We start from the raw sequence: 47,042 nt of genomic DNA on the forward strand, positions 1-47,042 counted from the left end.
CGACTTGGATACTTTATCATATCTTCTGTCTTTTGTCAACTGTGAATTTCATTTTTCTGAAATTCTTTTTAATTGTTTGTTTTTCAAAAACAATTATTTGCGACAGCTCAGTTATAATAACACTGGGAGTTATACTTGTCAACCATAAAATTCAAATTTTTTTGGATTTTTCGAAATTTCATCCCAAAGCCCCAATTCAATTCCCAGGACAGGACGCCCCGCGTCCGCTTCCGTCCCCTATCCGGGTTTTATCTTTTTTCCTGTCAGTTGGAAATATCAGCCAGAGGGAGAGGATATCGGTTCGGGCTGTTGCGGAGGAGGGGTGATACAACTTAGGTTGCGGGAGAGGGCGTTATTGCGGCAGGGTCAGCTGTTTGAGCCAACGGCGAGTTCTGGCCCTGCCGCAATGGTTTTAGCCATCTCACGGAACCTTAGTTGTATCCCCCGACGGAGTCCTTGCCCGGGCCGATATCCTCTTCCTCTGGCGTCCGTCTTTCTCTCCACCTTCCGGAACCAACAGTATCCCCCGACGGAGTCCTTGCCCGGACCGATATCCTCTTCCTCTGGCGTCCGCCAAAGTCCCTACCCAGCTCGATGCATTCTCCGCATACGCCACACTTCACTCACCACCGTAAGCACCCTTGCACCAATAACAACCACCATAATACGAATCACACAATACAACAAAGCTCCCTTTTTTGACGGAAGCCCAAATACACACAACACCATCCTTTTAATAACCGAAAGCCCAATCACATCCAAAGCATGAATTGCATAAATATACAACGAAAATCTTCCACACCAACTCAAAAATCTGCTGATCTTTACACCTTTCACATAAATAAATTGCGATAACTTTACTACAAAATATGTACCACAAACAGGAGCCGCCAAAGAAATGATTCCACCATAGGAAGCCTGATGTACCCCAACACACCCCACTTTAATATCAAGCAGCCATACAAACAAACCAATCAAAATACTTCCCACCGGTAATTTTTTCAGATCTTTTTCGAATATTTTCTTCTCTTTCATCACACATCCCGAATGATAAAAGAACATTCCATACACACCCGCCTGTATTCCCAACGGCAGCCAAAAATAATCCCTCAACTGTGATGCCATCATTGCAAGGCAGATTATTAGCACCCACATTGAAACTTCATATTCTTCAGATATCTTTTTTACACATAGATACAATATCTGGCACATGAATAATGACATCAGAAACCAGGTCATACCAATCTGACTTACAGGTTTTCCATCAATTCCCTTCTGCATATCTCTTCCGGCAGCATAAAAAAGTGAACGCCAGAATTCTGTTTTTAAAAACAGCTCAGGGCTCATTATCATCGTACGGATAAAATTAATAACTACGTACGGTACCACTAATTGTTTAATCTTTTTTACTATTACAGAACTGATTTTTACATCCGTACTTTTTAAACACCATCCTGATAAAATGAAAAACAGTGGCATATGAAAAGAATAAATAAATACCATAAGTCTTTTATCCGCAGGATAGGCATTTTTCCATGTATGTCCTATAATAACACACAAAATTGCAATTCCCTTCGCAATATCTATAAACTCTTCTCTCTTTTTCTTTTCCATTACTTCACAACTCCCTAACCCAGCTCAAAAAAGTTCTCTAATTTCCTCCTGAAATCTCTCTCAGCAATTCAATATCGCTGGGCAATACTTTAATATTCGTAGTCAATTTTTCCCCCTCAGGGCTGATATAAGTTACTTCAAGAATGCTTCCTTCCCGGATTCCCCGCTTAGATACTGCATTACAAAAAGCAGGAAATTTCGGGTGATTCTGTTTAAAAGTATTCCAAGCATTCATAATCTTCATCATGTTTCCAAAATTACCAATTCCCATATCTTTCATCCTCGTTCTATACAACAGTAGCTGCCATGCTATCATCACCAAGCACAGCAGCCACTATTATTAATCTTAGTCTATTATTTTATAAAATCATCTGTTATCTGCGCTTATCTACCATCGGAAATACTGTAAAATTATCTACTTTTTTCTCAGAAAATACCGCATTACGCAACCATTCTCTTGACTTTTCAACCTGTGCATCAATCAATTGTTCCGTTTTTACATAATCAATCGGTTCCTCAACCATAGGATGACCGATAATTGTTGTCGCATCTTCTGTAAGACGATCTAAAAGCCCAAATCCGCCAAGAAGTGACGCAAATCTAAGGCTTCCTCGCTTTTTATTCGATATTGCACTAAAATTCTTCTGAAAGATAATCGCAAAACAAGTACCATGGAATGAATCCGTCACAACATAATCACTGTGATCAAAGCAATACAGCCATTCCGGCAAATCTACTTCATTAAGAATTTCTATCGGCGCCCCCGCAGGAATTCTCATATTCTGCCTGTTTCGTTCTCGTTGTCCTGGTGCCTCATCAAGAATAACTTTTACTTTTTTGTTCATTCTCTTAGATACATTGAGAAGTGCTTCTGTTTTTTCTTTTGTTGGGTCCAAAATATATGCCAAAATATATGGTTCCTCAGCACATTCCGGTCTAACGTTTTCTATCTTTGCATATTGATCCTTTTTGCAGAAGAATACCGGGTCTGTTACCCATGTGGCATCAACACCAAACACATTCTTACACATCTCAATCGCAAATTCTTCTCGTACAGAAACAGCATCAAATCTCTGAAGATAATATGCCGAAAGTTCTCTGTATGGTTCCGGACCTCTATACTCACTTTTACCAAAAGAAGTACCGTAAGCTATTTTTTTCTTATTATCATCTGCAAAATTCAGGAAATAATATTGTCCATAAATTCTGCTGAGTCCATAATTCCATAACTGATCCGATCCAACAATAAATCCATCACAAAGATCATTAAATTTTTTAAGCTTATGCATAGGATAAATTGGACTGATATTATAATGTTCTCTTGCAAATCTTCGTGGATCGGTTTTTGTCATCGTATCGCCTTCACGGGATAATGGATTATTTATCATAAGAACAGACAGTCCCATAGAAGTTAATTCATGATGCAATGCATAATAAGTAACCATACTTCCATAGTTACGTCCATACCACAGACCAATAATACCAATATCATATTTTCCCCGCAGACTATACTCTGTGGCTCTCTTGAATGAAGATGTTTCTAACAGCTGGAAAAAGCGTTTTCTGGATGGATGAGCACCATTCGGCTTATTGATCTCACCTTCACGTCTGCTCTTATCTAACAATTTAGAAAGCTCAATATTCTGTACCATTTTCATTCGAGTTTTTACAACTTCGAAAAGTTTTTTTCCTTTTTCCGAATTAACAAGTACAGCCGATGTTCCAATTCCATCCGAATATTCCCGTTTTATATCACCTGCTTCCCAAAAATCCCCTAAAGAAATATCTGCCTGTCGTGGTATAGCCAAAAATCTGCAGGAGCTACATGCAGGTCGTCTGCTCAATCCGATAAACATTGCTCTCAGATACGCATTTGTCGATGACCTCTCAAAAAAGCTTGTTCCATCTTTAAAATAAACACTGATCGTGTTGGCCCATCCAAATGCCCCTCTGTTTCTGAACTTTACTGATTCAACTTCTTTATCCGGAAAAGAATCTTTTAAGTATCTTTCAAACATTTCCTGTGATGGAAGCCCATGGCAAAAAATATCTACAGTAATAAGATTCTCATATTCCTGACCTAAAAACGCATATAACGCAGCAACATCACAAGGCACTCCGGAAAACAGAACCGTTTTTCCTTTTTTTAAAAGTTTTTCAATTTCTGGACAAACAGCCCTAATATCACTTTTAACATATTTTATATTATGAATCTGATCAAGATCTTCCTTTTTACGGATCAGGACATGTTCTACGGATGTTCCGTTTTTATATGCCGCTCCACAGACATACCCTCCGGATTCCAATATAACATTGGAAAGAAGTGTAAAGCATCCGCCAGCTGATCCCTTTCTGCGAATCTCATCCTCAGCCATCATAACATAGCTTTCCGGCTCCTTACTATTTTCATATTTCACCTGAACGGCCGGGCAATGCTTTAAACATTTTCCACATTTCACACATTTATCTGTATCAATCTGAGGATATGCATACCCTTCCGCATCCGTTTCCATCTGTATTGCATTTTGTGGACAAATTTCTGCACAGACTCCACATCCACAACAATCCTGTTCAAAAATTGCGGCAACCGTTATATCATCTGCTTTTTTCAGTTTTGCAGGTACAAATTCTGGGACTTTTTTCTTTGTATCCACAGACTCTGTTTTTCTTTTTCCATATTTTTTTACGATTTTCTTTGCTTTCACCTGAGTTTCCGGTGACATTTTGTCATATATTTTTCGTAAAAATTCCTGATTCACTACGAATCCTCCTTAATTACACATTCTTTTCTTCTTTTTGTGTAACATAGTTTTTCGCCATTTTTTTAGCTTTTTTCTGCATGCCAATTGGAAGACGATATAAAAGTCCCCGCCAAAATGTAGGTTTTACCTGCTCAATCTCTTCTTTAGTTACAACTAATTCCTTTTCTTGATCAGCTTCCACCCTGACAGGATAAGCCTGATATGTTTTTACAACTTTTTCAGAAAACATTGCATGTTCCAGCCATTTTCTGGAGCGTTCTCTCTCTGATTCTAAAATCTCATTCACAGATGCATAATCAATATCTTTTAATAATGTTCCATTATTTATAATATTTTTGGAATTTTTCACAAGTCTATCTTCTAAATGGAACAATTTCACCAGAGATTCTGATCTAACCATACCCCTGGCTTCATTTCCAATACCTGCAAACGGTTTTTCGTATAAAATAGCAAAGCTCATACCATGACAGGAATCCGTTACAACATAACTGCTATTTTTAAAATAAGCGACCCAATCCGGGAAAGTTACATTTTCGAGGACTTTCTCATCACCCATTTTTTCTTTGTTTTTCTTGAAAGTTCCTGTTTCGCCATCCAGAATAAATACCGCTTTCAATCCTTTTTTCTCTGCCAGATGTTTAACAGCCTCACGTTTCTCAGGTGTTGGATCAAGAATGTATGCTAACAGATACGGCTCTTTTTCTGAACGCTGTGATTCTTTTGCAACATCATCATATACTTTTCGATCTGTTGAAAATACAGGATCCAATACCCTGGTGGAATTCACGCCAAAAACATTATCAAGGATATCAACTGCTGATTCTTCCCGTACAGAAATCGCATCAAACTTTTTCAGAAGATCACTTGTTATAATTCTCTCCCGATCTGATCTGTAATCTCTTTTATGTCCGAAAGAACATGCAACTGCAACTTTTTTCTTTTCAGGTCTTGCAAAGTTCAACAGGAAACTCCGTCCAAAATTCCGGGCTACTCCAAAGTTCCATACCTGATCAGATCCTACAACAAACGCATCACAAACCTGATTTAAAAGTCCCATTTCAGAAAGTTTATATTTCCGGCTTACATGGCAGTGTTCTCTTGCAAAAACGCGGCTGTTTCTCTTTGCCACAACATCTGCCGGGGTTTTTCCTAAACCTTCATTATCGATCAGGAGCACTGCAAGGCCCAAGCTTTCCAACTGTTTGTACAAACCATAATAAGTCGCAATACTTCCATAGTTATTGCCAAACCATACGCCGACAATACCCACGTCGTAACGGCCTTTCATACAATAATCTACCGCTTTATGAACACTTGTATAATTTATCATTTCAAAAAAGCGGCCTCTCTGTGGTGGAACCTTCATTTTCTGAGCACCAAATCGATTTCTCTTCAATGCATCCAACGGAACTTTTTCGATAAATTTAACATTATCTTTGATTCCATTGAATAATTCTCTGCCCTTTTCATTATTGATTAAAATCATGGATGTTCCGACATCGTCATTAAGTGATTCTTTATATGCCGAAATTCCCCATGCATCACCGATCGTAATATCTGCCTGTTTAGGAATTGCCGCAAATTTACAATCCTCACAGGATTGACGGAGAAACAGACTCTTGAAAGATCCAATTTCAAATGGATCAAGCACACCGGATCCCATATATGTTCGTCCGTCTTTCAGGATAACCTCACAGGTGGTTCCGCTCCAACCATAGCGTTTTGAACGGAAATAAAATTTGTCTATATTTTCACGTCCATCAAAAGTTTCATCTAAATACTGCTCAAAAACTTTTGGAGATGTCGGCCCATGGCACATAAGATCTGCAGTAAACAGACCTTTTGTATTTTCACCGAGAAAAGCTTTTAAACCGGCTACCTGACACGGCGTTCCTGTGAACAATACCGTTCTTCCCTCATCCAGCAATTTTTTTACTTTTGGATAAGCCTCTCCCAATTCGCTCTCTACATATTTAGATCTACGCATAGGTTCCAGCTCTGTTTCATTTTCTGCAAAAGTGTGATAAACATGAAATTTTTCATCCATCACAACTCCGCAGACAACTCCTCCTTTGGAGAAGATGTATTTTGCCAGAAGTGTAAATGCCCCACCTGAACTGCTGTCTAGGCGGATCTTATCATCCGCCCATATTACATAAGATTCTGGTGATGCGATATTGCTTCTGTCTTTATCATGTAAGCCTGGACATATTCTTCGGCATTTTCCACATCCTGTACATTTTTCTTCATCCACTACAGGATAACGAAATCCCTCATGATCATTCTGCATGCTAATTGCCCCAAAAGGACAGGTAAACTGGCAAGCTGTACAGCCATAGCATTCGTCTTTTTTTAAATCCCCTATATGTTTTACACTCATTTATCTATCTCCAAATATTTTCTCCAGAAACTTTCTGAAGTAAATTCTTTTCTGTGATCTCTGTACTCTTTCTCCAAACGTTCATGAATCCTAGCATAACGGTTGAAAAGCTTTCTTTCCCTGCTGAACAGCTCAAAAAATCTCTTCTTATCCATTTCTCTGTATGCACCCTGCTTCAGATATGGGTTCACTGCAAGAAGTTTCCTTCTGAAAAAATATCTGTGCGGTGAATAATACCAGTCATAAGCCACTGGAACAACTGACTTTTTCAGCCATTTTGTTGGCCAAAAATGCCCATTGTAAGTAATCCTGTACAGAAATGTCTCCAGTGATTTACGTGGAAGATCCTGTGCATAAACACTAAGTACCTTTGTTGGTGCTTCCGGAAACTTAGAAAGTGGTTCCATCTTCTCATTTTTCTGAGATTTCTCTTTCAAAAGTTTCTCACCCTGATTCTTCATGAAGAATTTATATCCCTTCATGTAATCCTCAACCGCATCAAGAAGGAGCTCCGCCCCATCATAGTTAAAGCGAAGAAGGTTTACACGAATCAGTTTACGGATACGGGTCATAATATCCACATTCTGGCATACTCCACTGGCTGCCTGAAGCATCAGTGTATTTCTGTGCACCTGATAAAATTCCATTGCTCCGTTAAATTTGTTTGTAAAGCCCATATGCCAGATACAAATACCACTGAGTGTAATGAATTTTGCTTTATTACGCAGGCTGTATTCTACATCATCACCACGTACAAATACTGGCAACGGTAAATTATCTTTACGTACAAATTCTGCAGGGATACAGCAATACCACCATCCTGCATAAGCATTCTTCGGCTGATGGAACATTTCCTCACAACGAAGGATATCTTCCATCTTTCTTGTGTCTACACGGTCTTTAATCGGTCCATAAGTTCCCTCATGATCCATAAATCCAACATCCTCATACAGGTAATTCATCTCTTCATAGAAAAGCATTGCTCCACTGATAAAGTGATGCTCATACTCGGGACGAACAATCTTCAGAAGATTATAGGTACGGATCAGACTCTCCGGAAGGATCATAACGTCGTCATCCATGAGGAGAACGTGTGTCGGCTTCTCCTTATGGTCCATTGCCTCCAGCATACCTCGTGTAAAACCACCAGCCCCGCCTACATTCAGATTGGGATGTACCATTACATGTTCTGTTTCCAGCTCTTCTACCGGAAGTGTGCGTCCATTATCCACTACATGAATCCAAAGATTCTTCGCCAGGCTATCGTTACCTGCAAGTACGGTATCCTTCAGAAGCTGAATATTAGGAAGGATATAATCCTCTTTCTTAAATGTAGTAGTGCAAAGATGAAGAGATACATGACGTACCTGTTCCTCATCGATTTCTGTATCATACTCTCCACCATAAACCACACATATTCCATGTGTATGGATCTCAAAACCAGCAAGCATCAGATTATTTTCCGGATATTCCAGACTAATCTCCTGCGGCTCTGCGGCAGAAACTTTTGCTCTGTGCAAAACTTTTCGGATATACTGCGTATCTTTTTTCTCATAGCCTGTAAGGATAATCTCCATTTCACCTTTTACACGCAGTTTCAGTATTAATTTTGACGCATAAGTATAAGTTTTCCATTTCAGAAGTGAAATAGAGTTAAAATATGTGCAGAAATCAATTACCTGGCCTGCACCTAAAACAATTGTTTTCTTTTCTCTGTCATATACCGGACGGCTGCTTTTGAAGAACATTTCCCAGTATGCTTCCAGTCTGTCATTGTCGCAGAACAGGATATTCTGCAGTTTGTAATTCTTACTCATTCTTATCAATCTCCAAATAATTATTCCAGAATTCTTCTGTTATCAGTTTCTTCCAGTTCTTGCGATAGCTTTCCCTGGCTCTTTCAAAGTACCTGTCTGTTTTCCTCAATGCCAGTAACAAATATATGCTCAGACGTATTGTTTCCGCAAGATTTTTGTCTGCTTTCAGGCAAAGTCCCGCAGAATCTTCATAAACTACACGTTTTTTTCTGGCTGCAGTGTAAACACTGACATCCGGAGTTGTGTAGAATACATTCTTTTCTTTTTTATCCAGTCTTTCCAGTTTTGGAAGACGTTTGACAACATTCTGCTGAATCTCTACGCCATCTGTGTCTTCCAGCCATTTTTCACCTTTCAGAAAATCCAGCATCGCACAGATATTCAGATAAATATAGGAATATCTTCCTCTCAGTAGATTTCCTGCTGCCCATTTCATCAGAAAGGCTTTCCACTGACGTTTGGTCCAGTCCTCATAATGAATAGCATTTAAGATCGCCATATTTCGGATATCATAATATTCTCCCATCTGCGGAAGTTTTTTGATTACGACCTCATGCCAGACTCCGATTCCATTCAAAGTCATCAGGCTGCCCATACGAATTCCATATTCAATATCATCTCTGTGAATAAACACAGGAAGTGGAAGTCCTTTTTCACGGATTGACGGTACCGGTATACAGCAATACCACCATCCACCGTAATCCCAGTTTTCGATCTTTGCATTTTCGAGAAGAGTTTCCGGTTTCCGAAGATCCAGATTCTGTCTGCCGCCCTGAATTTTTCCACGGTTCCATAATGCTCCGCATTCAAACTGATTCCATGGAACATCCCTTTCTATGAGTGAACCTCCAAGAGGTGCCTTCTGCCATTTTTTCTTTACAACAGATAAAAATAATTCTGTTTTTTTAAGCACATCCGGATTCAGGACAATATCATCATCCATCAGGATTACATGAGTAAACTCCGGAATCTTCAGCGCCTCGATCATACCTCTTGTAAATCCACCTGCGCCTCCACAGTTCCGGTTCAAAACAAGATGTACCCAGTCCGGAATCATTTCCTCTGTCAGTGTATTTCCATTATCTATAAGAAAAACTTCCGGACGATATTCCTGCTCCATTCTGGAAATCCTCTCAAGATTTCCGATTACCTCTTTTTCACGGCGACAGGTACAGATCACTACTGCAATCTGAACATCCTGCTGTACTTCCACTTCGGAACCAAAAACAATATTCCGGAGATAACATCCTTGCTCCAGTCCTTCCACTCGAATCCAGACGGCCGAAAATTTTTCCGGATCAGGCATTTCAAAAGAAACCGTATCTCCCTCGGTGATACATTTTCGTTCCTCGTATACAGCACTTTTTTTTCCATCTGTATAACAGAGCGCTACTTTGCAATTTCCGGAAACCGTAACCTCCACATGAAGCCCGTTCAGTTCGGTATACTCTGACCACTGTCCCGGATAAAAACCATTAAAATATGTAAACAGTTCTGCTTTTTCGTTCTCCGGTATGTATAATGATTTTTTTTCTTCATTGATTACATGTACGCCTTCTGTTCCCTGATAATAAAGTCCATGATTTTCTTCTGTACTGTCAGGAAGCATCATTGTCTGTACTGTTTTATACTTCATTTAGTTTCTCCCTAAGCCTCATAATAAAGTGTCCTGGATAGTATAACAGATATCCGCTTTTTCTGATAGCCCATACAAATTTATTTTCTACCGCATTATAAATATCGGGATAACTCTCATGAATTTTTCCATCCATTTTCCGCAGTCTGCGGCACATTTTTACAGAGCACGGAAAACTCAAATAGATCTTAAAATGGCTGCTTAAAACATTGGAAATTCCATTTTCAAGATATACCAGGTATTCTCTGTCGGCCCCTTTTGTTCTCTGTTTCCGGTAATATTTCAGAAGGCTTTTCAGAACCCTCTCATGATTTCTGTGATTCTTTCGCATTTTTTCCAGTGTCATGCTCTGACCCTGGCGCCCCAGTCTATACATGTATACAAATTCATCCAGAAATACAATACTTTTGACTTCCGGAATCGGATACATTACAAATTCCACATCTACATAATAGCAGTTTTCATCAATTCTCATTCCTGTTTTTCGAACCAGATCTGTTCGAATTGTCATGGAATGCATCTTTACAAATGTTTTTTCCGCAACTTCATGAAAATCATATTTCCTGCCATATTCCACACCCGGAAACGGATGTCTGTTCTGAATACTCATTTTCCCGGATTGCTCATAAACCCAGAAAAAATTGCTCCAGACAATATCTGTGTGAAATTTTTCCAGGCCTTCCACAAGCCTGATAAAAGCTTTTTTATTTACCCAGTCATCACTGTCCAGTACCTTTACATATTCTCCGGCAGCATGGTCCATTCCTGTATTGATCGCCGATCCATGTCCGCCATTTGGCTTACTGATCACACGGACAGAATCCGGATGTGCTGCCACATACTCCATTGCAATCTCTTCAGACCGGTCCGTCGATCCGTCCAGAACCACCAGTATTTCTATTTTATCCAGAATCTCTCTGATCATCAGCGATTCCAGGCACTGACGGATGTACTTTTCCATATTGTACACTGGAATGATAACTGACAAAACCTTTTGCATATTTGTTTACCTCATTATATATGAAATCGCATCACGAATCCCGGCCACATATATCAGCCGGATTCCTTTCATGCTCTCTGTTGCTGCCCGGTTCACTTCCGGCAGGATTACCGTTTCAAATCCCAGTTTTTTTGCTTCCTGCACCCTTTGTCCGGCCATGCTGACAGCCCGGACTTCGCCACTTAGGCCAATCTCTCCAAAAACCATAACAGAATCCGGAATGACAATATCTTTGGCACTGGAAATAATTGCCAGGCAGATTCCTAAGTCAATGGCCGGTTCCGTCATCTTCATTCCTCCGGCAATATTTACATAGGCATCAGAAGATGCAAGATGAACTCCTGCTTTTTTCTCCAATACTGCCATAAGAAGATTTACACGATTAAAATCGGTACCAACTGCCGTTCTCCTGGGAATCCCAAAATTACTCTGGCACACCAGTGCCTGAATCTCCACCAGAATCGGTCTGGTTCCTTCCATAGAGCAGGCTACTACGGAACCGGATGCATTCTCCGGCCTTCCATTCAGCAGAAACTCAGAAGGATTTTTCACTTCCTCCAGCCCTGTGTTCTGCATCTCAAAAACTCCGATCTCATTGGTCGATCCAAAGCGGTTTTTTACCGCACGCAGAATTCGATAGGAAGCATGTCTGTCTCCTTCGAAATAAAGCACGGTATCTACCATATGTTCCAGCACACGGGGGCCGGCCACGTTACCTTCTTTTGTTACATGGCCAACAATAAAAATGGATACACCCATGCCTTTTGCAATCTGCATCAGAACATTGGTCGATTCTCTTACCTGTGAAACACTTCCCGGTGCAGAAGTAATATCTTCATGGAACATTGTCTGAATAGAGTCCACGACTACCACATCCGGCTTCATCCGCTCTATGATTTCACGGATATTTTCAAGATTGGTTTCACATAACAGTTTCAGTTTATCATTAAAATTCCCCAGTCTGTCCGCCCTTAATTTAATCTGGCGCAGAGATTCCTCACCGGAAATATATAATACGGATACTCCCTGGGAAGAAAGATTTCTGCAGACCTGAAGAAGCAGGGTAGATTTACCGATTCCGGGATCTCCACCCACCAAAACAAGGGAGCCAGGAACAATTCCGCCTCCCAGTACCCTGTCCAATTCACCGATTCCACAGCTCTGACGTTCATCTGCCGAAAGGCTGATATCTTTTAAAATTACAGGTTCTGTCTTCTTCTGCGATACTTTTACGCCGGAGGAAGCGGTTTTTTTAGAAGAAACCGTTTCCTCCACAAATGTATTCCATGCCTTACATGCAGGACACTGCCCCATCCATTTGGCCGATTCATACCCGCATTCCTGGCAGAAATATACTGTTTTTTTATTTTTTAGCATTTTACGATTTTTACTTCTGCTTTGGTGTTCGCATCCAGTTCAACACTGAAAGAAAGCTTGCCACCCAGGTTTGTAGTCATGGTGCCTGTGCTCGCTCCATCGATAAATACCTGATATTCTGTCTCAGCTTCAAGTTCTACTGTGATCTGAGAGTCCTCAAAGCCCTGTACCTCAAAGCTCATTGTAGTTCCATCCTGCTGAAGATGAAATACACTTGTTCCCGGAACAGACTCATATACGAACATTCCATTGCGCTCAAGCTTGGTAATCTCCTTATATGTTTTTACTTTATACATATCTCCCTGATACTGATAATCCGACAGTTTGGATTTCTGGTTTAATTCGTAATCTCCAAAACTGATAGTACCGTTATCTTCTGTACGGATCAATTCCTGTACCACTGCCATGATCTTATGTCCTCCTGAAATTCTTTTGTTGTATCTTTAAGATGATGTTAATTATAGCTTATTTTTTTTCTTTTTGCCATAGAAAGTGACAAAATTCTTATACTTTTCAAAAACTCCGGTTTCATTCCCCGGAAACTGTAACAGAAAAGCAGATTTTTTTATCTTTTGCTTTTACCTGTACCGTATCTCCTGCTTTGATCTTTCCTGCCAGAATTTCCGTTGCCATTTCATCTTCGATTTTTGTCTGGATTGCACGACGCAGTGGTCTTGCACCATACTTACTGTCAAAACCTTCATCTGCAATGAGATCTTTTGCCGCTCCTGTAATTTTCAGAGTGATATTCAGCTGTTCCTGGCATCGTTTTTCCAGATTCTTGAGCAGGATCGTAACAATTTTGCGGATATTCTCTTTATTGAGAGAATGAAATACCATAATCTCATCAATTCGATTCAGAAATTCCGGTTTAAACATCCTTCGAACTTCTTCCATAACTCCGTTTTTCATTCGGTCGTAATTCTGTTTTTCTGTGTCGCCGGACATAAAGCCAAGATGCTTCGGTTCCATAATCACCTGTGCACCGGCATTGGAAGTCATAATAATAATCGTCTGTTTGAAATCCACTTTCCTGCCATGAGCATCTGTGATATGGCCATCATCCAGCACCTGTAAAAGAATATTAAACACATCCGGATGCGCTTTTTCGATTTCATCAAAAAGAATTACACTGTACGGATTTCTTCTCACTTTTTCACTGAGCTGTCCGCCTTCTTCATATCCTACATATCCCGGAGGAGATCCGATCAATTTGGATACGCTGTGTTTTTCCATATATTCAGACATATCTACACGAATCATTGCCTGCTCACTTCCAAATACAGCTTCTGCCAGTGCTTTGGAAAGTTCCGTTTTTCCGACTCCGGTAGGTCCCAGAAATAGGAAAGAACCGATTGGTCTTGCCGGATCTTTTAAGCCTACCCTGCCTCTTTTTACTGCACGGGCAACTGCAGAAACCGCCTCATCCTGGCCGATTACACGTTTTTTTAGAACTTTTTCCAGATTTGCCAGACGTCTGGATTCTCCTTCTGTCAGCCTCTGTACCGGAATTTTAGTCCAGTCGGATACAATATCCGCAACTGCTGCCTCTCCAACAGTGAGAGCTTTCCGTCTGTTTCGGCGATCTGCTTTTCTGCGGAGTTTTTCAAGTTCTGCTTCCGCTTCGTTCTGTCTGGCCTGCGCTTCTTTCGCATGTTCCAGATCTGCATTTACAACCGCCTGTTCTTTTTCTTTCAGAATATCGTGAATTTCCCGCTCCAGCGCCTCTGCCTCCGGCGACGGATGATATCCAGCCAGCTGCACTTTGGAAGCAGCTTCGTCAATGATATCAATGGCTTTGTCCGGAAGGAAACGGTCATTAATATAACGGACAGACATTTTTACCGCCGCTTCAAGTGCCTCATCCAGAATCTCTACCCCGTGATGTTTCTCATAGTATGGACGCAGGCCTTTCAGAATTTCAATTGCTTCTTCCTCCGTAGGCTCTTCTACTGTAATAGGCTGAAAACGGCGTTCCAGAGCTGCATCTTTTTCAATATATTTCCGGTATTCCTCCAGAGTCGTCGCCCCAATCAGCTGAATCTCTCCTCTGGAAAGAGAAGGTTTCAGAATGTTAGAGGCATCCAGAGCACCCTCTGCCCCACCGGCGCCGATAATTGTGTGAATCTCATCAATAAAAAGAAGGATTCCCTGCTGTTCCCTTACTTCATCAATGACATTTCGAATACGTTCTTCAAATTCTCCACGATATTTACTTCCTGCTACCATTCCGGAAAGATCCAGAACTACCACGCGTTTATCTTTTACAGTATCCGGAACCATTCCTGTTACAATCCGCTGTGCAAGTCCCTCTACAATGGCTGTTTTTCCGACTCCGGGTTCTCCTGTCAGGCATGGATTGTTCTTGGTTCTTCTACTTAAAATCTGGATCAGTCTGGCAATCTCCTTATCTCTTCCTACAACCGGATCCAGTTTGCCTTCTTCCGCCATTTCTGTAAGATCCCTGCTGTACTGGTCAAGCGTTGGTGTGGCACTTCCATTTTTTCCTCTGGAAGCCTTTACAGATTGGAATTCTTCCGCAATAGCATCGCTGTCCATTCCCATAGCAGCAAGAACTGCCGCATAAAGTTTCTGGATATTCACTCCCATGGTATACAAAAGTCTTGTACCTACACAGTCTGTTTCTTTTAACATTGCCAGCAGTAGATGCTCGGTGCCTGCCTCCTCAAAATGCATGGCCTCCGCTTCCGCATATGCATTTTCCAGAACCCGTCTTGTTCTGGGACTGAATCCCGGTTTCTGTGCAACTGCCGTATTTCCCGGCGGTGCGATCAGTTCATCAATCAGTGCCAGGGTTTTATCTGCCTGAATACCAAATTCTTCCAGCACTCTTCCAGCAGTTCCCTCTTTTTCTTCCACAAGACCGACCAGCAGATGCTCCGTGCCAATATAACTATGTCCGCAGGAGCTGGCTGCCTGTTTTGCCAGAACAAGAACATTCTCCGCCTGTTTTGTATATCGTTCCTGCATGATGTCTCCTCCTATCTGTCTGTGTCATATTCGTCAAAAATCTCATCCACCAGCTGGTGAACTTCTTCCCTTGTTACATTTTTACAACATCCCCATGCCATTGCCACTGTCAGATTCTGTTTCATTTCTTCCAGAGCTCTGACCTTATCCGCATCAATGGAGATCACAGCGCCCTTCCGTCTGTCAATGGTTACAAAACCTTCCTGCCGAAGCAGTGCATATGCCTTGTTTACCGTATGCATATTAATTCCTGCAATACTTGCAAGCTGCCGTACAGAGGGCAGAGCATCCCCCTCATGAAGTCTTGATGTAGCTATCCCCATTATGATCTGATTGGTGATCTGCATATAGATCGCCTCATCACTGTTAAAATCGATTTCTATCACCATAGGGCAATCTCTCCTCTACAACAGCAAAAGGCTGCCCAGTTTCATCCTGGCAGCCTGCTGTAATTTTTTGTTTTTATTTGCTGATCCCTGCAATCTTTTCTACCTGTTCTTTGTTCAGAATCAGATTAAAGCCCAGTGGATTTATCACATAAGCGTTTGCCTGTGGAATCATCAGGCTCGGAAGTTTGTCCATGGTTACTTTTGCAACACGGAGATTTTTACCTCTTCCGAATTTCTCAAACTCCATAACATCTGTGAATACAGGCTGCAGAATCTTGTCCTCTTTGTTTTTCAGATATGGAATATGAAGTTTTCCGTCTTCTTCCTGTTCTGCATTGATAGCAATCAGAAATTCTGCTTTTCGTAAATTCGCGATCAGCTCTTCTTCAAGCTCACGGATATTTTTGTGTTCTTCCTGTTTTACCGGACGGCGAAGTTCCTGCATAAAGTAAATACCGGAAAGCTCAAGAGATGGATTCAGAAGCGGTCTCTTCGCCGGCTCGATTTTACTCATATCTCTCTGCTTTGCGATTTTTCCAATTTCTATTTCAATCTGCTCTTCTCCGTCAATCCAGATTACACTGTTTACTCCGATTGCATACAGCGTTCCATACAGTCTCGGAAAATCTTTCTTCTCATATTTCATGCCCATAAGAAGGATCTTATCCTCCAGGAGCTGTTTTCCATATTCTTTTATTTCTTCTTCTGTGGCAAAAATTCTCGCCTGATCATTAAATGTCTCATCATCACAGGTTACATACGGAAGCTTGGTTGCCTGTGAATATGCAACAAATACTTCTTCCCTGTTTCTGAGTTCATGAATTGCTTCTTCTACACTGATTCCCATTTTTCTGTCCTCTCTGCCTCATCACTTGGATGCGACACTTCAGCAAAGAAATGGCATCCAGCTTTTTATTATTCGTAACTACTCACTGTGTTTCATAGTTGTTACTATTGTACAATGAAACCCCTGTTTTCGTCAAGCTGTGCCTGTGAAAACTGACCAATTCATGCCTCGTCGATCGCTTTTCCAATATCATGACGCATATATTTGTTTGCAAAACTGATCCACTCAGTAGCAGCATATGCGTTCTTTCTTGCCTCTTTCAGCGTTTTTCCCTTGGCAGTGATACCAAGAACACGGCCTCCGTTTGTAACGATCTGGCCGTCTTTAAATTTGGTTCCAGCATGGAAACAGTAGTATCCATCTTTGTCCTTGAAGTTCTCAAATCCCTGAATCGGAATACCCTTTTCATATTTTACAGGATATCCATCACTTGCAAGAACAACACATACTGCCGCATTGTCTTCGAATTTCAGATCAATCTGATCCAGATTTCCGTCTACACAGGCTTCCATCACTTCAATAATATCATTCTCCATACGCGGAAGAACAACCTGTGCTTCCGGATCACCAAATCTTGCATTATATTCCAGTACCTTCGGGCCATCTGCAGTAAGCATCAGTCCAAAGAAAATAATTCCCTTAAACGGACGTCCCTCAGATGCCATGGCATCTACAGTCTTCTGATAAATATATTTCTTACAGAATTCATCTACTTCCGGAGTATAGAACGGACTTGGGGAAAATGTTCCCATTCCACCGGTATTCAGTCCCTGGTCTCCATCCTTGGCACGTTTGTGATCCTGTGCGGATGTCATGGTGCGAATGGTCTTTCCATCTACAAAAGAAAGCACGGAAACTTCACGACCTGTCATGAATTCTTCAATTACCATGGTATTTCCAGCATTTCCGAATTTTTTATCTTCCATGATCTCTTTTACGCCGGCTTCTGCCTCTGCAAGATCCTGGCAGATCAGAACACCTTTTCCAAGTGCAAGGCCATCTGCTTTCAGAACGATCGGGAATTTTGCTTCGGTTCTTAAATATTCCAGAGCTTTCTCCGGATCATCAAAATTCTCATAAGCTGCAGTAGGAATATCGTATTTCTTCATAAGATCCTTGGAAAAAGCCTTGGAGCCTTCCAGAATGGCTGCGTTTTTGCGCGGTCCGAATACACGAAGTCCCTCTGCCTCAAATACATCTACGATTCCGCCCACAAGAGGATCATCCATTCCCACGATGGTAAGATCGATCTCTTTTTCTTTGGCAAAGGCTGCCAGTTTCTCGAATTCCATTGCTCCGATATCTACGCATTCTGCGTACTCTGCGATTCCTGCATTTCCAGGTGCACAGTAAATCTTGTCAACTTTCGGGCTTTTTGCAACACTCCATGCAATTGCATGCTCTCTTCCGCCGCTTCCTACGATTAATACTTTCATCTGTTTACTCCTTTGTTTCATCTGTTTTGTGATTACTTTAAAGAAACAATTCCATCTGTCACTGTGATCTTGTCATTGGCGATAAGATTGATGGCTTCCGGAAGGATCTTCCATTCTGCTTTCTCCATTACACGTCTCTGAAGCTCCTTGGATGTGTCTCCGTCTTTTACCTTCACCGCTTTCTGAAGGATGATCGGGCCTGTATCTGTACCTGCATCTACGAAATGAACCGTAGCACCGGTTACTTTTACTCCTCTTGCAAGAACTGCATCATGAACCTTCAGTCCATAGAAACCTTTTCCGCAGAAAGACGGGATCAGAGATGGATGGATATTGATGATCTTGTTTGGATATGCCTCCACCATCATCGGAGGAATCGCAACCAGATATCCCGCAAGAACGATCAGCTCTACCCCTCTCTCCTGAAGTTTGGAAAGCAATGCTTTATGGAAAGCCTCCCTGTCCGGATAGTCTTTTGGTGCGATACATATCGCTTCTATGTCATGTTTTCTGGCTCTCTCCAGTGCATAGGCAGACGCATTGTTGCTGATTACAATATCAACCTCTGCGTTTGTGATCTCTCCTGCATCAATGGCATCCATGATCGCCTGAAGATTCGTTCCTCCACCGGAAACAAGAACACCGATCTTTAACATAAGGTCACTCCCTTTTCTCCTTCTTCGATGCTTCCTACTACATATGGCTTGTCACCAGTCTTACGGATAGCTTCCATTGTTTTGTCAACATCTGCTGGATCTACTGCCAGGATCATTCCAAGGCCCATATTATATGTATTGTACATCATATGCTCATCAATATTTCCTTTTTCTGCAAGGAGCTTAAAGATCGGAAGTACCGGATAGCTGTCTTTCTTGACAACAGCTCTGGTTCCCTCTTTCAGCATACGCGGAATATTCTCATAAAATCCACCGCCTGTGATATGGCTGCATGCATGGATCTTCACTCCGGCCTCACGGATGCTCTTCAGTGCTTTTACATAGATTCTGGTCGGTGCGATCAGTGCCTCTCCCAGAGTTGTTCCAAGTTCATCATAATAAGTATCCAGGGACTCTTTTGTCATATCGAATACTTTACGTACAAGAGAAAATCCGTTACTGTGAACACCTGTTGAAGCCATGCCGATCAGGACATCTCCCGGTTTCAGGGCCTCTCCTGTGAGAAGATCTTTTTTGTCAACGATTCCTACGGCAAATCCGGCAAGGTCATACTCATCCTCCGGCATAAGTCCAGGATGTTCTGCCGTTTCACCACCGATCAGAGCTGCCTCAGACTGTACGCAGCCTTCTGCAACACCTTTTACGATCTCGGCGATCTTCTCCGGATAGTTTTTGCCACAGGCAATGTAGTCCAGGAAAAACAGTGGCTCGCCGCCTGCACACGCAATATCATTTACGCACATAGCTACGGCATCAATTCCAATGGTATCATGTTTGTCCATAACCATGGCCACCTTAACCTTGGTTCCGCATCCGTCTGTTCCGGAAACCAGTGTAGGCTCTTCCATATCTTTAAATTTCTCCATGGAAAATGCACCTGAGAATCCACCGATTCCTCCAAGTACCTCCGGTCTCATTGTCTTGGCAATGTGTTTTTTCATCAGCTCTACTGATTTGTATCCTGCCTCAATATCTACGCCTGAAGTCTTGTAATCCATAATGTCCTCCTTATGACAACACTCTTTTATTTTTATGGTAAAAAATTTATAAACGGTTCTTAGTAGTTCTTGTATCCAACTTCCTGGAGTCTTGCATCTTTCTTTTCAACCTGTTCTTTCAGATCCTGGCTATACGCTTTCAGTCTGGAAAGAAGCTCTGCGTCAGAAGTTGCAAGGATCTTGGCTGCAAGAAGCCCCGCATTGGCACCGCCGTTGATCGCTACTGTGGCAACCGGGATACCGCTTGGCATCTGTACGATAGAGTAAAGGGAATCTCTTCCTCCCAGAGATGTTGTATGCATCGGGATACCGATCACCGGCATTGGAAAGATCGCCGCGCACATTCCCGGAAGATGAGCTGCCATTCCTGCGCCTGCGATGATTACTTTGAAGCCTTTTTCTTCTGCTGTCTTTGCATACTCGAAAAATACATCCGGTTCTCTGTGTGCGGAAATGATCTTCATTTCATAATCAATCCCCAGTTTCTCCAGGATATCTGCTGCTTTGCTCATAACCGGCATATCTGAATCACTACCCATTACAATTCCTACTTTTGCCATTGTGTTCTCCTTTCGTGGTACACCAACTGAATGTTTACCTGTAGTTGTTTGACTATTGTTATGGTTATTCTACGTATATTCTCACTTTCTGTCAATACGATCGGAAAAACTGTAAATTTACTAATTAACTTATATTAATATTTAATGGAAGATTCTCAAAAGGACGGTTTAATTCCTCGGTTCCAGGAAGAACAAACCTTCCATTTTCGATAATGGAGATCATTTCTCCCTCATCATCGATCACCCGGATACTTCCAAGCTCATCATAAGGAATGGTGATATCCGTGTGGCATCCATAATAAGCAAGGCTTACATCATCTTTACGCATCTCGGAAATCTCATTATCCCTGGCAATGATCTCCTTTCCGTCCGGATTGTATACCGGTGTATCTTCTGCCCAGCTGTAGCAGGTATCACCTACTGCGAAATGCGGTCCCATTTTCTCTGCGATCAGGATCGGAAGCTTATCCGCAATTCCGTATTTCAATGCAGCCACATAAGCTGTGGTGTTTGTACCGATGGCAAATTCGCCCATCGGGATCTTTGGATGATGATGGAGGATGTTATCCTCGATATATTTCCGGTTTTCTTCTTCTGTTTTAAAATTGGAGCAGGTATAATCGATCACCTGACCACAGTCAAATACCAGTTTCAGATCACGGAACTGCAACCCGTTCAGATAAACTTTTTTCACATGAAGGATCCCACCGGTTCCTGCAAGCTGCGGGGAGGTAAAAACTTCTCCTACCGGAATATTCACATCTGCCACACAGTTCTCAAAATTCGTCTGTTTCTTCGGATCTGTCAGCTCATGAAGATGGATCAGAAGATCCGTCTCATTATCTCCACGGCCTTTGACCTCCACCCACTCACAGGTATCCAGGGTATTGATGATCGTCTGCTGGATCTCCTGATAGAGATGATAGTCCAGTGTGTTGATCTTTACGATCTCACGGAAAATTTCCGCATAGTTTCCACCAATCTCCGGAACCGGATAGGCAATAATGGTAAAACTTCTCTCATCGCCCTTAATGTAACGGTTTACGATCTGTCCGGATTCATTGTCAAGCTCTGTCTGAAGCTTCTGCTGTGCCTCGCTTAAGGCATAAGCCTCCGGTTTGCTTACCGGTGAAAATGGTGTTTCTCCGAAAGTATCAATGCAGGCCGGCCCTCCGTGTACATTAGCAAGTTCCTTAAATTTCTCATAGGAGGTCTGCATAGCACGAAGCTTCCGCTGTATAAAATCTGCATCCAGAAACAGTGCACCGTCCTGACGATGATCATAGTCAAACTGCGGATTTGCAACGCCACCTGTATATCCCACACGTACAGCCCCTCTCTTATTTACCGCATGAGTCCCATGGCGGTAAATAACCGGTTTCAGTCCCATTTTTTCAAACTGAAGGATCGCTGCCTTTACCATGCGCTCAAATCCAAGGCTATAGCGGATATTTACAGTTTTCTTCTTTGTGATATCTTTTCGTCCGGTGATAAATCCGATCCGATAACCTTCTGTATAAGTAGAAGCCATCTTATCGATCTCTTCCTGGGAAAGGGAATTTAAGAACTCCGCCACTCCTGTCTCATTCTCAGAAACATACTCTCCGTAACGATACAGATATCTCAGATCAGAAAGATCAGAATTCATAATAATCTCTGCTGCAAAATCAAGTTCCGGATCTACGCCCTCCCGGATTCTCTGTTCCATCATATCCTGACAATAGTCATTCACATAGGAACGAAGGATTCCCTCTATTGTTGCAGCCTCCGGAAGCTCTTCCTCACAAAATGCAGAGTATACTTCCAGAAACAGTTCCATGGATACGGTCATATCCCACAGTCTTTTCTCATGTGCATAAGCCACTGTTCCGGCAAGTTCTGCATACAGGAAACTGAAAGCTTTTCCATAATCTCCCAGCTTATTTACTGCATAAGCCGGATTTCCATAACTGCTTTCATAGTTTTCCGGAAGGATATCCTGATAAAAGCGATGATTTCGCTCCTTCAGCTCCTCCAGGGTAAGTTCCACATTCTCCTCATCCATCACATCTGCTGTCATGGAAAGAAACTGCGCCATCTTTCTGAAAAAATCTCCAAACGGTTCTTTTACCGTCTCTTCTGTTATGACCTCACGGATCCGTTCTTTTGCAAGTCCGTAACGTTCTTTCATGCATTCGTCCAAAACTTCATCTCCCATCTTTTTCATCATCAATCACATGCCCCAGGGCAATATGTTTGTCGATCAGTTCTTTCATATATTCCCAGATCACTTCAGATCCTTCTCCTGTTTTCCGGTTTCTCTTATAGATCTGACTTTTCTTTACCTGATGTTCTTCCCAGCTTCTTCCGTTGGAAGCATCATTCAGAAAAAGAGGCTGGCAGTTATCCAGTACATGGGCAAATTTTGCTTCCGGAGTCTCATAAGCCTCAAATTCTTCCCAAAGCGCTTTCAGCCACTGTCCCTGATCTTCCGGCAGCAATCCGTAGATCCGTTCCGCTGCTTTTCGCTCTCTGGCATCCTTGGTGGCTGCCCCTTTCTCATCGTACGCATAGGTATCTCCCGCATCAATCTCCACAAGATCATGTGCCAGTACCATGGGAATTACCTTCGACAGATCCACTTCCTCGTTGGAATATTCCTTCAGAAGCACTGCCATCAGCGCCAGATGCCAGGAATGTTCCGCATCGTTTTCTTTCCTGTTTCCGTCTGCAAGATACGTCTGACGGAAAATATTTTTGACTCTATCTACTTCCAGGATAAAATCAAGCTGTTTTTTTAATCGTTCTTTTTCTTCCATTTTTTATACTCCTGATAAAAAAAGTCCCAGCCAGATTACCAGAATCACACCGTTTAAGATTGATCCGATCATACTTGTCCGGTGTTTCCGATTTTCCTCTGAAAAGCTGGAAAGGCCCAGTGCAAAGCCGTATGCTGACAGCAGCATGGCAAAAAGCCCGGTTCCGCCGATCAGGCCCCCGAGCTTTCCATCAAGAAAAAGTGCAAGCACAACTGCCACAATAAACAGCACGAGGGAAGCTACTGCCAGTCCTACGGACCACTTTCCTTTCGCAGCTTCTCTTTTTTTTGCAAATGCATATCGATATCTTCTTGCCATTAATGTTTTCTCCTAATTTTGTCGCAGACTGCGTAAATTCCATATCCCAGTGCCGCGCCCAGAGTATTCAGTATCATATCATCCACATCAAAACATCCGACCCTGGTGATCAGCTGGATCACCTCCACCGTCAGACTGATGGAAAAACCGGATAATATAATAAAAAAGCCATTTCGCATTCTTCGGTTTATCACCGGAAGAACAAACCCATATGGCATAAATCCCAGCACATTTCCGAAAATATTTGTAAAAAGTGCAAACATCCCTAATTGTTTCCTGTAGACCCAAAAACGCCTGATTTCAACAAACGGAACAAAATTATATCGAAATTCTCTTTCCGCGTCTGCTACCCGGCCATAACCTTCCGAAAAGAAAAGAAGGTATACAAGTATCAGGACATACAGCACAAAAAAAGCTGTCCCGAGTTTTTTTACTCTGTGTTTTGTCCCCTTTTTCAATATTCTCCCCTGCTTAAATGCCCGAAAAGCCACACGAAACAGAGTGCGGCTTTCCGGAATTTTTGTTTATATTTTTCCTAGATCAAAATCTCTGATTTTCTTTTGAGCAGTCTCGCACCGTTCACGATCATCAGAATCCCTGTGACAAGTCCCGTCACCAGAACGACAATACCGAGTGCAAGACTTCCCGCCCCGCTGCTCGCCATGGTTTTATAAATTTTTTCATTCATAAGTCTGTGTCCTCCCAGTAAAAGCGGACATTCGGAATCCGCTGCTCTTTTATTATGATATTCTGTACCAGTATTATTCTGCACCGTACTGCTCATAATATGCATCGATGGCTGCTTTCAGTTTATCATCAATCACAACACGGCCTTTGTATTCTTTATTGTAGAGGTGCTCAACCACCTCAGCCATGGTTACAATTGCTGTAGTCTGAAGACCATAATTCTCTTCAATCTCTTTCAGAGCACTCTTGGTTCCCTGACCACGTTCCATACGGTCAACAGAAACCACAAGACCGATCGGATTTACATCTCCCTGTGCTTTGATAATCGGAAGTGTTTCCTTAATGGATGTTCCGGCAGTCGTAACGTCCTCAATGATCACTACTTTATCCCCATCCTGGATCGGGCTGCCAAGAAGGATTCCCTTATCTCCGTGGTCTTTTACTTCCTTACGGTTGGAACAGTAACGGATATCCTTTCCGTACATTTCACTGATTTCCATGGTTGCTGCCACAGAAAGAGGAATTCCTTTATATGCCGGTCCAAACAGCACATCAAAATCCAGTCCGAATTTGCTCTCGATCGCTTTTGCGTAATACTGACCCAGCTTACGAAGCTGTGCACCGGTGCGGTAAAATCCTGTATTTACAAAAAATGGTGTTTTTCTTCCCGATTTCGTAGTAAAATCTCCAAATTTCAGGACATTACAGTCGATCATAAACTCAATAAATTCCTGCTTATACTGTTCCATTTATTTAATCCTCCATATTTTTCATGTACACAGCAAAACGGATATTCATTCTTTGTTCTGCTGTGATTCGTGTGTGCAATCACTTTGCTTATCCGCGTTCATTCTAACATATGTATAACAGAATTGCAAATTATGGAAATTCCCTTTATTTCACTACACCGATCAGTTCATTGATATCTTCAACCTTCTCTTTTTCAAGAAATGCCTGGATTCCCTCCGCAATTTCTTCTGTTGCATAAGGATTGAAAAAGTTTGCGGTTCCCACAGATACGGCAGTAGCGCCTGCCATGATAAACTCCAGTGCATCCTCACAGGTTGCGATGCCACCCATTCCGATGATCGGAAGGGATACCGCATTTGCCACCTGATATACCATGCGGACAGCGACCGGTTTTACTGCAGGGCCGGACATTCCGCCTGTTTTATTTGCCAGCGCAAATGTACGACGGTTGATATCGATCTTCATTCCTGTCAGAGTATTGATCAGGGAAAGCACATCTGCACCACCGGCTTCTGCTGCTTTCGCCATCTCGGTAATATCGGTAACATTGGGGCTCAGCTTCATGATCACCGGCTGTTTTGCATATTTCTTAACTTCTTTCGTAATGTCTTCAAGAGCTTTCGGATTCTGGCCAAAGGCAATCCCGCCTTCCTTGACATTCGGACAGGAAACATTGATCTCCAGCATGTCCACCGGCTCGTTTCCAAGACGTTCCACAACCTCGCAGTAATCCTTCGTGGACTTTCCGCAAACATTGACAATGATCTTTGTATCATATTTCTTAAGGAATGGAATATCTCTTTCACAGAAAACATCAATTCCAGGGTTCTGAAGGCCGATGGCATTGAGCATTCCGGACGCCGTCTCTGTTACCCTCGGTGTCGGGTTTCCCGGCCATGGTACATTGGCCACACCCTTTGTCACAACTGCGCCAAGTTTATTCAGATCCACAAATTCACTGTACTCTGCTCCGGAACCAAATGTTCCGGATGCTGTCATCACCGGATTCTTAAGTTCTACGCCGGCAAGATTTACTTTCATTCTGCTCATAACTCTACCTCCGTACTTAAGAATACAGGTCCATCTTTACATACTCGCTTGTTATGTACATGGGAATGGGAATCTACATCTTTGGATTTACATACGCAGGCAAGGCATGCACCTACACCACAGGCCATACGTTCTTCCATGGAAATCCAGCAGGGAATTCCCTTTTCAAGGGCATATGCCTTGATGGCACGGAGCATTGGCGCCGGTCCACAGGCAAAGATCGCATCTGCCTCAAGGCCATTCTCACGGATAGCATCCATGACATTCCCCTTTGTTCCGGCAGATCCATCTTCCGTTGCCACATAGACATCTCCGTAAGCTTCAAATTCCTTATTCAAAAACAGCTCATCTCTGTATCCAAGAACCATGATCTTCTCTGCATCCAGCTCTTTGGCAGTTTCCAGCATTGGCGGAATTCCAATTCCACCGCCCATGAGAAATACTTTTTTGCCTTTTACTGCATCCAGTGGAAAACCATTTCCAAGAGGTCCCAATGTCTCAACAGGTACTCCTGCATGAAGTCTGGAAAATTCCTCCGTACCGGTTCCTTTTCCGGTAACACGATATACCAGTCTCAGTTTTCCCTCTTCCTTATCGATCTCACAGAGACTGATGGGTCTTGGAAGAAGTTTGCTGCCATTACGGCTGTAAAGAGATACAAACTGTCCCGGCACTGCATTTTTTCCAATTTCCCCTGCATCCAGCCACATGCTGTAGATATCTGTGCCTATACATTCTTGGCTTAGAACCTTACAGGACTTTTTTGTTTTTTTACTTTCTGACGTGCTCATAAAATGCCTCCTGTATTATCTGTTCTCCAGTGCGCCGCTGATGTCCGCGATCATATCTTTTACAGCCGCTCTGGAGGCATCTGCGTAATTTTCAACACCAAACTCTTTATATTTTTCCTGCTTGTATGCAGCAATGATTCCTCTGGAAGAGTTTACAATAGCGCCAAGTCCATCTTCATTAAAGAAATGGACAAGATCTGCTCCTTTTCCACCCTGTGCCCCATATCCAGGAACAAGGATAAATGTCTTCGGCATGATTTTTCTTAATACTTTTCCCATTTCCGGATAAGTTGCACCTACAACAGCGCCTACATAACTGTATTCGTCGCCCATAAGCTCATCGCCCCACTGTGCAACTTTCTCGCCTACCAGCTCATAGAGCGGACGGCCGTCAATAACACGATCCTGAAACTCACCGCTTGACGGGTTGGAAGTTTTTACCAGAACAAAAATACCTTTTTTCTCCTCTTTGCAGATATCCATAAACGGTTTCACGCCATCAGAACCAAGATACGGATTGACTGTAGCAAAATCCTCGTCAAAACCTGCATATTTCTTAGAGCCTACCTGAACCTGTCCCAAATGTCCAACTGCATAGGCTGCAGATGTAGATCCGATGTCACCTCTCTTGATATCACCGATCACAACCAGATCTTTGGATTTACAGTAATCAACGGTCTTCTTGTATGCAATCAGCCCCGGGATACCAAACTGCTCATACATGGCAATCTGTGGTTTTACTGCAGGAATCAGATCATAGGTGGCATCCACAATTCCTTTGTTATACTGCCAGATTGCTTCTGCAGCACCTTCCAGGGTTTCCCCGAACTCTGCAAAAGCCTTCTTCTGGATATGTTCCGGAATATAATTCAGCATAGGGTCCAGTCCTACAACGATTGGTGCATTTGTTTTGCGAATGTTGCTGATCAGTTTGTTAATCATGATTATTTCTCCTCCTGATTTTCAAATACAATTTTTCCGTCACAGATGGTATAAAGAACTTTTCCCTTTACTTTCCATCCATCAAATGGCGTATTGTGACCTTTGGAAACAAATTTATTTTTATCGATGGTATACTCCTGCTCCGTATCTACAATAATTACATCTGCCGGGTGGCCTTCCTGCAGCGTTCCGCTTTCGAGTCCCAGAATCTTTGCTGGGTTCAGGCACATCTTCTCCACCATCTGTTTTAATGTAATCACACCTTTTTCTACCAGCTCTGTGTAGGTAAGCGGAAGGCTTGTCTCAAGTCCTACGATTCCAAATGGCGTATTCTTCATGGAACCTGTTTTTTCCTCTGCACTGTGTGGTGCGTGATCTGTACTGATTACCTCAATGGTACCATCTTTCAACCCCTGTTTCAACGCTTCCACATCCTTCGGTGTACGAAGAGGCGGATTCATCTTGTAATTCGGATCATCGGTTTTTATATCATCAGATGAAAGGATAAAATGGTGAGGGCACACTTCTGCCGTGATGTTATCATATCCTTTTTCTTTTACGAACTTCATCATCTCGGCATCACCATAAGTGGAACAATGGCAGAGGTGAAGATGCACACCTGTTTCCAGCGCCAGAATGATATCTCTGGCCGTAATGGTATCCTCCACCGCATTGCAGATTCCCGGGAGCCCCAGTCTTCTGGCATTCTCGTCATCGTTCATACATCCGTCCCCACGCAGGTCAATATCTTCACAGTGATCAAAAAACGGAACTCCGCATTCTGCCGCAATTTTCATTGCTTCTTTACAGAGTGCTGTATTCATCACTGATTTACCATCTTCGGAAACTGCCGGGATACCGGCCTTTACCATTCCTGCGATATCCGAAAGCTCCGTTCCCTTCTCACCCTTCGTGGCAGCACCTGCCTGAAGCACATGAATGCCGGAAACCTGGGCCGCTTTATTATGTACATAATTTACTCTGTCCGGATTATCAATGGTAGGAGTTGTATTTGGCATGGCAACTACTGTTGTCACACCTCCATGGGCAGCTGCCGCCGCACCGCTCATAATGTCTTCCTTATGTGTCTGTCCCGGATCACGAAAATGGACATGAAGGTCGATGATTCCCGGCATGACCAGCTTTCCTTTTGCATCAATCACACGGTCGCCTTCTTTCTTTTTCAGCTTCTGGCCAATTTCCGTGATGATCCCGTCTTCCAGATAAATATCGCCTGTTTTATCCGTATCTGTAGCCGCATCCACGATCCGGCCTCCTCGAATCAGAATCCCCATTTATGTTCTCCTCTCATCTTTTTATTTTCCATATCTACTATATCATACACGAAAATTCTCTTTTTATAAAGATTTTTTTTACAAAGCGTTTCAGTCCTGTTTTATGTACTGAAATTGTTGGAATTTTCTCCTTGACATTTCAAAACACGGGTTATATAATCAGAACATGGCAAGATATTTAATGTAAAATCACTAGTTTTTAGAGATTATATTTACATGAATATAGTCTGTAAAATCTGGTGATTTTTTATTATCATCAGAAGGCTATTTTAACTTTTTTATTTCTATGGAGGTAACACAAAATGAACAAGGGAACTGTAAAGTGGTTCAACGCAGAAAAAGGCTATGGTTTTATCACAGGTGAGGACGGACAGGATGTATTCGTACATTTCTCCGCAATCAACGGTGAAGGCTTCAAATCTCTTGAAGAGGGACAGGCTGTATCCTATGACTTAACAGAGGGCGCTCGCGGAATGCAGGCTGCTAACGTTACAAAGTTATAATTTACCCGATAAATCTATAACCATAAAAAACGTATAAGTCAAAACAGGTTTGCTTCAGAGCAGACCTGTTTTTTATTATATTGTTTTATGTAAAAAAATCTCCAGGATGCTCATTCCTACATCCTGGAGATTTCTTCATCTTTAATTATTTTATTTTGGTTACTGTCATCAAACAAGCCTTTACTCGGCGCTGTCTGAAGATAATCCTGAAATATAATCTGTCAGTGCTGATGTATCCATTACTGTATCTACTTTCACACTGGCCTCTTTCGCCTGGATCTTCGCATAAGCGGAATAGCCGATCCAGCCTACAAACAGTGCCGCGATCAGAATCCACGCTGCCATCTCAAGAACAAATTCCACCCGTTCTTTCTTCTGAGCACTGCTTCGTCCAAATTTGTTGTTTTTATATTTGTCAACTTTCTTCTGGCTCATTGTTGTTCTCCTTTGCCGATTCAAATACTCCGTTTATTATAGCACATCTGTTTTCAAAAGAAAAGCAGCAACTCCAGAAAGAAATGTGATAATTTTCTGAACAATAAGCCAGGGACCTGCACTGCCGCAAGATCAGACAGCAACAATAACGCCTCCATCATTCGCATACATGCTGCTGACTCCTGCAGTATCCATAACAACGATCTTCGCAGGATTCAGTCTCTCCCGGATAGCTTCTTCCAGCATCTTCGCTCTTTCCGGGCAGTTACAGTATGTGATGGCAACAGTCTTTTCGTGGATATTGATTCCTTTTTCTCCAACATGCTCCACCATCTTTACAATCGCCTTATTCATTCCTCTTGCCTGGTCAAGTTGGCAGATACTTCCCTCCGGAGTAGATCCCATAACCGGTTTGATCTTCAGTGCACTGGCTACCAGCGCCTTTACCCTGCTCAGACGTCCATTCTTACGCAGCGTTTCCAGATTTTCCAGTACGAAAAATGTACTCATTTCTTCAATATACTTATCTACCGTCTCTATGACTTCCTCAAAGGAAAGTCCTTTTTCTTCACATTCCACAATCTTCATGGCAATCAGGCTTTCTCCACCAGATGCAGACTTGGAATTAAATACATGAATTTTTTTCCCGGGGTTATCCTCCAGAAACAGACTCTTTCCAAGAACCGCACTGTTGTAGGAACCGCTCAGCTCAGAAGAAAGTGTCACTGCATAAATGTGATCTGCTTCACACTCATAAGCTTTCATATAACGCTCCGGAGACGGGCATGCGGATTTCGGGCACTCCGGGCATGCAGCAACTTTTTTCAGAAAGTCCTTCTGGTCAAAAGTTTCATCATCTATAATACTCTCGCCACCAACCATCAGTGTCAGCGGTACAGATTCAATTCTCTCATCATCTTTCCATTCATTCAGGAGTTCTCCACAGCTATCTATCGCAATCTTATAACTCAATTATATCGTCCTCTTTTCCATTATATGTAGTATTCAATACCACATCTATGGTATCACATAAACAGGTATTTGAAAAGAGTTTTTTAAAAAGTCTGTCCTTTTTTCTGTATCTGAGATATAATATCTACACGCAATCAAAAAAGAAAGGAAGTGCGGCATGCTGGCATTAAAAATCACAGATATCCGGGATTTTACAAACAAGCTTTTTATAGGAGAAGTATTCGATAAATTCTGCCTGTCCGAAGCAGTGATCACTACTTTTAATACTTTCACCATCGACGGCAGACTTCAAAAAGATTTCTTTGATACAGACAGTCTGAACAAAATCACAGAACACGGCCGGACGCATTCTCTCTGGAGGGACACAAAACCCTTCTGCTGGTCTGTAATCCGCGGAAAACGTACACCGTTAAGTTTTAAAATTGTACTTCATCTGAGCAGAAGCGGAGTGGAAGCCGCAATACGAAATACAGATTCTGAAATTTCCTCCGAGCAGATTGACGGATTATTTTTAAATCTTCAGTTTAAAAATGGAAGTCTTCTCTGTACCACCGGAACCTCTCTTCGGACTTTTTCCATGGACAAACGGCCGGAGCAGCTCTGGGATGATATGATTCTTAACTTTCTGACTCAGAACCAGATAATTTTCGAAAAACTGTAGTCAGCTGGTTTCTTCCATTTCTCTCAGGTAATACGCCAGCATATCAATAAATTCACTGTTGGTCGGTTTATCTTCTAACTGATATCCTGCAATTTCATCCAGAAGTCTTCTGTTTCCCTCCCAACAGACATTTACCAGTGTCCGAATATCGTGTTCTACATTTGTTGGCGTTGACTTATATTTTCTGGCCAGACACGGATAAATGTCTTTTGTAATCCGTAACGGTTTATACTGATAACCCATTGAAATCTTCACAGCCTCCGCCGTGAAGAAATATCCTTTATATTTCGAATTCGCTCCCAACCTTCTTATCAGACCATATATGTTTTTCATACACCTTTCCTCCCTATTTCTGTTTTTTCTCTTTTTAAATTCACTTCCTCATATATAATACGACACTTATTCGTATTTTTCGCTTTCTTCTGAAAATTTATTTTTTACATATTAGATACTGATTTCGTTTTTTTACAGCATTTTCACCTGAGAATTTAATTAATATGTATTATATACCCATAATATCCAAAATTGTGTTAAAGATGCGTATATTGTTATAAAAAAGACAATTATTCTATTTATAAAAAAAGAAGGCTCTGCCCTAATAGGCAAAGCCCTCTCTGTTCCTGATTCCGTTATTTATTTTGTGAGAACCATAAGAATATCATTGCTTCTCTTGACAAATTTTGTCATTTCCTCCGGAGAAAGCTGTTTATGGCTCATCATTGCCAGATCATAGAGCTGTTCACAAATCACCGGAACATGCTCAGATTCCTGATTTTCTGCCACGAATTTCACAAGTGGATGATTTGCGTTCAGAACAAGGATTTCCTGTCCTCCGAACATATTCGGGTCCATTCCATACATATTGTACATTTTCATCATATCCTGCATACGGCGGCTCTCTTCTGGAAGTGTAATCATCGCTGCAGTATTTTCATTTTTCAGTTTTTCTACTTTTACTTCCAGTTTGTCTTTGCCGAGGTTTTTGCGGAATACATCTGTCAGAGTCTTTACTGTTGTTTCATCTGTCTCGCCATCTTCACGAAGCTCTTCTGTAAGATCCGCATCAATTCTCTTGAACTGAATTTCCTGATCCTGCTGCTCAAGATGAGAAATAAACTGAGAATCTATCACATGTTTCAGGATTACAGCATCTTTTCCTGCCTCGCGGAACATGTTAATATACTGGCTCTGCTGTACTTCATCTGTAACATAATAGATAACTGTCTTTTCCGGTTCTTCCTTTTCTTCTTTCTTGGATTCATCCGAAGTTTTCTCTTCTTCTGTTTTGGCTTCTTCTTTTTTATTTTCCTCAACACAGTCTTTCAAGGTAAGATATTTGCCATCCAGATTTTTGAAGAGAATATAGTCATTCATCTTCTCACCGAATTTTGAATCCTTGATGCAGCCAAATTTGATAAACGGACTGATATCATCCCAGTATTTCTCATAGGATTCTCTGTCAGTCTTGCACATTCCTGTCAGTTTGTCTGCAACTTTCTTTGTAATATACTCGGAAATTTTCTTGACAAAACCGTCATTCTGCAGTGCGGAACGAGATACATTCAGTGGCAGATCCGGGCAGTCAATGACACCTTTCAGAAGAAGAAGGAATTCCGGAATTACCTCTTTAATGTTATCTGCGATAAACACCTGATTATTATAAAGTTTGATTGTTCCCTCAATAGAATCGTACTCGGTTCTGATTTTCGGGAAATACAGGATACCTTTCAGGTTGAACGGATAATCCATATTCAGATGAATCCAGAACAGTGGTTCCTTGTAATCCATAAATACCTTACGGTAAAATTCTTTATACTCTTCATCTGTACACTCATTTGGATGTTTCATCCACAATGGCTGTGTGTCACTTAACGATACCGGACGTTTATTAATTTTTACCTTGTCTTTGGCAGGAGAAATTTCAACAACTTCTTTCTCGCCTTTATCGTTCTCTTTCTCCTCTGTCTTGGCTTCTTCATGGATATGCTCCACTACTACATCGTCGTCACGGAGATCTGCTTCGTCAATAGTTTCATATTCCTGCTCTGCGTTTGCCTTGGAAAGATAAATATTTACCGGCATGAAAGAACAGTATTTCTCAATTACTTCACGCATGCGGTATTCATTTGCAAACTCCAGGCTTTCTTCATTAAGGAAAAGAGTGATTTCTGTTCCAGGCTCTGTCTTATTTCCATCTGCCATCTCGTATTCTGTACCACCATCACAGATCCAGTGAACCGGTGTGGAACCCTCTTTATAAGAAAGAGTATCAATATGAACTTCGTCCGCAACCATAAAAGCGGAATAGAAACCAAGTCCGAAATGACCAATCATCTGATCATCGGTTGTCTTATCTTTATACTTCTCAAGAAACTCTGTTGCACCGGAAAATGCAATCTGAGTAATATATTCCTCTACTTCGTCTGCCGTCATACCGATACCGTTATCAATAAACTTCAGGGTCTTCTGATCCGGATCCACAATAACATTCACTGCCGGTTTATATCCGTCCGGAAATGTATAATCACCCATAACTTCCAGTTTTCTCAGCTTGGTGATTGCATCACATCCATTGGAGATCATCTCTCTTACAAAAATATCATGGTCTGAATATAACCATTTCTTGATAATCGGGAAAATATTTTCACTGTTGATTGATAAACTTCCATGTTTTGCTGACATGTATGTCACTCTCCTTTTACTTTTATTCCTTATATTCCCGGCAGAACCGGAAAACTGTTTCTGTCTTTACTTTATCATCCTGCGGATTCTTTTATCCGGCTGACTAAATATATACTAATACGACTTTTTACAAAAGTCAAGGAAAATTTAGCACTCACCATTTTCGAGTGCTAGTAACAATTTTGTATTTACCATCTAAAAATCCCCTCGCACATCAAGTCATGCGAGGGGTCGCTATCTGCGTATAATTTATTTATTTTTTCTTTCTGCGATACACAAGAATACCACCAATGCATACTGCTGCAACAACCAGAACAATCACAAATGTCATAACCGGTGTACTGTCTCCTGTCTGCACTGCCGATTTTTTGTTTGACTGCGTAACAGCAGGACTCGGTGTTGCTGTAAGAATCTCGGCCTGTGATACAGCAAAAGCAACGGTACTTTCTGACTGTGTACCTGTATCTTTCCAGTTGGTGCCATCATATTTCTGCTGTCCAAAAGTAACTTTTAAGGTGTAGTTACCCGGTTTGCTTACGCGGAATGTTGCTGTGTACGGTGCTGCATCCCATGTACGCTCCTCTGTAATTTTCCAGCTTTTCGGAAGATATCTGGTGTCTCCCTTACGTGGGCTGGCATTATCCATTCCTGCTCCCACCGCTGTAAAAGTAATCTTCGTGTTGGTATCATACTTGCCATCCGGATCAATTCCTGTGATCTTATTATCGGAGGCAGCTGCCTTGGAACCACTGTATCCGTTTACAGTCACACTTACTGCAATCACTGTGCTGATTCCATCCGGATTTTTTACCCCATCCGGAAGTTTGACAGTACCTTTTACATTAAATGTCTGTCTGTCCGCAGAGGACGGATTGTAAGAACAGCCATTTACATCCCACGTTACAGAAGCTTTCTGTTCTCCCTTTGTTGTCTTAATTGTTACTGTTTCCGGAAGTTTCAGTGCTTTCTGTGTCTTCTCGGTACCATTTGGAAGATCTTTAATGTCAGACGGTTTTTTTATTCCCGTCAGATTATTTTCTTTTTTCGTATTATCCGTCTTTTTTTCTGTGACAGTGAAATGTGCATTTACAGAAACTTCCACATCCGTGCTGCTGGAAACCGCAATGTCTTCCACATATTCAGATGCAGAAAGGCCACCTGCCGGCTGTACAGTAAATGTAGCGCTTTCTCCTGCGTTAAGCTCTGTCTTGGAAAGACTGCTCACTGTATAATTCATACCGGAAGGCTGCTGCAATGTAATTGCTGTGTTTCCGGTATTGGTAACGGTAACCGTCTGCGCCTCCGGAATATTTTTGTATCCTTCCTCTGCATTTCCAAATTCCAGATTCTCCGGGCTGACAGAAAGATTATAAACTGGTGCAGGTTCTGTCACTTCAAATGATACGGAAACTCCATCTTTTATGCTTCCATCTTTATCCGTTATCTGAATTGTTCCATTGTAGCTGCCTGCCGCAAGACCTGTCTTCGGCTGTACGGTAAACGTAGCATGATCTCCCGGATTAATCACTTCCGCCGAAATTGTACCTACTTCATAGTTTCTGGCGGTTGGCTGTACCAAACGAACCGCTTCTGTTCCGGTGTTTTCAACTGTTACTGTCTGCGCTTCTGGCGCTGTACTGTATCCCTGTTCCTGGCTTTCAAAATTCAGTTTTTCCGGACTAACGCTTACCGATACTATTTTCTGAGGCTCTTCTTTTACTGTTACTGATGCTTTTACTGTTACCGATGCATTGTTATCCGATGAAACAAAGACAAGATCTTCTGTGTAAGAATCTTCTTTTGCTTCAAGACCGATTTTTGGCTGCACGGTAAACATCTGCTCATCCCCCTTGGCAAGCTGGATATTTCCGTCACTTTCCACTGCACTGACCGGCGCAATGTCAAATATTTCAGAAACCGGCTGTACCAGTGTCACTGTCTCTGTACCATCATTTCTGACTGTAACAGTTCTTGTTTCAACATTATCATAACCTGCAGTCAGATCATCAAAAGAAAGTTCTTCGGAGTCTACGGTAAGTTTATAGCTTTTATCTTCATTTTCTTTTGGTTCGGTTGTTTTTCCAGAATCCGCTTTATCGTCTTTTTCTCCTGCTTCCACTGAAAAATCTGCCTCAAAGAAAACATCTGCGCCTTCTTCTGTCTGATAGGTAATCAGATCTTTATATTCTCCAGCTTTCAGCCCTTCTCTTGGTTTCACCCATACGGTAATCGATTCACCACTTTTCAGTGGCTGATCGTTAATATCCTGTGCCATAAAATTCTCCGGCGCAATTTCTTTAAAATTCAGATCTCCGGTTCCATTATTGGTAATGGTAACATACTGTTCTCCTGGTACTTCCGTATATCCTTCTTCAACAGATCCAAAGTTCAGGACACCACTTCCGTCTTCTGTGGAAGCCGCCGCCGAATAGGTAAGTTCTTCGGCCTGCTCTGTCTTTTCTTCCTGGTTTCCGCCAACCTCAATAATTTCGGAAGTCTCTGTAGAAGAATCCTGTTTTTCTTCTGTATTGGATACTTCTTCCTGAGAACTCGTATTTTCATCTGTACCGGTTTCTTCTATACTTTCTTCGGTTTCCGTACTTTCATCAGACTGTGCGCTCTCATCTGTTTCTGTATTTTGGTCTGCTGCCGGGGAAATTTCCGTTTCTGGACTTTCCTCTGTGGAATCCTGTTCTGAAGTTTCATCCGATTCGCTCTCACTGTCGGCAGCTTCTTCCTTCTTCTGCTGTGCAAGAGCTTTTGCTTCTTCCTCCGTCGCGGAAACTTCCTGCGTTGTTACCGTAAGTTCACCACTGATTCCCATTTCTTCTTTACCTGTAATTTTAAGAACAATGGGAAGTCCCAGATCCTTTTCTTCCACCTTATAGGTTTTATCGGTTCCTACTTCTGTAAGCAGATCACCATCTTTCAGCGACCATGAAAAGCTCACATAATCATCTGTAATTCCTTCTGGCTTTACCTTGGAATAATCTGCGCTTAAGGTAACACCTACTGCAATTGTCCCTTTAATTTTCAGTTTGCCATCAAGTGCTCCCTGGGGAGCTGCAGCGGCAAATACCATAGATGGAAGTAATGTAACCATCATAAGCACGGCCATAATGACTGCCAGTACTCTGTTTTTCTTCATATTCCATCCTCCTTTACATCATTTTTAATTTTCTGCGTTTCTGTCAGATTTTTGCAGACCTTTCTTTGCTGATGTAAGTTTACCATATTTAATTTTCGGGGATGTAATTCCTGTTTTCCGACATATTTTTCCATCAGCCTTCAACAATCATATATTTTCCATCCGGAAGTTTAAATACTTCACTCTCTTCTTCCAGTTCTTTCAGGGAAAGACCTTCCACATCTGCGCCCATTCCATCCAGATATTTTTTTACATCTTTCAGAGAATCCAGAACAACTGCCATACAGTCTTCCAGAAATGCCTCTGCCTCTTCAAAATCATCTGCTACAGGCTCATCAAAGAGCTGTCCCTGTTTTTCCAGAAATGTCTGGACATATTCTTTTTTGTACATTTAAAAATCCTCCTTTATTTATTATTTTTCTCCTGATATATAGAAAAAAGATCCATCGGTTTATCTGCCACAATATCTGCGCCGTTTTCCTCCAGTTCCCTGCGTCCACGAAATCCCCAGAGCGCACCTACGGTATACATTCCGGCTGCTTTTCCTGTCTGCATGTCTGTTTTTGTATCTCCGATATACATACATTCTTCCGGTTTCACGTCGAATTCTTCCGCAATCTTTAACGGACCGTCCGGGGCCGGTTTTCTTCGGATTCCCTCCTGCTGTCCCATTACTTCGTCAAAAGTATCTCCATAAATTGCTTTTACGACTTTCTGTGCCGCAATGTGTGGCTTGTTGGAGCATACTGCCATTTTCAGTCCCGCATCTTTCAGTTTCTGAAGGGTTTCCGGCATGTTTTTATATGGTACAACTTTATAAAGGGGATCTTCATCAAACTTTTTGCGGTAAAGTTCCCGGACTTCTTCGTAATGGACCAGTTCCGGATCTCCTGCATCGATCAGGCATCTTTTTATCAACATGTCTGCGCCTTCTCCACTGTAATAGCGGAAATTGTCTGCCGGCTGCGGCTTCAGGGAAAATTTCTCCATGATTTCATTTGCCACATATGCCATGGATTCCAGCGTATCTGCAATTGTTCCGTCCAGGTCAAAAATACAAGCTTTTATCATTTTGTCATTCATCCTCTCAGGTTTATTCCCAGTTTCTTTGTCTCATAGATCAGCCTTGCCACCGGCAGTCCGACTACATTGTTGTAATCACCGCGGATCCCTTTCACATAAGCTCCCCAGGCGCCCTGGATTCCGTAGCTTCCTGCCTTATCCATGGGATCTTTACTATTTACATATTCTGCGATCTCTTCCTTTGTTACCGGGTAAAAAATTACATCTGTGCATTCATGAAACGTATGAATTTTCCAGTTTTTCTCTTCTCTTACAAGAACTGTCACACCCGTATATACCTGATGTGTGTTTCCCTGCAGCATACTCAGCATCTCCACTGCTGCTTTCGGGTCTGAAGGTTTCCCAAGGATCTTTCCCTCATAGGAGACTATGGTATCCGCTCCGATTATAAGAATATCCGCCAGATCATCCGCCTGTTCTTTTTCCAGTGCATGTGCGGTAAACATAGCCTTCTGACAGGAAAGTTCCTCAACCACCTTCGAAGGCTCTGTGCTGGTGATGCGTTCTTCACCACTGGCAGGTTTTACCTCAAATGTGATTCCCACCTGGCTCAAAAGCTCCCGCCTCCTGGGAGACGCGGAAGCAAGCACGATCTTTTTCATATGTGTATTCCTCTCTTTCTGTGTTATCAGTATAACCTTTTACGGAAGGAGGTGCAACCGGAATTGTCAAAAGAGAATTTCTTCCAGATCATAAAATATAATACGCCGGGATATCTGTACATCCCGGCGTACTGTCTGTTATATATGATTTACAGTTTTGATCTTATGCCTTCGGCAGTTTGAAAGAGCTCTTAAGAGACACAATACGGTTAAATACCGGTGCACCCTCTTTGGAGTCATGGATATCTGCACAGAAGAATCCGTTGCGGACAAACTGATAGCTGTCGTAACCTTTTGCTTTCAGAAGTTCCGGCTCAACGTAAGCACTTGTCACGGTAAGAGAATTTGGATTTACATTGAGAGATCCGTCTTCTTTATTGTAAACACCTTTCTCTTCATCTACGATATTCTCGTAAAGTCTTACCTCAACCTTGCCTGCATTGGATGCCTCTACCCAGTGGATGGTTCCTTTTACCTTACGTCCGTCCGGTGCGTTTCCACCCTTGGTTTCCGGATCATAAGTACAGTGAACCACACGGATTGTTCCGTCATCATCTGCTTCATATCCTGTACAGGTTACAAAATATGCATTCATAAGACGGACTTCATTTCCGATATAGAGACGTTTGTATTTCTTCGGCGGCTCTGCCATGAAATCATCACGTTCGATATAAAGTTCTCTGCTGAACGGGATCTTTCTGGTTCCAAGTTCCTCGTTCTCCATATTGTTCGGAGCTTCCAGGTACTCAACCTGTCCTTCCGGATAATTGTCGATCACAAGCTTGATCGGATCAAGGATTGCCATCATACGTGGACGTTTCAGTTTCAGATCCTCACGGATGCAGTACTCAAGCATTGCATAGTCTACAGAGCTGTTAGCCTTGGAAACACCACAGAGCTCTACGAATTTACGGATGGATTCCGGTGTGAATCCACGGCGGCGAAGTGCAGCAATGGATACCAATCTCGGATCATCCCAGCCATCTACGATTCCATCCTCAACAAGTTTCTTGATGTAACGTTTACCTGTAACAACGTTTGTAAGGTACAGTTTTGCAAACTCGATCTGCTTCGGCGGATGTGGATACTCCAGTTCTTTTACAACCCAGTCATAAAGCGGTCTGTGATCCTCAAACTCCAGAGTACAGATGGAATGGGTCACACCTTCGATCGCATCCTCGATAGGATGGGCAAAGTCATACATCGGATAGATGCACCATTTGTCTCCTGTGTTGTGATGCGTCATGCGGGCTACACGGTAGATAACCGGGTCACGCATGTTCATATTCGGAGATGCCATATCGATCTTTGCACGGAGAACCTTTTCACCGTCTCCGTATTTGCCCTCGCGCATCTCCTCAAAAAGCTGAAGGTTCTCTTCTACAGTACGGTTTCTGTACGGGCTCTCTTTACCTGGTTCTGTAAGAGTTCCTCTGTACTCACGGATCTGGTCTGCAGTCAGATCGCAGACAAAAGCCTTGCCTTTTTTGATCAGCTTCACAGCAGCCTCATACATCTGGTCAAAATAGTCAGAGGCAAAGAAAAGTCTGTCTTCCCAGTCTGCACCAAGCCATTTTACATCAGCTTTGATGGATTCTACGAATTCGGATTTCTCCTTTGTCGGGTTTGTATCATCAAAACGAAGGTTAAATTTTCCGTTGTATTTCTTTGCAAGTCCGTAATTTAACAGAATGGATTTTGCATGTCCGATGTGAAGATAACCATTCGGTTCCGGTGGAAAACGTGTATGCACAGTGTCATAAACGCCTTCTTCAAGATCTTTGTCTATAATATTCTCAATAAAGTTTTTGGAAACTGTCTCGTTGTCCATGATTCTCCCTCCTAGATATCGTCCTGATGTTTTATCTTATCATAAATTTGGAGTTTTTGAAAGTTTTTTAAAAAATTTATCTGCACGAAAAAAAATAAAAAAATTTACAAAATATATGTTGACAATTCTCTACTCATCTGATAATATAATCAACTGTGAGCGGCACAAACGTCGCGAAACAAGCTGCTGTGGCTCAGTCGGTAGAGCGTCGCCTTGGTAAGGCGGAGGTCACGGGTTCGATTCCCGTCAGCAGCTTTATTTTTTTGTCTTAAATACTATTATAAACAAAAAAAGTCCCACAGAACTCGCTTCATCCGGCAATTCTGTGGGATTTCTCTATTTTTTACTCTTCTGCCTCTTCTGCTTTTTCTTCTGCCTCATCCGCTGCAGCTTCCTCTGTTTCCGCTTCCGTCTCTTCTTCCTCAGCTGGTGCTTCTTTTGCATCCTCTTCTGTTTCTTTGGAAACTTCTACAGTCTCAGATGCAGTTTTGTCCCAGTCCTGGAAAACTTCCTTCTCTTCTTTTTCTTCTTTCTTCTCGTCCTCTTCAATATCATCGAGATCGTCAAAGTCATCTTCAAAATCGTCTTCACATACAGATTTTCTGGATATGATCGCTGCAATAGCTCCTGCTGCTGCCGCGGTAAGAGCTCCTACTGCAACCAGTCCCCAGTATTTATTGATCTTTGCCATAATTGGTCTCCTTTCTTGTTCCGCTGTTTTTAACATCATTTTAATACTTTTATATCCAAAAGAAAAGAGGGGAATTAACTTTCTCCAAAACAGCGTTTCATTTTTTTGCGGATTCTTCGCAGGGCATTGTCAACAGCCTTCGGCGTTTTGCCCAGAATTTCCGCGATCTCCACATAGCCGTTTCCTGCAACATACAGCTGAAACACCTGATTTTCCATAGAACTTAAGCTCTTTCTCATTTCTTCTTTCAGCGCTGTTACATTTTCCCGGTCAATCAGGATTGCTTCCGGATTATCATGTTCCGTACAGGAATCTCTGAGATTTTCTTCCATTTCCCTGTCACTTAAGGATATATACGTATTCAGCGGCTGGTGTTTCTGACGGTTCGAACTTTTAATCGCACTGTAGATCTGTCTGTCAATACACATATTCGCAAAAGACTGAAAGGATGATTCCCGGTCAGGCTGGTAATCCCGGACTGCTTTAAACAGCCCGATCATACCTTCCTGAATCAGGTCATCGGTATCCCCGCCAATAAGAAACATGGCTCTTGCTTTTTTTCTGACCAGACCTTTGTACTTTTCCATCAGATAATCTGCAATCATGGATTCTCCGGCACGAAGTCTCTGGATGAGAACTTCGTCCTCTGTCTCATTATATCGGCACATTTTTTCTCCGAGCAGCTTAAGCTGTATCTGTTATTTTGCCATTCTCTGTCTCACGATCTCAAATGCAAGCACTCCTGCTGCTACAGAAGCGTTGAGGGAATCAATGTCTCCATTCATTGGGATCGCGGTAGTAAAATCACATTTTTCCTTTACAAGACGGCTGACGCCATTTCCTTCATTTCCGATCACAAGACCGATAGGTCCTGTCAGGTTCTGGCGGTACATCACTTCTCCGTCCATATCCGCGCACACAAACCAGATTCCTTTTTCTTTCAGCTCGTCAATAGTCTGTCCAAGATTGGCAACCTTGGCAACCGGTGTATAATTCAGTGCACCGGCAGAAGTCTTTGCGACAGTAGCTGTCAGACCTACTGCTCTATGTTTCGGGATAATTACTCCATGGGCACCGGCAAGGTTGGCGGTACGGATGATTGCTCCCAGATTATGGGGATCCTCAATATTGTCAAGAAGAATAATAAAAGGAGGCTCCCCTTTTTCTTCTGCTTTTTTCAGGATATCTTCCACTGTGGAATAATCGTAGGCTGCAACCTGCGCGATTACGCCCTGATGTGCACCTGTCTCGCTCATGGAATCCAGACGTTCCTTCGGAACAAACTTTACAATGGTATCATGTTTTCTGGCTTCTCTTGCGATGGTACGGACCGGACCGTCCTGGCAGCCATCCAGAATAAACAGTTTATCAACACATTTGCCAGAACGAAATGCCTCAAGTACCGCATTTCTTCCTTCTATCATTTCAGTCACTTTAAACTTCCTCCTTCTCAAGTCCTGCGTGGACCAGCTCCAGTATCCTTGAAAAATCCTCTTTCAGATAAAGATATCCCATCAGCGCCTCAAAACCTGTGGCACGCCGGTAATCTGCCATGGTCGCATGTTTGGCCATGGTAGCGGAATGGGCGTTTCTTCCTCTCCGGTATACGCTTTTTTCATCTTCTGTCAGAAGCGGTTCAATGATCTCCATCATACCCGACTGCGCGGACGCTTTTACAAGACTGCTGGCTTTTTTGTGGAGACGGTTTACCGGGCAGTTTGCTCTTTTTACGAGGATGGTACGGATCACCAGTTCATAAACACCATCCCCGATATAGGCCAGTGTCAGAGGTGAATAGGTCCGAAGATCTGCGTCTTTGAGATCAAACAGCTCTTTAAGCTCCCTTAAGCTCTCTGCCATTTCACACCTTCTCTTGTATCTTTCAAAATGATACCTTTTTTCAGAAGCTCGTCACGGATCTCATCTGCTCTCTTGAAATCTTTCGCCTTTCTTGCAGCCTGACGCTCCTGGATCAGATCCTCGATCTCTTTATCAAGGATTTCCTCTTTCTTCTCGATCTTCAGTCCCAGCACATCACTGAGTTTGAAAAGTTCCTCATAAAGACCTGCCGCAAATTCTTTTGAGCTGTTTTCGTTTACATTCGTATTGGCAAATTTAACAAGCTCAAAGATGGCAGCAAGTGCATCTGCAGTGTTGAAATCATCATCCATGGCAGCTTCAAATTTGGTAACAAAGCCTTCTGCCTCTTTGAGAAGTGCAAGCTCTTCCTCTGTGATATTTTCTGCTGCCGCATTGTCTTTACGATCGCTGAGCTTGCCTGCAGCCTCCAGGATACGCTCCAGGGAGTTCTTGGCTGCTTCCATCAGATCCGCACTGAAGTTCAGCGGGCTTCTGTAATGTGCGTTCAGCATAAAGAAACGGAGAACCTGAAGATCATACTGCTCACCAATCTGGCGTACAGTACGGAAGTTTCCGAGAGATTTGGACATCTTGCGGTTATCGATATTCAGGAAACCGTTATGCATCCAGTATCTTGCAAAAATTTTGCCATTGCAGCACTCACTCTGTGCAATCTCATTCTCATGATGTGGGAAGATCAGATCCTCTCCGCCTGCGTGGATATCGATCTCTTCTCCAAGATATTTTTTGGACATGACAGAGCACTCGATATGCCAGCCAGGACGTCCGTCGCACCACGGTGACGGCCAGGACGGCTCGCCCTCTTTCTTCGGTTTCCAGAGTACGAAGTCAAGCGGATCTTCCTTCTGATCCTCGCCGGATACCTTCAGGGAACGGAAACCAGACTGGAGATCATCCAGGTTCTTGTGGGAAAGCTTGCCGTACTCTTTGAATTTCTTTACACGGAAATATACGGTTCCGTCAGCTGCCGGATATGCGTATCCCTTGTCAATGAGGGTCTGGATCATGTCGATCATGCCCTGGATCTCCTGTGTTGCCTGAGGTGCGGTTGTGGCAGGTTTTACATTCATGTCTGCCATATCTTTCTTGCACTCTTTGATATAGCGGGTGGAAATTTCCTCTGCGGAAACACCCTCTTCAATGGCTTTTTTGATAATTTTGTCATCCACATCTGTGAAGTTGGATACATAGTTAACCTCGTATCCTTTATATTCCATGTATCTTCGTACTGTATCAAAAATGATCATAGGACGGGCATTTCCGATATGGATCAGATTGTAAACCGTAGGTCCGCAGACATACATTTTTACTTTGCCCTCTTCCAGAGGTACGAATTCCTCTTTTCTTCTTGTGAGTGTGTTAAAAATCTTCATGTTACTCTTCCTCCAATTTCCCGATTCTATACAGGGAGCAGATCGCCTGAGAAGAAATCCCCTCTCCCTGTCCTGTAAAACCAAGGCCTTCTTCTGTGGTTGCCTTGATATTCAGCTGTGATATTTCAATTCCAAGTGCTTTTGCAATGTTTTCTCTCATCTTCGGAATATGTGGTGCCATCTTTGGCTTCTGGGCAATAATCGTGGCATCAATATTCCCCACCGCATAACCGTTTTCTTTCAGAAGCCCGGCAACATGTACCAGAAGTTTCACACTGGAAATTCCCTTATATGCAGGATCTGTATCCGGAAAATGTTTCCCGATATCTCCAAAAGCCGCAGCTCCCAGAAGCGCATCCATGATCGCATGGATCAGTACATCCGCATCGGAATGGCCAAGAAGACCTTTTGCCCAGGGAATGTTTACCCCTCCAAGGATCAGATCTCTGCCTTCTGTCAGCTTATGTACATCATATCCCATTCCTACTCTCATCAAACCATTCCTCACTGCCTTTCCTGAAATTTATGCCAAGTCAACAGAACTTATTGTGATCTTTTTCTGATCAGTATGTGAGCATCTTTCGAAGTCTTAAAAGACTCAGCCTTCTTCTTGTATACGGTGCAAGCAAAAGACTCTCTTCGATCACCTCGCCTGGCAGTCCGACATCCCGGACTCTACTTACACATCCGGCTGTATTCATCATCTCCTGCATATCTGTAACTGCCGGAAGCGCGTCAATGATCTTAAGGATCTTAGGAAGCGCATCGGAAAGTTCTCTCGTGCTCACATCATCCAGAGGTTCCGGAGTGTTTTCTTTTTCGAGTGCTCCGAGAATCCCTTTTTTTCCAAAAGTCTCCTTAAGGAGTTCCTGGTCTTCCTCTGTACAGGTATGGACTTTGCAGGTTCCTCTTCGGATGGCATCCGCAATTTTCTTGTACTCCAGAAGTACCAGCATGGTTCCCGCGGAAACTTTTTCACCGTGGAGCGCATCCAGATGCCCGTTCACAACTTCCATATCCCAGAGATGTACCAGATGATGTTCTGCTCCGGATGCAGGTCTGGAACTCCCGGTCATCTGCATGGCAAGCCCTGACAGCACCAGGGCGTACATCAGCTTCTCACATGCTTCTTCTTCGCCAGCCGCAATCTCCTTCAGATTATCCTTCACAGTCCGGACAGCTCTTGTTTCCAGATTTACCACCTCTGCACAGTAATACTCTTCCGAAAGAATACTGGCTATTTTCCAGTCTGCCAGAGCAATATATTTTCCCAGAATATCCGACACACCGGCAGCGGTAAGTCTCTTCGGTGCTTTTGCAAAAATGTCCATATCCGCAAAAACAAAAAGTGGCGCAGATGCTGCTACTGTCTTTTTCACACCATTCCATGTCATATCTGCTACTGTAGAAGTAAATCCGTCTGAACTGGCTGCGGTGGGCACAGAGACAAAAGGAATCCGGTACTGATGGGCCACAAACCGGCTGAGATCATGGATCGTACCTGCGCCTACCGCAAGAACGAGATCAATGTCCTCTTCCATATAATTCTCCACAATTTCCACAGCCCGTTCATCTGCCTCAAGATCTTCGGCATCCAGGATCAGCACCTGGCACCGGTCGTAGATATCTTCCATCAGTTCCTCTGTTGCCTTGTAACTGTTTGTGTCACAGATCAGAAGCGGGGAAATGTATTCTCTCAGATCTCCGTCTGACATTTCTTCTTCCAGTTTCCCGATAGCTCCTGATTCAATTACAATTTCCTTAACGTCTATGTGGTGCTCCCTCCCGCAGCTGCAAGGTCGGGCAAAATCGTCCGCATCGACTCGCATGTATTTATATCCTCCTGACTTATCTTGATAATTCACAGCGTACGTTTCAATCCGCTGAATGATACAATATTACAGTTTGGTATTATACAGGATTTCTTTTTAAAAATCAATCACAGCAATCATAACCACCGGCTTAGCCGGTGGTTTGCACTGCCCCTATAAGGGGCTCATCCCTGCTTGCGCCCGGAAGGCGCACTGAGAGGGCCCGCCTCTTGCACTGCTTTTCACAGGCTGGC

Annotated in this window: 45 protein-coding genes and 1 tRNA gene; 4 read left to right on the forward strand and 42 right to left on the reverse strand. The window is 42.6% G+C overall.

Features of this window, described 5'->3' with window-relative positions; all coding sequences use genetic code 11:
* Positions 1-326 (forward strand): hypothetical protein (locus KQI39_RS13720; protein WP_216419021.1); only part of this gene is annotated, 326 nt, incomplete at its 5' end.
* A 256-nt stretch (positions 327-582) separates the two neighbouring features.
* On the opposite strand, the gene KQI39_RS13725 is transcribed toward KQI39_RS13720, so the two are convergent.
* From KQI39_RS13725 to KQI39_RS13850, 26 genes are all read right to left on the reverse strand, one after another.
* Positions 583-1,614, reverse strand: coding sequence for an acyltransferase family protein (locus KQI39_RS13725; protein ID WP_216419023.1), 1,032 nt, complete (start codon positions 1,612-1,614; stop codon positions 583-585).
* 37 nt (positions 1,615-1,651) lie between these two features.
* Positions 1,652-1,885, reverse strand: a complete 234-nt coding sequence (locus KQI39_RS13730) for a hypothetical protein (protein ID WP_173762138.1) — start codon at positions 1,883-1,885, stop codon at positions 1,652-1,654.
* Between the two features lie 103 nt (positions 1,886-1,988).
* Entirely contained in the window at positions 1,989-4,337 is a 2,349-nt protein-coding gene (locus KQI39_RS13735) for a polysaccharide pyruvyl transferase family protein (RefSeq protein ID WP_256443750.1), read from the reverse strand.
* Positions 4,338-4,389: 52 nt separating this feature from the next.
* Positions 4,390-6,756: a polysaccharide pyruvyl transferase family protein gene (locus KQI39_RS13740; protein ID WP_216419027.1), complete on the reverse strand. Its 2,367-nt coding sequence runs from the start codon at positions 6,754-6,756 to the stop codon at positions 4,390-4,392.
* Positions 6,753-8,573 (reverse strand): glycosyltransferase, encoded by a 1,821-nt coding sequence (locus KQI39_RS13745; RefSeq protein WP_173772325.1) that lies wholly within the window; start codon positions 8,571-8,573, stop codon positions 6,753-6,755. The genes KQI39_RS13740 and KQI39_RS13745 overlap by 4 nt, the downstream gene beginning before the upstream one ends.
* Positions 8,566-10,209 carry a glycosyltransferase gene (locus KQI39_RS13750; protein WP_216419030.1) on the reverse strand — a complete coding sequence of 548 codons (1,644 nt, stop codon included), beginning with the start codon at positions 10,207-10,209 and terminating at the stop codon, positions 8,566-8,568. The genes KQI39_RS13745 and KQI39_RS13750 overlap by 8 nt, the downstream gene beginning before the upstream one ends.
* Complete coding sequence (locus KQI39_RS13755; RefSeq protein WP_148447751.1) at positions 10,199-11,209, reverse strand: glycosyltransferase family 2 protein; 1,011 nt, start codon at positions 11,207-11,209, stop codon at positions 10,199-10,201. Before KQI39_RS13755 ends, KQI39_RS13750 begins: the two co-directional genes overlap by 11 nt.
* Positions 11,210-11,215: 6 nt before the next feature.
* Entirely contained in the window at positions 11,216-12,586 is a 1,371-nt protein-coding gene (radA, locus tag KQI39_RS13760) for a DNA repair protein RadA (RefSeq protein WP_216419032.1), read from the reverse strand.
* Complete coding sequence (locus KQI39_RS13765) at positions 12,580-12,993, reverse strand: endosialidase (RefSeq protein ID WP_148447747.1); 414 nt, start codon at positions 12,991-12,993, stop codon at positions 12,580-12,582. Before KQI39_RS13765 ends, radA begins: the two co-directional genes overlap by 7 nt.
* 121 nt (positions 12,994-13,114) lie before the next feature.
* Positions 13,115-15,577: an ATP-dependent Clp protease ATP-binding subunit gene (locus KQI39_RS13770; protein ID WP_148447745.1), complete on the reverse strand. Its 2,463-nt coding sequence runs from the start codon at positions 15,575-15,577 to the stop codon at positions 13,115-13,117.
* 11 nt (positions 15,578-15,588) lie between these two features.
* A complete protein-coding gene (locus tag KQI39_RS13775) occupies positions 15,589-15,966 on the reverse strand; it encodes a GntR family transcriptional regulator (RefSeq protein ID WP_021977595.1) in 378 nt (125 codons plus the stop codon).
* Positions 15,967-16,039: 73 nt separating this feature from the next.
* A complete protein-coding gene (locus tag KQI39_RS13780) occupies positions 16,040-16,813 on the reverse strand; it encodes an SseB family protein (RefSeq protein ID WP_173762132.1) in 774 nt (257 codons plus the stop codon).
* Positions 16,814-16,974: 161 nt separating this feature from the next.
* The gene (gene purD / locus KQI39_RS13785; protein WP_173762131.1) at positions 16,975-18,249 is read right to left on the reverse strand and encodes a phosphoribosylamine--glycine ligase; all 1,275 of its coding nucleotides are present in this window, start codon (positions 18,247-18,249) and stop codon (positions 16,975-16,977) included.
* 32 nt (positions 18,250-18,281) lie between these two features.
* A complete protein-coding gene (gene purN, locus KQI39_RS13790; protein WP_216419034.1) occupies positions 18,282-18,905 on the reverse strand; it encodes a phosphoribosylglycinamide formyltransferase in 624 nt (207 codons plus the stop codon).
* A complete protein-coding gene (purM, locus tag KQI39_RS13795; protein ID WP_216419036.1) occupies positions 18,899-19,924 on the reverse strand; it encodes a phosphoribosylformylglycinamidine cyclo-ligase in 1,026 nt (341 codons plus the stop codon). The genes purN and purM overlap by 7 nt, the downstream gene beginning before the upstream one ends.
* Before the next feature lie 59 nt (positions 19,925-19,983).
* Positions 19,984-20,484: a 5-(carboxyamino)imidazole ribonucleotide mutase gene (purE, locus tag KQI39_RS13800; protein ID WP_015525905.1), complete on the reverse strand. Its 501-nt coding sequence runs from the start codon at positions 20,482-20,484 to the stop codon at positions 19,984-19,986.
* Between the two features lie 124 nt (positions 20,485-20,608).
* On the reverse strand, positions 20,609-22,690 hold the full coding sequence (locus KQI39_RS13805) for an aminopeptidase (RefSeq protein ID WP_442860762.1): 2,082 nt from the start codon (positions 22,688-22,690) through the stop codon (positions 20,609-20,611).
* Positions 22,671-23,282 (reverse strand): HD domain-containing protein, encoded by a 612-nt coding sequence (locus KQI39_RS13810; protein ID WP_216419040.1) that lies wholly within the window; start codon positions 23,280-23,282, stop codon positions 22,671-22,673. The genes KQI39_RS13805 and KQI39_RS13810 overlap by 20 nt, the downstream gene beginning before the upstream one ends.
* Before the next feature lie 3 nt (positions 23,283-23,285).
* Positions 23,286-23,600 (reverse strand): hypothetical protein, encoded by a 315-nt coding sequence (locus KQI39_RS13815; protein WP_216419043.1) that lies wholly within the window; start codon positions 23,598-23,600, stop codon positions 23,286-23,288.
* The gene (locus KQI39_RS13820; protein WP_330597639.1) at positions 23,600-24,091 is read right to left on the reverse strand and encodes a VanZ family protein; all 492 of its coding nucleotides are present in this window, start codon (positions 24,089-24,091) and stop codon (positions 23,600-23,602) included. The genes KQI39_RS13815 and KQI39_RS13820 overlap by 1 nt, the downstream gene beginning before the upstream one ends.
* A 44-nt stretch (positions 24,092-24,135) precedes the next feature.
* Positions 24,136-24,288, reverse strand: coding sequence for a hypothetical protein (locus KQI39_RS13825; protein WP_173762129.1), 153 nt, complete (start codon positions 24,286-24,288; stop codon positions 24,136-24,138).
* A 73-nt stretch (positions 24,289-24,361) separates the two neighbouring features.
* Positions 24,362-25,036, reverse strand: a complete 675-nt coding sequence (gene pyrE, locus KQI39_RS13830; protein ID WP_148447734.1) for an orotate phosphoribosyltransferase — start codon at positions 25,034-25,036, stop codon at positions 24,362-24,364.
* A gap of 145 nt (positions 25,037-25,181) precedes the next feature.
* Entirely contained in the window at positions 25,182-26,087 is a 906-nt protein-coding gene (locus tag KQI39_RS13835; RefSeq protein WP_021977584.1) for a dihydroorotate dehydrogenase, read from the reverse strand.
* Positions 26,084-26,878: a dihydroorotate dehydrogenase electron transfer subunit gene (locus tag KQI39_RS13840; RefSeq protein WP_216419045.1), complete on the reverse strand. Its 795-nt coding sequence runs from the start codon at positions 26,876-26,878 to the stop codon at positions 26,084-26,086. The genes KQI39_RS13835 and KQI39_RS13840 overlap by 4 nt, the downstream gene beginning before the upstream one ends.
* A 15-nt stretch (positions 26,879-26,893) precedes the next feature.
* Positions 26,894-27,820, reverse strand: coding sequence for an orotidine-5'-phosphate decarboxylase (gene pyrF / locus KQI39_RS13845; RefSeq protein ID WP_216419047.1), 927 nt, complete (start codon positions 27,818-27,820; stop codon positions 26,894-26,896).
* Between the two features lie 2 nt (positions 27,821-27,822).
* A complete protein-coding gene (locus KQI39_RS13850; RefSeq protein WP_216419049.1) occupies positions 27,823-29,115 on the reverse strand; it encodes a dihydroorotase in 1,293 nt (430 codons plus the stop codon).
* A 302-nt stretch (positions 29,116-29,417) separates the two neighbouring features.
* On the opposite strand from KQI39_RS13850, the gene KQI39_RS13855 reads away from it, so the two are divergent.
* On the forward strand, positions 29,418-29,618 hold the full coding sequence (locus tag KQI39_RS13855; RefSeq protein ID WP_015525894.1) for a cold-shock protein: 201 nt from the start codon (positions 29,418-29,420) through the stop codon (positions 29,616-29,618).
* Positions 29,619-29,798: 180 nt separating this feature from the next.
* On the opposite strand, the gene KQI39_RS13860 is transcribed toward KQI39_RS13855, so the two are convergent.
* On the reverse strand, positions 29,799-30,053 hold the full coding sequence (locus KQI39_RS13860) for a hypothetical protein (RefSeq protein WP_021977580.1): 255 nt from the start codon (positions 30,051-30,053) through the stop codon (positions 29,799-29,801).
* 132 nt (positions 30,054-30,185) lie between these two features.
* Positions 30,186-31,025: a DegV family protein gene (locus tag KQI39_RS13865; protein ID WP_148447726.1), complete on the reverse strand. Its 840-nt coding sequence runs from the start codon at positions 31,023-31,025 to the stop codon at positions 30,186-30,188.
* 157 nt (positions 31,026-31,182) lie between these two features.
* On the opposite strand from KQI39_RS13865, the gene KQI39_RS13870 reads away from it, so the two are divergent.
* Positions 31,183-31,686: a DUF5721 family protein gene (locus KQI39_RS13870; protein WP_216419051.1), complete on the forward strand. Its 504-nt coding sequence runs from the start codon at positions 31,183-31,185 to the stop codon at positions 31,684-31,686.
* Here KQI39_RS13870 and KQI39_RS13875 read toward each other — a convergent pair whose 3' ends face one another.
* The 7 genes from KQI39_RS13875 to KQI39_RS13905 all read right to left on the reverse strand — a co-directional run bounded on the left by KQI39_RS13875 (position 31,687) and on the right by KQI39_RS13905 (position 41,032).
* Positions 31,687-32,019 carry a sporulation initiation factor Spo0A C-terminal domain-containing protein gene (locus tag KQI39_RS13875; RefSeq protein ID WP_148447722.1) on the reverse strand — a complete coding sequence of 111 codons (333 nt, stop codon included), beginning with the start codon at positions 32,017-32,019 and terminating at the stop codon, positions 31,687-31,689. It lies immediately after the preceding gene.
* Between the two features lie 300 nt (positions 32,020-32,319).
* The gene (gene htpG, locus KQI39_RS13880) at positions 32,320-34,368 is read right to left on the reverse strand and encodes a molecular chaperone HtpG (protein WP_216419053.1); all 2,049 of its coding nucleotides are present in this window, start codon (positions 34,366-34,368) and stop codon (positions 32,320-32,322) included.
* Between the two features lie 253 nt (positions 34,369-34,621).
* Positions 34,622-37,516, reverse strand: a complete 2,895-nt coding sequence (locus KQI39_RS13885) for a COG1470 family protein (RefSeq protein WP_216419054.1) — start codon at positions 37,514-37,516, stop codon at positions 34,622-34,624.
* A 133-nt stretch (positions 37,517-37,649) separates the two neighbouring features.
* A complete protein-coding gene (locus KQI39_RS13890; protein ID WP_148447716.1) occupies positions 37,650-37,907 on the reverse strand; it encodes a glyoxalase in 258 nt (85 codons plus the stop codon).
* 14 nt (positions 37,908-37,921) lie between these two features.
* The gene (locus tag KQI39_RS13895) at positions 37,922-38,587 is read right to left on the reverse strand and encodes an HAD family hydrolase (RefSeq protein WP_216419056.1); all 666 of its coding nucleotides are present in this window, start codon (positions 38,585-38,587) and stop codon (positions 37,922-37,924) included.
* Between the two features lie 8 nt (positions 38,588-38,595).
* Positions 38,596-39,201 carry a Maf family protein gene (locus KQI39_RS13900; RefSeq protein ID WP_216419059.1) on the reverse strand — a complete coding sequence of 202 codons (606 nt, stop codon included), beginning with the start codon at positions 39,199-39,201 and terminating at the stop codon, positions 38,596-38,598.
* A 163-nt stretch (positions 39,202-39,364) separates the two neighbouring features.
* Positions 39,365-41,032: a glutamine--tRNA ligase/YqeY domain fusion protein gene (locus tag KQI39_RS13905; RefSeq protein ID WP_216419060.1), complete on the reverse strand. Its 1,668-nt coding sequence runs from the start codon at positions 41,030-41,032 to the stop codon at positions 39,365-39,367.
* A 182-nt stretch (positions 41,033-41,214) separates the two neighbouring features.
* On the opposite strand from KQI39_RS13905, the gene KQI39_RS13910 reads away from it, so the two are divergent.
* Positions 41,215-41,287 (forward strand) — tRNA-Thr (locus KQI39_RS13910).
* A gap of 88 nt (positions 41,288-41,375) precedes the next feature.
* Here KQI39_RS13910 and KQI39_RS13915 read toward each other — a convergent pair.
* From KQI39_RS13915 to KQI39_RS13945, 7 genes are all read right to left on the reverse strand, one after another.
* Positions 41,376-41,723, reverse strand: a complete 348-nt coding sequence (locus KQI39_RS13915; RefSeq protein ID WP_216419062.1) for a hypothetical protein — start codon at positions 41,721-41,723, stop codon at positions 41,376-41,378.
* A gap of 74 nt (positions 41,724-41,797) precedes the next feature.
* Positions 41,798-42,391 carry an RNA polymerase sporulation sigma factor SigH gene (gene sigH / locus KQI39_RS13920; protein WP_216419064.1) on the reverse strand — a complete coding sequence of 198 codons (594 nt, stop codon included), beginning with the start codon at positions 42,389-42,391 and terminating at the stop codon, positions 41,798-41,800.
* Positions 42,392-42,421: 30 nt separating this feature from the next.
* On the reverse strand, positions 42,422-43,147 hold the full coding sequence (rlmB, locus tag KQI39_RS13925) for a 23S rRNA (guanosine(2251)-2'-O)-methyltransferase RlmB (protein ID WP_118064413.1): 726 nt from the start codon (positions 43,145-43,147) through the stop codon (positions 42,422-42,424).
* Between the two features lie 10 nt (positions 43,148-43,157).
* Positions 43,158-43,583: a Mini-ribonuclease 3 gene (locus tag KQI39_RS13930; RefSeq protein WP_216419066.1), complete on the reverse strand. Its 426-nt coding sequence runs from the start codon at positions 43,581-43,583 to the stop codon at positions 43,158-43,160.
* The gene (gene cysS / locus KQI39_RS13935; protein WP_148447702.1) at positions 43,568-44,977 is read right to left on the reverse strand and encodes a cysteine--tRNA ligase; all 1,410 of its coding nucleotides are present in this window, start codon (positions 44,975-44,977) and stop codon (positions 43,568-43,570) included. The genes KQI39_RS13930 and cysS overlap by 16 nt, the downstream gene beginning before the upstream one ends.
* A gap of 1 nt (position 44,978) precedes the next feature.
* Positions 44,979-45,470 carry a 2-C-methyl-D-erythritol 2,4-cyclodiphosphate synthase gene (gene ispF / locus KQI39_RS13940; protein ID WP_305840273.1) on the reverse strand — a complete coding sequence of 164 codons (492 nt, stop codon included), beginning with the start codon at positions 45,468-45,470 and terminating at the stop codon, positions 44,979-44,981.
* Positions 45,471-45,540: 70 nt separating this feature from the next.
* Complete coding sequence (locus KQI39_RS13945; protein WP_216419070.1) at positions 45,541-46,806, reverse strand: sn-glycerol-1-phosphate dehydrogenase; 1,266 nt, start codon at positions 46,804-46,806, stop codon at positions 45,541-45,543.
* Between the last annotated feature and the right edge of the window lie 236 nt (positions 46,807-47,042).

It is taken from the genome of Blautia sp. MSJ-36 (assembly GCF_018917985.1).
In the GTDB taxonomy this organism is placed as follows: Bacteria; Bacillota; Clostridia; order Lachnospirales; family Lachnospiraceae; genus Blautia_A.

Coding starts and splice junctions, on each gene's coding strand:
- KQI39_RS13870 (WP_216419051.1), top strand. CDS start 31,183: ATGCTGGCATTAAAAATCACAGATATCCGGGATTTTACAAACAAGCTT.
- KQI39_RS13895 (WP_216419056.1), bottom strand. CDS start 38,587: ATGATAAAAGCTTGTATTTTTGACCTGGACGGAACAATTGCAGATACG.
- radA (WP_216419032.1), bottom strand. CDS start 12,586: ATGCTAAAAAATAAAAAAACAGTATATTTCTGCCAGGAATGCGGGTAT.
- KQI39_RS13875 (WP_148447722.1), bottom strand. CDS start 32,019: ATGAAAAACATATATGGTCTGATAAGAAGGTTGGGAGCGAATTCGAAA.
- KQI39_RS13855 (WP_015525894.1), top strand. CDS start 29,418: ATGAACAAGGGAACTGTAAAGTGGTTCAACGCAGAAAAAGGCTATGGT.
- KQI39_RS13915 (WP_216419062.1), bottom strand. CDS start 41,723: ATGGCAAAGATCAATAAATACTGGGGACTGGTTGCAGTAGGAGCTCTT.
- KQI39_RS13765 (WP_148447747.1), bottom strand. CDS start 12,993: ATGGCAGTGGTACAGGAATTGATCCGTACAGAAGATAACGGTACTATC.
- KQI39_RS13745 (WP_173772325.1), bottom strand. CDS start 8,573: ATGAGTAAGAATTACAAACTGCAGAATATCCTGTTCTGCGACAATGAC.
- KQI39_RS13740 (WP_216419027.1), bottom strand. CDS start 6,756: ATGAGTGTAAAACATATAGGGGATTTAAAAAAAGACGAATGCTATGGC.
- KQI39_RS13900 (WP_216419059.1), bottom strand. CDS start 39,201: ATGAAAAAGATCGTGCTTGCTTCCGCGTCTCCCAGGAGGCGGGAGCTT.
- KQI39_RS13780 (WP_173762132.1), bottom strand. CDS start 16,813: ATGGGAATCAGTGTAGAAGAAGCAATTCATGAACTCAGAAACAGGGAA.
- KQI39_RS13815 (WP_216419043.1), bottom strand. CDS start 23,600: ATGGCAAGAAGATATCGATATGCATTTGCAAAAAAAAGAGAAGCTGCG.
- cysS (WP_148447702.1), bottom strand. CDS start 44,977: ATGAAGATTTTTAACACACTCACAAGAAGAAAAGAGGAATTCGTACCT.
- pyrF (WP_216419047.1), bottom strand. CDS start 27,820: ATGATTAACAAACTGATCAGCAACATTCGCAAAACAAATGCACCAATC.
- KQI39_RS13835 (WP_021977584.1), bottom strand. CDS start 26,087: ATGAGCAGAATGAAAGTAAATCTTGCCGGCGTAGAACTTAAGAATCCG.
- purM (WP_216419036.1), bottom strand. CDS start 19,924: ATGGATTACAAGACTTCAGGCGTAGATATTGAGGCAGGATACAAATCA.
- KQI39_RS13810 (WP_216419040.1), bottom strand. CDS start 23,282: ATGGAAGAAAAAGAACGATTAAAAAAACAGCTTGATTTTATCCTGGAA.
- KQI39_RS13750 (WP_216419030.1), bottom strand. CDS start 10,209: ATGAAGTATAAAACAGTACAGACAATGATGCTTCCTGACAGTACAGAA.
- KQI39_RS13905 (WP_216419060.1), bottom strand. CDS start 41,032: ATGGACAACGAGACAGTTTCCAAAAACTTTATTGAGAATATTATAGAC.
- pyrE (WP_148447734.1), bottom strand. CDS start 25,036: ATGGAACAGTATAAGCAGGAATTTATTGAGTTTATGATCGACTGTAAT.
- KQI39_RS13825 (WP_173762129.1), bottom strand. CDS start 24,288: ATGAATGAAAAAATTTATAAAACCATGGCGAGCAGCGGGGCGGGAAGT.
- KQI39_RS13885 (WP_216419054.1), bottom strand. CDS start 37,516: ATGAAGAAAAACAGAGTACTGGCAGTCATTATGGCCGTGCTTATGATG.
- KQI39_RS13775 (WP_021977595.1), bottom strand. CDS start 15,966: ATGGTGATAGAAATCGATTTTAACAGTGATGAGGCGATCTATATGCAG.
- KQI39_RS13725 (WP_216419023.1), bottom strand. CDS start 1,614: ATGGAAAAGAAAAAGAGAGAAGAGTTTATAGATATTGCGAAGGGAATT.
- KQI39_RS13805 (WP_442860762.1), bottom strand. CDS start 22,690: ATGAAAAAGATGGGAGATGAAGTTTTGGACGAATGCATGAAAGAACGT.
- KQI39_RS13890 (WP_148447716.1), bottom strand. CDS start 37,907: ATGTACAAAAAAGAATATGTCCAGACATTTCTGGAAAAACAGGGACAG.
- KQI39_RS13840 (WP_216419045.1), bottom strand. CDS start 26,878: ATGAGCACGTCAGAAAGTAAAAAAACAAAAAAGTCCTGTAAGGTTCTA.
- rlmB (WP_118064413.1), bottom strand. CDS start 43,147: ATGATAGAAGGAAGAAATGCGGTACTTGAGGCATTTCGTTCTGGCAAA.
- htpG (WP_216419053.1), bottom strand. CDS start 34,368: ATGTCAGCAAAACATGGAAGTTTATCAATCAACAGTGAAAATATTTTC.
- purN (WP_216419034.1), bottom strand. CDS start 18,905: ATGTTAAAGATCGGTGTTCTTGTTTCCGGTGGAGGAACGAATCTTCAG.
- KQI39_RS13730 (WP_173762138.1), bottom strand. CDS start 1,885: ATGGGAATTGGTAATTTTGGAAACATGATGAAGATTATGAATGCTTGG.
- KQI39_RS13755 (WP_148447751.1), bottom strand. CDS start 11,209: ATGCAAAAGGTTTTGTCAGTTATCATTCCAGTGTACAATATGGAAAAG.
- ispF (WP_305840273.1), bottom strand. CDS start 45,470: ATGAGAGTAGGAATGGGATATGATGTACATAAGCTGACAGAAGGCAGA.
- purD (WP_173762131.1), bottom strand. CDS start 18,249: ATGAAAGTATTAATCGTAGGAAGCGGCGGAAGAGAGCATGCAATTGCA.
- KQI39_RS13860 (WP_021977580.1), bottom strand. CDS start 30,053: ATGAGCCAGAAGAAAGTTGACAAATATAAAAACAACAAATTTGGACGA.
- purE (WP_015525905.1), bottom strand. CDS start 20,484: ATGGCAAAAGTAGGAATTGTAATGGGTAGTGATTCAGATATGCCGGTT.
- KQI39_RS13770 (WP_148447745.1), bottom strand. CDS start 15,577: ATGCAGGAACGATATACAAAACAGGCGGAGAATGTTCTTGTTCTGGCA.
- sigH (WP_216419064.1), bottom strand. CDS start 42,391: ATGTGCCGATATAATGAGACAGAGGACGAAGTTCTCATCCAGAGACTT.
- KQI39_RS13930 (WP_216419066.1), bottom strand. CDS start 43,583: ATGGCAGAGAGCTTAAGGGAGCTTAAAGAGCTGTTTGATCTCAAAGAC.
- KQI39_RS13945 (WP_216419070.1), bottom strand. CDS start 46,806: ATGCGAGTCGATGCGGACGATTTTGCCCGACCTTGCAGCTGCGGGAGG.
- KQI39_RS13850 (WP_216419049.1), bottom strand. CDS start 29,115: ATGGGGATTCTGATTCGAGGAGGCCGGATCGTGGATGCGGCTACAGAT.
- KQI39_RS13735 (WP_256443750.1), bottom strand. CDS start 4,337: ATGTCACCGGAAACTCAGGTGAAAGCAAAGAAAATCGTAAAAAAATAT.